This is a genomic window from Microbulbifer zhoushanensis, from assembly GCF_021729055.1.
In the GTDB taxonomy this organism is placed as follows: Bacteria; Pseudomonadota; Gammaproteobacteria; order Pseudomonadales; family Cellvibrionaceae; genus Microbulbifer; species Microbulbifer zhoushanensis.
The window spans coordinates 403,700-461,370 of the sequence record NZ_JAJSAO010000001.1 but is presented as its reverse complement, the minus strand read 5'-3'; the positions used below and the strand labels follow the sequence as shown (position 1 = coordinate 461,370).

Sequence of the window (57,671 nt, the reverse complement as noted above, 5' to 3'; positions counted from 1 at the left end):
AGCCGATCCGCGTCTACGTGGGGCTCAATGCGGCGGAAACGCCGGAGGCGCGCGCCAAACTGGCGCTGGATGAGTTCATCCGGGTCGGGGGCTTTGAGCGCTCGGTGGTGATCCTGATTACGCCTACCGGGACCGGCTGGGTGGACCCGGGAGCCATCAATTCCGTCGAGTTCCTTCACCGGGGTGATATAGCCAGCGTGGCAATGCAGTACTCCTACCTGCCGAGCCCGATTGCACTGATGACGGAAGACGCCTACGGGCGGGAGTCGGCTGAGGCCCTGTTCCAGGCCATATACGGGCACTGGCGGTCGCTGCCGCGCGATTCCCGGCCCCGGCTGTACCTCTTCGGCCTCAGCCTGGGCGCGCTCAATTCCGACCGCTCATTCGACTTCTACGACATCATTGATGATCCCTTCCACGGTGCCCTGTGGACCGGGCCGCCATTCCGCACCGATACCTGGCGCGCGGTTACCGCCAACCGCGATCCCGGCTCCCCCGCCTGGTTGCCCGAGTTTGGCGACGGTGCCGTGGTGCGGTTCGGCAATCACTTCGGCGGTTATGACCGGGGCAGCGCCCCCTGGGGGGATTTCCGCCTTGCCTTCCTGCAACACTCCAGCGACCCGATAGTGTTCTTTACCCCGGATGCGCTGTGGAGCAAGCCGGCGTGGATGAACAAGCCGCGCGGGCCCGAAGTCTCGCCGGACCTGCAGTGGTATCCCATCGTCACCATGTTCCATCTGGCGGCGGACATGCATGCCGGTATCGCGCCGATGGGTTTCGGCCACAGCTATGCCCCGGCCGACTACGTCCGTGCCTGGCTGGCACTGACCGAACCGCAGGGCTGGGGTGAGGCTGACCTGGACCGGTTGCGGGAAAAGCTGAAGGGATACAACAAGCGGTAAATGTGTCCAATTCCTTGGATTTCTCGCGCCATATCCGTTTAAATCACGTCTTATGATCGCCTCTTTAGGCTTGCCGGGATGTCGCTGGGCAGCCGGTGGCCAGTCTGGGCTGCAGGGCCCTGCTGGTCCGGGGGCGGATGGCCACTGGCCGCAATGGGCGAACAGAGCGCCACAACCGCCCCGCAATGGAGTTATGTGAATTATGTGGGTCCGTCCCGTCCCCCTCTTTATCGGCCTGCGTTACGTAGCCGCCCGCCGCCGACAGCAGTTTATTTCCTTTATCAACGGCTTCTCGCTACTGGGGATGGCACTGGGTGTCATGGCCCTGATTGTGGTGACATCCGTGATGAACGGTTTTGACCGTGAACTCAAAACCAGGATCCTCAGCGTGGTGCCCCACGGCTTTGTGGAGAAAGAGGGAGGCCTGGAGGACTGGCGCGGCGCCGCCGAACAACTGGTGCAGCAGCCCCATGTGGAGGCAGCGAGCCCGTTTGTGCGCGGCTTTGCCCTGCTCGGTTCCGGCAATGAGAGCCACGGGGTGGAGTTCCAGGGTGTGGATCCGGTGGCCCTGCGTAATGTCAGCGAGGTGGGGGAGCACATGGTGCTGGGCAGCCTCGACAGCCTGCAGCCGCGCAGCTACAACATCGTCCTGGGGCGTATCCTCGCGCGCCAGCTCAATGTGATTCCCGGGGACAGTGTCATCCTCACCCTGCCGGAAGTGGTGATTACCCCGGCCGGTATCTTTCCCCGCACCAAGCGATTTACCGTGAGCGGTGTTTTCTCTGTCGGTGCCCAGGTGGACCAGAGCATGGCCCTGGTGCATATCGAGGATGCGGGCCGCCTGTTGCGAATGCCCGGCAGGGCACAGGGCCTGCAGTTGCGCTTCGACGATATGAACAACGCCCTGGGCAGGGTTTCCGGTTATGCGGATGAGCTGGGTGAGGGCTTCAGCGGTGAAGACTGGAGCAAGTCCCAGGGCAGCCTGTTCCAGGCGGTGAAAATGGAAAAAACCGTGGTCACACTGATGCTGATGATCATTGTCGCGGTGGCCGCATTCAATATTGTTTCCGCGCTGGTGCTGATGGTGGCCGACAAGCGCTCGGACATCGCCGTGTTGCGCACCCTGGGGCTGACATCGCGGCAGATCATGGGCGTGTTCGTGGTGCAGGGCAGCGCCATCGGGATTATCGGCGCCGTCGCCGGGGCGCTTCTGGGTATCCTGATTGCCCTCAACCTGACCGATATGGTGAGCTGGGTGGAAAATGTCCTCGGTGCCAAGATTTTTGATCCGCGGGTTTTCTTCGTCAGCTTCCTGCCCTCTGAATTCCGGACCGCGGACGCCGTCACCGTGCTGACCGCGGCAATCCTGATGAGCCTGCTGGCGACCCTGTTCCCCGCCTGGCGCGCCGCGCAGATTGAGCCCGCCGAGGCGCTGCGCTACGAGTAAAAGCACCGAACGAATAACGCATCCCGGAATGCGGCCCGCCGGGCAACGGCCGCCGCGACCGACAATGAAAATGACTGGCCCGAATAAATGATGAACAGCCAAGTAGAACTGCAAGACAAGCCGGAGACCGGCAACAACGACACGCACAATGATGTGGTGGTCCTGTCCTGCCGCAGCCTGCGCAAATCCTATCGACAGGGAACCAACGAGCTGGAAGTGCTGCGCGGTGTGGAGCTGGAAGTGCGGCGCGGGGAAAAGCTGGCGATTGTGGGGGCCTCGGGCTCCGGCAAGTCGACCCTGCTCAACCTGCTCGGCGGGCTGGACACCGCCACCTCGGGTGAGGTCCAGGTGGCGGGCAAAGACCTGGCCACGCTGAATGCCAATGAACGGGGCTGGCTGCGCAACAGCAGTCTCGGGTTTGTTTACCAGTTCCACCACCTGCTGGGGGAGTTCTCTGCGCTGGAAAACGTGGCGATGCCGCTGCTGATCGGCAAGCGCCCGGTTGCCGAGGCCCGGGAAGAGGCCACGGCCATGCTGCGGGCGGTGGGGCTGGGGGAACGCCTCGACCACAAACCATCGCAACTCTCGGGTGGCGAGCGCCAGCGGGTCGCCATCGCCCGCGCGCTGGTGACGCATCCGGCCTGTGTGCTGATGGATGAGCCCACCGGTAACCTGGACCGGGCCACGGCAAGGGAAATCCACGGCCTGATGGACAGGCTCAACCGGGAGCTGGGTATCAGCTTTGTCATCGTTACCCATGACCCGGACCTGGCGGCGGCACTGGACCGCACGCTGCACCTGATCGACGGCCGGCTCGAGAGTGACTGGCAGCAGGGCGACCATGTTTAAGCCGCTGCCCACCTATATCGGCCTGCGCTATGCCGGCGCGCAGCGTCGCGGTGAAGACTCCGCCGGCCTGGTGTCCTTTATTTCCGGCCTGTCCATGGTGGGCCTGGTACTGGGTGTGGCCCTGATGATCGTGGTGATGTCGGTGATGAACGGTTTCGATCGCGAACTGCGCGACCGGATCCTGGGCATCATGCCTCACGCCACCATCTACAACAGCAGTCCCGATGTCGACTGGCCGGCAATCCGTGACCAGCTGGCGGCGGCCCCGGCAGTGGAGGCGGCCGCCGAGGTCTGGCAGGTCAACGCGCTGGCGCGCAAGGGCAGGGAAGTCACGCCCCTGCTGGCCCAGGGGGTCAACCCGGAGACCATTACCCGGGTTTCCAATATTGGCGAGTTCGTGTCGCCGGACAGCTTTGCCGCGCTGGAAAACCCGGCGGAGCCGGGCGTGATCCTGGGCCGTGGGCTGGCAGAGAAGCTGGGAGTGAAGCGGGGTGAGCACCTGTCCCTGATTGTGCCCAACAGTGGCGGGGCCGAGGGCGGCCGCCGTGCCGCACGGCTGGCGGGCTTCCAGGTGGTGGATGTATTCCACTCCGGCACCGCGCTGGACCACAGCCTGGCCCTGCTGAGCTGGGACCAGGCCCGCAACCTGGCGGGCGGTGCCGGGGGCGCCGGCGTCCAGTTGCGTGTGGGTGAAATGCTGGAGGCAAACTGGATCATGCGGCAACTGCTGGGCGAATTGCCGGCCCAGAATTTCTACGGCAGTGACTGGAGCCGCACCCACGGCAACCTGTACCAGGCAATCCAGATGTCGCGCAACCTGGTGGGCCTGCTGGTGCTGCTGATTATTGCCATTGCCGCCTTCAATGTGGTTTCCACCCTGGTGATGGTGGTGATCGACAAACACAGCGATATCGCCATCCTGCGCACCATGGGTGCCAGCACCCGCGAGATCCTGCTGACGTTTGTCAGCCAGGGTGCGCTGGTAGGGCTGGTTGGCGCCACCGTGGGTGGCCTGCTCGGTGTGCTCGGGTCACTGGTGGTGACGGACCTGGTGGCGGGGCTCGAGTCCCTGTTTGGAATCCAGTTCCTCAAGTCCGACGTCTACCCGGTGGACTACCTGCCTTCGCAGCTGCAGTGGGGTGACGTGGCACTGGTGGTGGGGGCCGGCTTTGTCCTGAGCCTGGTGGCTACCCTGTACCCGTCGTTGCAGGCGAGCCGGGTGCAGCCGGCAGCAGCGTTGCGGAACGAGCAATAAATAAAAACAGGGTCTCAGGGAGGGGGAATGAGTTTTGTGCGATTTATGGCGGCCATACACCGGCCGTCGATCTTCTGGTGGCCATTTCCCTTTCTTCGCCCCGCTGAGGGGCAGCCATTCGGGCGTTTCCGGCTGTTTACCTGCGCGACCCTTTATCCGCTCTACCTGTGGTGCCTGGTGTCGGTGATTCTTTTTTTGAAGAAGGGCCTGGGCACCGCAGAATTGTTGCCGCTACTGGGCGTAATGCTCTGCTTCTTTCTGGCCTATTACTCCGCTGTGGCCTACTGCTGGAACCAGGTTAACAACCCCGGGCAGCCAGGGGCTTCACTGGATCGCTGAGCGCCGCGCCAGGCGCATCTTCCAGCGCTTCACCACGTGCCAGCGCCACAGGGCCTGCATGCCAAAATAAGAAACTGTCGCGAAGAAGATCCCGCTCAGCAGCGAGCCGAAAAACAGCGGCAGCCAGATCTTACCCACCTCGCCGGTCAGCCATTCCCATGACAGTTCCAGCCGGAAGTCCAGGGGCGGCGTGCCCAGGATCCAGGCGCCCAGCTTGTAGGTGCTGTAGAAAATTGCCGGCATAGTGACCGGATTGCTGATCCACACCAGGATCATCGACAGGGGCAGGTTGCAGCGGAACCACAGCGCCAGCAGGGCGGCGATCACCATCTGGCCGGGTAGCGGCAGGAAGCTGGTAAAGACACCCACGGCGAATGCGACAGAAACCGAGTGCCGGTTCAGGTGAAAGAGGTTGGGATCGTGCAGCAGGGTCCCCAGAAAGCCCAGGCCCCTGTTGGCCCGCACCTGTTCGGGGGTTGGCAGCCAGCGCCTGATGATACTTTTCGGCATAACGTCACTGTACCCGAAGACCGGCGGCCCGGACGAATATGATTCAACTCTCAGGGGAGGTGGGCGGGTCCGGTCCGCCACCTGTCCTGGCTCACTCTCAAGGATAGATTGTGGCCGGGTGGGCGGCACGGCCCAGCCATTGCGGGCGCTATTATGCCCGCTCAGGGCCCTCAAGACTACTATTGTGCCTTTCGTACAATTTCCGCCTCTATTGTCAACACTTGGGGCATGTTTTGCCGGTTGACGGGTGCTTTCACCTGATTTATGGTGTCCGCCACATCCAGATTGTCGACAATCTTGTGCCAGTAGGGGAAGCCCAGCTTGAAAGCAGCCACTTCACAGAACGCTGTAGCCGGCCAGAGCCTGGCTGATCGCCTGTATGAGACCCTGCGCGCTGAGATCGTCGAGGGGCGGATTGCCGCCGGCAGCAAGATCAGCGAGCCGGAGCTGGCCCGTCGCTTTGAGGCCAGCCGGGGCAGCCTGCGCGAGGCCCTGATGCGGCTCGAGGCGCTGGGCCTGCTGGAGCGCCGTGTCAATGTCGGCGCCCGGGTGGTGGACCTGAGCGAGCGCGGCCTGCTGGAGCTTTACGACGTACGTGAAGCGCTGGAGGGCATGGCCTGCCGGCTGGCGGCCACCCAGCGCACAGACGCCGACCTGGCAGAACTCCGGCGGATGCTCGAGCACCATGAGCAGCAGGAAGAGCTGCGGGCCGGTACCGCCTATTTCCAGCCCGAGGGCGATTTCGACTTCCATTTCCGCATCGTGCAGGCCTCCGGCAACGACCTGCTGATCGACACCCTGTGCAACCGCCTGTACTACCGGGTGCGCATGTACCGGTACCAGCTGGGTATGGCCAGCCCCCGTGCCCAGCGGGCCTTCCGTGAACACAGTCATATCATCGAAGCCATCGAGGCCGGGGACGGTGACCTGGCGGAGCTGCTGATGCGCCGCCATATCCGCGCCTCCCGGCAAAACATAGAAAACAAACTGAGGTAGCCAATGAGCCACACTCTCTCTGCTGGCGCGCGCTTTCGCCGTGCCCTCGCCGAAAACAACCCGCTGCAGGTTGTGGGGACCATCAACGCCTACAGCGCCATCATGGCGGAGCGTATCGGCCACAAGGCGATTTACCTGTCCGGTGGCGGGGTGGCGAATGCCTCCTACGGCCTGCCTGACCTGGGCATGACCAGCCTGGACAACGTGCTCGAGGACGTACGCCGCATTACCGCCGCCAGCGAACTGCCGCTGCTGGTGGATATCGATACCGGCTGGGGCGGTGCCTTCAATATTGCCCGCACCATCAAGGAAATGATCCGTGCCGGCGCCGGCGCGGTACACATCGAGGACCAGGTGGCGCAGAAGCGCTGTGGCCACCGCCCGAACAAGGAAATTGTCAGCAAGGAAGAGATGGTCGACCGTATCAAGGCGGCGGTTGACGCCCGTACCGACGACGATTTCTTTATCATGGCCCGTACCGACTCCTTTGCGCAGGAAGGGCTCGACGCCGCCATCGAGCGTGCCCAGGCCTGTATCGAGGCCGGTGCCGACGGCATCTTCGCCGAGGCGGTCACCGAGCTGGAGCATTACCGCGCGTTCAAGGATGCGCTGAATGTGCCCATCCTCGCCAACATCACCGAGTTCGGCAAAACCAGGCTCTACAACAAGGCCGAGCTGGCGGAGTCCGGTGCTGATATGGTGCTGTACCCGCTGTCGGCATTCCGCGCCATGAACAAGGCCGCGGAAAACGTCTACACCAGCATCCTGGAAAATGGCGACCAGCAGGCGGTGGTGGACACCATGCAGACCCGCGCCGAACTGTACGACTACCTGAATTACCACGACTTCGAGCAGAAGCTCGACGACCTGTTCAAGAAGTAAACCCGAGTTCGATTTTTACCCGTCGCCATACCGGGCCCCGGCATGGCGAAGCAAAAATTCTTTCCTAAAAAAGGGGATCAGAAGATGGCAGAGAAAAAAGTAGGAGGCGCCGGCCTGCGCGGCCAGGTTGCCGGTAAAACCGCACTTTCCACCGTTGGCAAAAGCGGTTCAGGCCTCACTTATCGCGGCTATGACGTCAAGGACCTGGCAGAACACTGCGAGTTCGAGGAAGTCGCTTACCTGATCTTCAACGGCGAGCTGCCCACCAGTGCGCAGCTGGCAGATTACAAGGGCACCCTCAAGGGCATGCGCGGCCTGCCGCAGGCACTGAAAGAAGTGCTGGAGCGCATCCCCGCCGACGCACACCCGATGGACGTGATGCGCACCGGCTGCTCCATGCTGGGCAACCTGGAGGGCGAGGAGTCCTTCGACCAGCAGCTGGAAAAGGCCAACCGCCTGCTGGCCGCCTTCCCGTCCATCATCTGCTACTGGTACCGCTATACCCACGACGGCGTGCGCATCGAGACCGAGACCGATGACGACTCCATCGGCGGCCACTTCCTGCATATGCTGCGCGGCGAGAAGCCGAACGAGCTGCACGCGCAGGTGATGAACGTTTCCCTGATCCTGTACGCCGAGCACGAGTTCAACGCGTCCACCTTTACCGCGCGCGTCTGCGCCTCCACCCTGTCTGACCTGTTCAGCTGCATCACCGGTGCCATCGGTTCCCTGCGCGGCCCGCTGCACGGCGGCGCCAACGAGGCGGCCATGGAATTGATCGAGAAGTTCTCCTCCGCCGACGAGGCCGAGAAAGGGCTGCTGGGCATGCTGGAGCGCAAGGAAAAGATCATGGGCTTCGGCCACGCGGTCTACACCGAATCCGACCCGCGCAACGCCATCATCAAGCAGTGGGCAGAAAAGCTGGCTGCCGACGTGGGCGACGAGGTGCTGTACCCGGTATCCGTGCGCTGTGAAGAGGTGATGTGGCGCGAGAAGAAGTTGTTCTGCAACGCCGACTTCTTCCACGCTTCCGCGTATCACTTTATGGGCATTCCCACCAAGCTGTTCACGCCGATCTTCGTGATGTCCCGCGTAACCGGCTGGGCCGCCCACGTGTTCGAGCAGCGCGCCGATAACCGCATTATCCGCCCGAGCGCGGAATATGTCGGTCCGGAACTGCGTAAAGTGACGCCGATGGCCGAGCGCGGCTAATCGCGTTTAACGGCCACCGGCCGTGAGGGTTGTGCCGCTGCTCAGGTGCAGTGGCGGCCCGGCCGCCGGTGACCGCCCCCGCGACCCGCCGTAAACCCATCCATGGGGGCTTGTCTGCGAGATCCCTCTCGCAGACAGTCGCGGGGGCAGCCACCGTCAACCGGGCCTTCCCATTGCCCAGCGGTGGTTGTCTGCATTCGGTTGGATTGCCGTGCTTCAGGCCGAGCCTGGAAGGGCGCTGGACCTGATTGCAGAAATACCGCTACAAAACATTCGATGGGCCCCGCAGCGGACCCCAAATTATTGATCACACTATGAATACCGAATACCGCAAAAAACTCTCCGGCACAGACCTCGACTTTTTCGACACCCGCGAGGCCGTCGAAAAAATCCAGCCGGGTGCCTATGAAAAACTGCCATACACTTCCCGTATCCTGGCAGAGAACCTGGTGCGTCGCTGCGAGCCAGAAATGCTCACCGATGCCCTCAAGCAGCTGATCGAGCGCAAGCGCGACCTGGACTTCCCCTGGTTCCCCGCGCGCGTGGTGTGCCACGATATCCTCGGCCAGACCGCCCTGGTGGACCTGGCCGGCCTGCGCGACGCCATCGCCGAGAAGGGCGGTGACCCGGCCAAGGTCAACCCGGTGGTACCCACCCAGCTGATCGTCGACCACTCCCTGGCGGTCGAGCACCCCGGTTTTGAAGAGAACGCGTTCGAGAAGAACCGCGCCGTGGAAGAGCGTCGCAACGAAGACCGCTTCCACTTTATCAACTGGACCAAGACCGCGTTCGAGAACGTGGACGTAATCCCGCCCGGCAACGGCATCATGCACCAGATCAACCTGGAGAAGATGTCCCCGGTAGTGCAGAAGAAAGATGGTGTTGCCTTCCCGGATACCTGTGTCGGCACCGACAGCCACACACCGATGGTGGATGCGCTGGGCGTCATTTCAGTAGGCGTCGGCGGCCTGGAAGCCGAGAGCGTGATGCTCGGCCGCGCTTCCTATATGCGCCTGCCCGATATCGTCGGCGTGGAGCTGACCGGCAAGCTGCAGCCCGGCATTACCGGTACCGATATGGTGCTGGCCCTGACCGAGTTCCTGCGCCGCGAGCGCGTGGTTGGCGCCTACCTGGAATTCTTCGGCGAGGGCGCCTCCAGCCTGAGCCTGGGCGACCGCGCCACCATCGCCAACATGACCCCGGAATACGGTGCCACCGCCGGCATGTTCGCCATCGACGAGCAGACCATCGACTACCTGAAGCTCACCGGCCGCGACGACGAGCAGGTGGCTCTCGTAGAGCAGTTCGCGAAGGAAACCGGCCTCTGGGCGGACAGCCTGAAAGATGCCGAATACGAGCGCGTACTGAAATTCGACCTCTCCTCCGTCGGCCGCAACCTGGCCGGCCCCTCCAACCCGCACGCACTGCTGCCGGTATCTGAACTGGCCAACCGCGGTGTTGCGAAAGAGTGGAAGGAAGAAGAGGGCCTGATGCCCGACGGTGCGGTGATCATCGCCGCCATCACCAGCTGCACCAACACCAGCAACCCGCGCAACATGATTGCCGCGGGCCTGATCGCCCGTAACGCCAACAAGCTGGGCCTGACCCGCAAGCCCTGGGTAAAGACCTCCCTGGCACCGGGCTCCAAGACCGTAAAAATGTACCTGGAAGAAGCCGGCCTGCTGCCCGAACTGCAGCAACAGGGCTTCGACGTGGTCGCCTTTGCCTGCACCACCTGTAACGGCATGAGCGGCGCGCTGGACCCGAAGATCCAGAAAGAAGTGATCGACCGCGACCTGTACGCGACTGCCGTACTGTCCGGCAACCGCAACTTCGACGGTCGTATCCACCCCTACGCCAAGCAGGCCTTCCTGGCCTCGCCGCCGTTGGTCGTGGCTTACGCCATTGCCGGCACCATCCGCTTCGATATCGAGAAGGATGTACTGGGCCACGATAAAGACGGCAACCCGGTGACCCTGAAGGATATCTGGCCGAGCGACGAAGAGATCGACGCGATCGTCAAAGAGAGCGTCAAGCCGGAGCAGTTCCGCGACGTCTATATCCCCATGTTCGACCTGGAGAAGGGCGAGAGCGAGAAGGGCAAGCCGCTGTACGACTGGCGCCCCATGAGCACCTATATCCGCCGCCCGCCGTACTGGGAAGGCGCTTTAGCGGGAGAGCGTGGGCTGAAAGGCATGCGCCCGCTGGCGGTGCTGGGTGACAACATCACCACCGACCACCTGTCGCCGTCCAACGCCATCCTGGCCAGCAGTGCGGCCGGTGAATACTTGGCGAAAATGGGCCTGCCGGAGGAGGACTTCAACTCCTACGCCACGCACCGGGGCGATCACCTCACTGCCCAGCGCGCCACCTTCGCCAACCCGAAGCTGCTGAACGAAATGGTGCGTGACGAGAACGGCGAAGTGAAGCAGGGCTCACTGGCCCGCATCGAGCCGGAAGGGCAGGTGACCCGCATGTGGGAAGCCATCGAAACCTACATGGACCGCAAGCAGCCGCTGATCATTATCGCCGGCGCCGACTACGGCCAGGGCTCCTCCCGCGACTGGGCCGCCAAGGGCGTGGCGCTGGCCGGTGTGGAAGCGATCGTGGCGGAAGGCTTCGAACGCATCCACCGCACCAACCTGATCGGCATGGGCGTGCTGCCGCTGGAGTTCCAGCCGGGCACCACCCGCGAGACGCTGGGCATCGACGGCACCGAGACCTTCGACGTAATCGGCGAGCACAAGCCCCGCGCAACACTGGCGCTGCTGATCCACCGCAAGAACGGTGAAACCGTAGAGGTCCCGGTAACCTGCCGCCTGGACACCCAGGAAGAGGTCTCCATCTACGGCGCCGGCGGTGTCCTGCAGCGCTTCGCCAAGGACTTCCTCGAAGCAGAAGCCCAGGCCTGATGCGAAGCCCCCTGTAGGAGCCTGCTTGCAGGCGAACAACCCCCTACAGAGCCCCCGTAGGAGCTTGCCCTGCAAGCGAACAAACCACCTACCGGGCACCCGTAGGAGCCTGCTTGCAGGCGATAGGTTCAAACCCCGAACCCATTCGCCTGCAAGCAGGCTCCTACAACCCCAAAAACATAACATTCCCGCGAGACTCATAAATGACCTTCGCACCCCAAATCAAAATCCCAGCCACCTACATGCGTGGCGGCACCAGCAAAGGCGTCTTCTTCCGCCTGCAGGACCTCCCGGAATCCGCCCAGGTGCCGGGAAAAGCCCGCGACAACCTCCTGCTACGCGTCATCGGCAGCCCAGATCCCTACGGCAAGCAGACCGACGGCATGGGCGGCGCCACCTCCAGCACCAGCAAAACCGTGCTCCTGTCGAAGAGCGAACAGCCCGACCACGACGTGGATTACCTGTTCGGCCAGGTGACCATCGACAGACCCTTCGTTGACTGGTCCGGCAACTGCGGCAACCTCACCGCCGCCGTGGGTGCCTTCGCTATCAACAGCGGCCTTGTGGATGCCGGCCGCATCCCGGACAACGGCACCTGCACCGTGCGTATCTGGCAGGCCAATATCAGGAAGACCATCATCGCCCAGGTCCCCATCACCAACGGGGAAGTGCAGGAAACCGGCGATTTCGAGCTGGACGGCGTCACCTTCCCGGCGGCAGAGGTCCAGATCGAATTCATGGATCCGGCGGATGGTGAAGGAGCCATGTTCCCCACCGGCAACCTGGTGGACGACCTGAAAGTGCCGGGCGTCGGCACCCTGAAAGCCACCATGATCAACGCCGGCATCCCCACCATCTTTGTTAACGCTGACGATATTGGGTACGTGGGTACCGAATTGCAGGAAGCCATCAATGGCGACGACGGGCGCCTTGCCATGTTCGAGACCATCCGTGCCCACGGCGCGGTCAAGATGGGCCTGATCAGCAACGTGGAAGAAGCCGCCAGCCGTCAGCATACCCCCAAGGTCGCCTTCGTGGCGCCTCCCAAGGACTATGTGTCTTCCAGCGGCAAGAAGGTCGCCGCGGGCGATATCGACCTGCTGGTACGCGCCCTGTCCATGGGTAAGCTGCACCACGCCATGATGGGCACCGCCGCTGTGGCCATCGGCACCGCGGCCGCCATTCCCGGCACCCTGGTCAATCTGGCTGCCGGGGGCGGGGAGCGCAATGCGGTGACCTTCGGCCATCCGTCCGGGACCCTGCGGGTCGGGGCGGAAGCGGAAATCGTCAACGGGCAGTGGACTGTTACCAAGGCCATTATGAGCCGCAGTGCTCGGATTTTGATGGAAGGGTGGGTGCGGGTGCCTGGCGATTCCTTTTAATCTGACTTCCAGAGGAAGCCGCGAGTAGCGTAAGAGCTGTCTAAGCTGACTTCGGAAGTCGAAAGAGCGAGCCTCGGTTTAGGCTCGCTTTTTTATATCCGTTACCTTTTGCTTGAAATTTAAGCGAAATGGAATTTATAACCAGCGGGTAGAGCGGTATCTGGCGGAAAAATCATCCCGAGGAAGCCAAGCCGTTGACTTAAAAGGGGATTCAAATACTATCGAGAACAGTTATGTCTAGAGATATAAAGATGCTGCGCTGTATTTTTTTTCGAAAGGCAGCTCTATCCAGTGAAAGAAGCGGATAAATTAAATTTTGTCCGGTTGAGAAGCACGATCGGAGAGTTAATGGGACTGAATTATATAGTAATGTCTGTTAATCAACATGTTATACGTCCAGGAGAGTGACGTGCAGGAAATTATACTTTCGATAGTGGGAACCCTAGGTGGTGTATCTTTGGTTTTTTGGAAGCTGTCAGATCGTTTAGGAAAAGTGTGGGCTGATCGGCTTATCGAAACTGACAAAAGAAAATATCAGAAAGAAATCGAAAAAATAAAGAAAGAGTATGAAGTTCATTTTGATGGAATAAAAGCTGTTCTAATGCGCTACTCTGAAAATCAATTTGATATTTATCGAGAGCTTTGGGGCTCTCTGTGTGAGTTAAAATTAAGTACAGATATGCTATGGACAAGTGCTACTCCAGAAAATGTTCGGTCTTTTTCAGAGCAATTGCATAAATCAAGATTTTGGCTAGAAAAAAGTTCTCTGTTTATTGAAGATGAACACTATCAAACTCTGCGTCATGTGTTTGAAGACTTTGAACAATTTCTCATCGGTAAAGAGAGCCTCATCGAGTTAAGGAATATGCCGGGAATATCCGAGAATGAACTAATGCAGCGTACACGTGATATTGTCCAGGGAAATAGTTGGCATAGAGATAACTTCACTCACACCTTGTCCAGCTTGCGTGGTTATTTTAGGCAGCATATTCGCGGACAACATGATTCCGCATAACAGGCTGACGTCTTGCTTTGTCTTTTTTTGCGCGGTCGCTGCGCTGTCATTATCGATCAGCAGGCATGCAATTTAAATCTTGGTTGATTTCGGTGTTAGCCCCTCAAGGAAGATTATGAGCATCAAGCTAATCTTTTCCGAATATTTTGAAATCGAAGAGAAGGTACTGGACGATTACGGTGCTCTAAATATCTGCTTGGATGCAGATTTACCGCTATTTATTGACCCATTCTTGCTATTTGCATCTGATAAGCCAGAATACCAACAACAACACGATAAGATTGTTTCTCACTTAATATTACTTAAGGAGATAGCAATTCATGACGGGAGATCGGCTAATGAGAACTTATTTAAGTTTCCTGAGGTAAAGCAGAATTGGCTTGGTCTATGTAAGTATGGAAATAATGGGAAGGGACTCGGTACCAAATTCGCCAAGGACATAATAAAGGCCTTTAACGGCTTCTATTCAAACTTTGGAGAGGAAACAATATCGTCAGCGTCACACATTGAAAAGCTGACTCTTGTCGGGGCCGGAATTGGGAAGGACTTTATTAGTGACTTTACTACCAATCTGATGCTTGAGTACTTGCTCGAGTATACCCAAGAGTTTGCTCAGAAATACCTGCAGCCAGAGCAACGAAAGCGGTTCAATATAAGGTGTGTATATGATGAACGCTTAATGCTTTGGAAGCCAAAAGAGTTCGAGCTTCCTTATTTCTATTTGGAAGGTGATGGCGATTTCATCTTGTTGACACCTTTAGATATCCTTACAAAGGATGATTCCTTTATTTGTCATTCTGAGCTTGTAGGAAATTTTAGGAGTATTGCTAGTTCAATTGGTAACTCCGCGCTAAGAGAGTCAATTAACTCTTATTTCTATAAAGCGCTGCCAATAAGTCCAAAGAAAAAAGATTTCGAATATGCAGTATCGAAGACCATCAATGAGTTTCCCGAAATTCTTGATTATTACATCAAGATGAAGGAGGAAAAGAAAGATCAGTCAAAGAAACTCTCGAAAGATAAGTTGGACAAAATCCGATCGGAGCTAATATCAACGCTTACATTGTTCTGCGAAAATGTCTTAGAAAGCAGCGATTTCTTTGAGGTCAAACCTAATAGTTATGATGAGGCACTTAAAAGAGCTATTTTTCTAAAGCAAGTAATAGAAGACAATGATGGCTATAGAGTTTTCTACCAAAAAGGCAGGCCAATAGCATCTGAGGACACTATTCAAAGAATATTCAGGTTGACTTGGTACGCATCTCCTTACGATGTTAATGCTGAAGTGAACAATGGCCGTGGACCGGCTGATTATAAAGTTTCATTTGGCAGCGGCGATTCAACCATAGTTGAGTTTAAACTGGCCCGTTCATCCTCCCTCAAAAAGAATCTTAAGAATCAAACGGAGATTTACAGGAAAGCCTCAAAATCTATAACAGATATTAAGATCATACTGTGTTATAGCGTATACGAGATCGCGAAAGTCGAGCGCATACTTAGAAGTATGAATCAACTGGGAGCTGAAAATATAGTGATCATTGATGCATCACCAAAGCAGTCAGCCTCGAAGGTTGTTTAGAATTAGCGATTGGCTGCTGTGGATCAAATTTTCCGCAGACTGCGACATAATCCATTTCACAGAGGAAATCTAATTGCGGGTATTCAAGTACAGAAGTGGCGATGACAAAATGTTTTTGCGAGATATTGAAACATTAGCAGGTGATAGATTTTGGGCGCCTACAAAAGATAATTTGAATGATCCTTGCGAGGGTCTGGTGTTGGGGAATGACTTGATCGATCAGATTGCCTTTTTTCACAAAGTCTTTTCACTAGAGAAATCAAACTCTGAAGAGTCACTGGCTAAAATAACGAAGTCGTTGAATGACCTCCTGAGTAAAACAGAAAAGGCCGGGATATATGCGCTGAGTAAAAGTTCCACTGATGAATTGCTTTGGGCTCATTATGCAAGTAGCCACACAGGCTTTTGCATTGAGTATGACTTAGATACACTAGTTCATTTTGGTGGTACTGATTACTTTACATTTGACGTAATTTATAGTGATAGACCTCCGTCATTAAGCGTGGAAGACATGCCAAGCGGCAACAGTAGTCGCAATCAACTGATTCAAAAACTTATGGGTTACAAGTCGAAAAGGTGGAGCTATGAAAGAGAGGTAAGAGTAGTAACGTCATTTTCTGGCTCTCAGAGTTATGACTTTAGAGCTGTCAAATCTATATATTTCGGCCTGAATATGCCAGATGAAAAAAGACAAGACATCATGAAAGCTCTTTCTGGGCGAGGAATTAGATACTTTGAAATTAAACTAAAAGGCAATTCTTACGAGTTTGTAGTAAATCCTGTAGAAGATCGGTACCCAACAGATAAAAAGTATCTGTATTCCATTGCCCCAATTGCAGTCCACGCGGTTAGTCCGAAATCTTTGAATAAACGATGGACTGAATTTTCTCCATATTTACAAAAGGTCGCTGAAATAGTCCGAAGGGAACCATATTGTAAAGAAGTTAATATGGTTGAAGTAAGTTTTGAAAAAAGTAAACCTGGAAAGCCAGTTTTTTTCGGTCAGTTTAAGCGGTCAAAATTTAGATGGGAGACGTTGTACTACACACCAAAAGAAATTGACAAAAAGTACGCTGAGATCACTGACCTTAGTGCCGAATCCGACAATGTGTAACAAAGCTCCATAAGTGATATCTCACTTCTTTCACATTACTTACAGTTGCGTATGCGCCGTCATTCCGCCAAAGAGCCGGGGGTAGATCAGGCCTGATTGCGGGCTCCAGGATATTTTAGTCCGGATTCTAGAATGCCCGTCTGCCTCGATCATCACTGGAGAACAAACGATATGAAGAGCGCCCCCGCATCCCATCCAATCGGTACTCACGAGTGTTATGTGTTGTCGTGGATCGCTAACTTGTTATTGGAGTCTCGCAAGCTGGTCTTCCATATACTTAAGCGATCGTCTATAGAGTGCCAAATCAGCGGTGTCAGCATCCTTTGCGTGCGCATCGAATCTATCATTGATTATCTCACATTGGCTCATGAAGGTGTTCTTGTTTCCGAATAGCCTTTCAAAAATCACCCACTCTTTTCCAATAAGTTTTACTAAGTCAGTCCAGTTGAACCTCGCTATTGCTTGCTCCGCCGAAAGGTGCGCTAATGATGCTCGGCTTTTCTCTGGGATTATACGGATAATTCTTTGACTTAAATCATCTAGCTTGCCCGTAGTCATTGAGTCGAAACGCAAGAAATTCAACGCAATTTCTCGTAGTCTTCGCTCAACTACATTTCTGCGCTTTCCAATGGCAGCCAATTCTTCTGCCCATTCATCGAGACCAAGTGCGAGGCTATTCTTTGGGATGGGTTCAGCAGAATCTGAATCCTTATTCGCTTCTGCTAATGCTTGAAAACCGGCGGTCATCATCTGCCCGGATAGAGCATCAGAATTTCTATCTAAAATCCCATACCTTCGCAGTATTCTCTTATCTCGCTCTGAAACCTCGGCTCCCCTGTTTTCACTGCAAAGTAAAGCCGCATTGAATAGCGACGGGTAGACACGGAATAAGTGCCGAAGCGCTACCTCAGAAATTGCTCCGCCTTCTTCCCTTACAAATGTTTCAATCATTGGCTCAATGCGATCACGTGTAACTTCGTAAGGGCGTTCCGATACGGGAATGTTTCTATTGATGTAAGAGCCGCATTTTCGTGACCAATAGGGCATGTTGCCAGTGGCAGTCGCGATTAGATCTGCTGCTGCGTCATCGATTTGAAGTCCTGCTATACGCCCGAGTCTCCGAAGCATCGCTCCCGAGGCTCCAAGGGGCATTGGGGTTAGGTATTCCTCGGGAACAAATGCCAGTGCGGCGTTTTCGACACCCTCGATAGACTCAACGGTGAACCAATGTGCCGAAACACCGGCGATTAGAACCGAGAATATCGTTCCCTCCCGAGAAGCCTCCTGATACACGGCTCTCAGATTGCGCCAAAAAATGTTGAATTGTACGCGCCAGTTCGAATTTGTAGGGCTGCCAGGCGTAATGTAATCCACTTCATCGAATACTAATATAAATGGGCGCTTAACTTTCCCTAGTGATCGCTCGAATCTTGTTCGAGTTTCTGCAAGCTTTGAGGTTTCGTTCGAGGTAACTATATTTGCGTATTTCTCTTGATTTTCCAGGGTGTTCTCAAGGGTTATGGAAATTGAGTGAAGAAGACCCGCAGCATCTAACTCCCATACATCATCCTTAGAGCAGTCTACCATCAAGCATACGCAGTCGTGCGAAGTTTGAATCTCCCGGAGGATGCGATTAACAATAGATGTTTTTCCAATTTTTCTGATTCCGAGGCAAGAACGAATCTGTCCTTTTTGCAGCTTTCTTGCTAAGTCTATGGCTTCATCTCGTCTTCCATAAAAATTTGAGTCATCCGATACCGGGCCGGTAACATCAAATGGATCGTGGCTATAAAGCTCTACACACAGAGTGCGCTCTAGCGTATTTCCATCTCTGAGGATCGTGTCTTCTAAAATAGGAAGTATCGAAATCCCTGCGTCACGCCCCCAATTTCTCAGCTTGGAATTTCCATCCTTGTCACGATGTAGTACTATCGCCATGGTAGTCTCAAGCCTACCTAGCGAATCTTGAATTTCTTGCAGGGCGAATTTAATTGTCCGTTGTTGTTGGTCGGTGAAGGTTGACACTACCACCAAAACTTCCCGATCAATTCCAAGAGCACTTCTCATTCGCTTTGATGGTTTTGCGAGGCTGCAGCCATATATGCCTTGTTCAAATTGCTTGACATATCTTCCTGTTATGGTAAATAAGCCTTCCGACGCTTTTGCGAATATCTCAAGCAGGGAGTTAGTTTGATTTTCTACGCTCATAATTATTTTCCGGAATTACAGTCGTTAGCTCTACGCCCAATTCGGTGTCTAAAAGAAGCTTGATAGTGATCGATTATACGAGAAAATTAAAGTGCGTAGGGTGTAAAGCGCCCTGAAATTTCAGTTTTCTCTGGGCAAGGGAGAAGTTTTTCGGGTGTATGTCATCTTTACATGGGTTGTCGTGATCACTGTTTTATGATCATTGGTACTTTAATATTGGGGAGAGAGCAGGATAGTAGTCTCTCCGGCTTATTTCCTAATAAATGGGGTCAGATCAACATTCTGACACCCATTGGACCCACAGAGTTTTCCATCCATTAGTCTATGGCCATAGCAAAAAGGGAAGGGAAAACTCGATGGCCAGATTGCCTCGCCTCGGATCTGCAGGGATTCCGCAGCATGTTATACAGCGGGGTAACAACCGGCAGGTTTGCTTCTGTTCAGAACAGGAGGTGATCGCCTACGCCGGTTGGCCAAAACAGTATGCAAAGGAATTCGATATTCAGGTACATGCCTGGGCGTTAATGACCAATCACGTCCACCTACTGGTAACCCCGCAGTCTGATCAGGGTGTTAGCAGGATGATGCAGGCCCTTGGGCGTATTTATGTGCGTTACTTCAACCGGGAGTATCGACGTTCGGGAACCCTGTGGGAGGGGCGCTACAAACCCTGCCTGGTTCAGTCTGAGGATTATCTTCTGCAGTGCTATCGGGATATAGAGCTAAATCCGGTGCGCGCTGGCATGGTGTCAGATCCGGGGGAGTATTTCTGGTCCAGCTATGGCTGCAATGGGCTGGGCAGGTCATCCAGCCTGCTTATACCTCATAGGCAGTATCTGGCGCTCGGTCGCTACCCGAAGGAGCGCCAGGAGCGCTACCGGGCCCTGTGCCGCCATGCGCTGGATGCGCCCGCTCTGGACAAGATCCGGGGTGCCTTGAACAGGGGCTTAGCGCTGGGTAATGACCGGTTCAAGGCGCGGATCGAGGAACAGTTTGCCCGGCGGGTGACGCAAGCTCCGCTGGGTCGGCCGCGCAACGCTTTGCCGTGAATGTTGGTGTTCCTGACACAATGTTGATCTAACCCCGTTATTCATTTGTTCAAAGTAGATTCAGCGGCGATTCAGTTGTGCCGGGTTAAAAAGCAGGTGTGAATCCAAGGAATACGCACCATGCGCCAGCTCCCATACCGATTACTCGCCGCTCTCACCATCACTTTGACGCTTGGTGGCTGTGTCACCTACCCAGCGACGCCGGTGTACGTCGAGAAAACCTATGTCCGGAAGCCTGCCCCGGTTTACTCCTATTCTGTGATGACCGATCCCGGTTATCGCTACTACGACGATACCCTCGGCGTCTACGTGTTCTACGACCGCAGCGACGTTTTCTACCGACAGGGGCGTTACTATCGTTGGTATCAGGACCATTGGATCAGTGCCAATCACTGGCGTGGCCCTTGGCATCCGGCCCCGAATCTGACTATCTCGGGAAACTTCAATGATCGCTGGCATACGCGCTTGCGCCGCCACGGCCATCGCTATGCCGGAGGACACCACCAGAGGCCGCCGCGCCGGCACGTTCATGACGGCGGTTACAGTCGGCGGGACAGGTATGACAGCAACGGGCATCGAGATGATCGCCGGGAGAAGGGTCAGGATCAACGCGAGAAGGGCCGGGATCGTCGTGAGAAGGGCCAGGATCGCCGTGAGAAGCGCCAGGATCAACACGAGAAGGGCTGGGATCGTCGTGAGAGGGGCTGGGATCGTCGGGAGAAGGGCTGGGATCGTCGTGAGAAGGGCCGGGATCATCGTGAGAAGGGCCGGGATCATCGTGAGAAGGGCCGGGATCGTCGTGAGGAGCGCCAGCATCATGGCCGACGCGGTGAACATGGGTTTGCTGCCACAGCCGAGCCAAAGCGGCGGGCGTCTCAGGCGGATAACCGGAGCTGGGATCGCGGTAATGAACGCCGGAAGCCACGTCGGAATCCAGGTCGGGACGAGCGGGCAGTTAAACTCGCGGACAAGCCCACCGGCATTCGCGGCCCACGAGCTGTTCCTGCGTTAGAGCGTCCGGCAACTGATCGCCGCACGGTGCGCGACAGACCCAAGCCACAAAACCAGCGCGGCCAGCCCCAGCGCCAGCGCAATGCGCCAAATGATCGGCGCAATACTGCCGCGAAGCCAGCTCCGCGCCAGGAGCGCGAGCAACCCAAGAACGAGCAACCAAAGAAAAAGAAACGGGAAAAGAAAAAGAAGTCCAAAAAGAAAACGGATAGGCGCGATCAGAAACGCCTGGTGCATGAGCCTTAACCGCCGCTCCAATGAAGCACGCCGTCGGATCGATTGAGCTGTCTGAAAATGGGGGTAGATCAACGTTATGGCGTTAATTCGAGTGGGGGGCGCTTTTCCCTCTCCCCCCTGTATTGGGTGGGCTTCCAGACCCTGCTCGTCCAGTTCTGGTGATTGCTGACGCCTGTGCATATATCCAGTAGAATGGAGCCCGTCACCAACACAAGCGTCAACCCGGATCAGCCACTTGCCCCAGGGATTTCTCCTCACCCGCCATAGCTTTGACCAGCGCGGTAGCACCTGCATCCACTACTGGCTGGCCACGCCCGAGGGTCCGGTCAAGCTGGTCATTGAAGGCGAGCGCCCGGTCTTTATGGTGAAGGTGGTGGACCGGCCCCAGGTAACCGAGGCGCTGGCTGGCGTGCCCTGCGATTGGCAGCAGCTGGGCTTCCAGACCTTTGGCCGCGAGGAAGCGGCCATGCTGTATTTCCCCACCATCGACGCCCACCGCCGGGCCCAGGGCCTGTTACAAAATCGCGGTGTCGAGGTGTTTGAGGCGGATTTCCGTCTCCACGACCGTTACCTGATGGAGCGGTTTGCCCGGGGTGGCCTCTACTTTGAAGGTCTGGCCCAGGCCAGAGACGGCTTTACGGAATACCGCCAGGTGCGCCTCAAGGGCGCCGAGATGCAGCCGGAATTCAAGGTGGTTTCCCTGGATGTGGAGTGCTCCGGCCAGGGTGAGCTGTATTCCATCGGTCTCTACGGTCATGGCGTGGAAGAGGTGCTGATGGTGGGCAAACCGGAGGCTGCCGACACCACCATCCACTGGGTGGACGACGAACGGGCCCTGCTCCAGGCCCTGGAGGCCAGGATCCAATGCCTGGACCCGGACATCATCATCGGCTGGGCCGTGGTGGACTTCGATTTCCGGCTGCTGGTGAAAAGGGCAGGGCGCCATGGCCTGCGCCTGAAGCTGGGGCGCGGTGGCACCGAGGCCCGCTGGCGGGATGGCCGGGAAGGCAGCCAGGGCTTCGTAACGCTGCCGGGCCGGGTGGTACTGGACGGCATCGACGGGCTGAAGAACGCCACCTACAACTTTGAAAGCTTCAGCCTGGAGTTCGTGGCCCAGACCCTGCTGGGCAGGGGCAAGGACACCGAAGACGTGGACAACCGCCTGGCCGCGATTGAGCACGACTTTCGCCATAACAAACCCAAGCTGGCTGCGTACAATCTGGAAGACTGCCGCCTGGTCTGGGATATTTTCCAGCACACCCGCCTGCTGGATTACCTGCGCCTGCGGGCCCAGCTCACCGGCCTGGAGCTCGACCGCAGCGGCGGCTCGGTAGCGGCCTTTACCAACCTCTACCTGCCCAGGCTACACCGCAGCCGCTATGTGGCGCCCAACCTGCCGGCCGACGGCGGCCTGGCCAGCCCGGGCGGCTATGTGATGGACTCCCGGCCGGGCCTGTACGACAACGTGCTGGTGCTGGATTTCAAGAGCCTGTATCCCAGCATTATCCGCACCTTCAAGATCGATCCTATGGGGTTGATTGAGGGGTTGGCTGAGGCGGCGGGCGAGGGCGCGGAAGAGGAATCGGAAGAGGGCGCGGCGGAGGGCCGGGCGGATGAAAACAGCATCCCCGGCTTTCGCGGTGCGCGCTTTTCCCGTGACAAGCACTTCCTGCCGGACATCATTACCAACCTCTGGGCCCAGCGGGACATCGCCAAGCAGGAGCAGGATGCCGCCCGCTCTCAGGCCATCAAGATCATCATGAACTCCTTCTACGGGGTACTCGGAAGTGGGGGCTGCCGTTTCTACGACACGCGCCTGGCCAGCTCCATCACCCTGCGCGGTCACGAGATCATGCAGCAGACGGCCCGCTGGATCGAGGAGCTGGGCCACCAGGTCATCTACGGCGACACCGATTCCACGTTTGTCTGGCTGAGCGGCCACCCCAGCCCAGAGGAAGCGGATGCGATCGGCAAGGGCCTCGCCAGCGAGATCAACACGCGCTGGCGGCTGAAGCTCAGGGAAGAGCTGGCGCTGGAATGCGAACTGGAGATGGAGTTCGAAACCCACTACCAGCGCTTTTTGATGCCCACCATTCGCGGCTCGGAGGCCGGCTCCAAGAAGCGCTATGCGGGCCTGGTGGTGAACGGGGGTGAGGAAAAGCTGGTATTCAAGGGCCTGGAAACCGTGCGCAGCGACTGGACGCCCCTGGCCAAGCAGTTCCAGACCCAGCTCTACGGGATGGTGTTTCACGGCGAGGATCCGTCCGACTATATCCGCGAGACGGTGGAGAAAACCCGGGCCGGAAACATGGACGAGCAGCTGGTGTACCGCAAGCGGCTCAGGCGCAAGCTGGAGCAATACGTAAAAAACGTGCCGCCCCATGTACGCGCGGCGCGAATGGCCGATGAACACCGCCGCCAGCAGGGGCTGCCACCCCGCTACCAGAAGAAGGGCTGGATCCGTTACGTGATCACCCTCAATGGCCCGGAGCCGGTGGATTACCGCCAGTCACCGATCGATTACCAGCACTATATCGACCGGCAGCTCAAGCCGGTGGCCGATGCCATATTGCCATTCATAGAACTGGATTTTGACAGCCTGGTGGATGACCAGCTGGGCCTGTTTGGCGTGACCGATTGAGCATCAGAATATTGGGGGCAGGGCAAAATACTGGTGCTCTACGGCTTTTTTATATTGGCATCAGCTAGCGCTGGCCACACCAGCCCCGCCCGTATACTCACCAGCAGGATGACGAGCGACATTTCCAGGGCCAGAAAGATTCCAATGGGGTGGCCGGGTACACCTCTTACAAGCAGGTAGACCAGATAAGCTGTAGCAACCAGGTTGCCCACCAGGGTGGCGGTAAGCGCGTAGCCGCGGGCTTGCCAGAGCGGCTTGCTGAGCAGGATGTTCAACACGGCGGCACCGGCGAGCGTCACCCCGGGCAACATCAGCAGCAGGCGGCGGGGCAGGGCAGTATCCTCACTTATCATCTGCCCCCAGACAGCGGCAAAATGGCCGTAGGCGCCCAGGGTGAGCAGGGCACCCAGCAGCACCGCACCGACGGCCGCGAGGCTATACAGGGAATTGCGCTGCAGATCTTGTCTTGAATCAGAATCCGACATCGCGCCCTCCGGCGGTGGCCAGCCCGCATTCGTAGGCGAACACCACGGCCTGGGCCCGGTCGCGCAAGCCCAGCTTGGAGAGCACGCTGGATACGTGGGTCTTGACGGTGGCCGGGCCAATAAACAGGGTTTCGGCGATCTCGGCATTGCTCTTGCCATGGGCGATTGCGGCCAGCACCTCGCGCTCCCGCGTGGTCAGGCGCTCCAGGCGTTCGGCCAGGTTGTGGCCGGCGCCCAACTTCTGTGCGAACTGGCTGATCAGGCGGCGGGTAATACCGGGCGCGAGCATGGCACCGCCATCGGCAACGGTGCGCACCGCTTCCACCAGCGATTCCGGCGGAATGTCCTTCAGCATAAAACCACTGGCGCCCGCCTGCAGCGCACGAAACACATACTCATCGGGATCGAAGGTGGTCAGGATGATGACCCGGCAGGGGGTGTCACTGGCTTCAGCTGCCTCCCCGGCTTTTAAGATCTGCGCGGTGGCTTCCAGCCCGTCCATCTCGGGCATGCGGATATCCATCAGAATGATATCCGGTTGATGCTGCCGTGCCGCTTCTATTGCCTCGATGCCGGTGCCGGCCTCGGCCACCACCTCAATATCGGGCTCGTTATCCAGCACCAGGGCAAAGCCGCGCCGCACCAGCGCCTGGTCGTCCACCACCATCACTCGTATCATTAATTCCCCCTCTCCATGGTGGGCAGTTGTGCGGTCACTTCAAAGCCACCGCCTTCGGCGGGGCCGGCATTGAGCCAGCCGCCGAGCAGTTCCGCGCGTTCGCGCATCCCCGCGATGCCGTGCCCGTCCACGAAGCCCTCTGCAGCTTGCCCGGCAGTTTGATTTCCACTTTGCTCGTGAGAGCACCGCGCGTCTGTCTCAACTGGGCCCTGGCCGTCATCGCGCACACAGATCGCGAGATGGTCCGCTTCGGCGTTCACGTGGACGCGGACGCTGGCCCCGGCACCCACGTGCTTGATGACGTTGGTCAGTGATTCCTGCACGATCCGGTAAGCGGCAAGGGCGACCCTGGCAGGCACATCGTCGAACTCGCCGTGGGTGACATAGTCCACCCTGGCCACCACCTCCCGGACCTTGTCGATCAGGGCGGGGAGGTCCGCCAGTCCTGGCTGCGGGGCGAGGGCGGCCGCATCACTGGCCGGGCGCAGTACGCCGAGTAGGTGGCGCATCTCCGTCAGCGCCTGGCGACCAGCAGCTTCCACCGAGGCCATGGCCTCACCGGCCGCCTCCGGGTTATTGCGGCCGATGGTCCGGGCGGCGCCGGCCTGGACCGTCATCAGGCTCACCTGGTGCGCCACCACATCGTGCATCTCGCGGGCGATCCGGGTGCGTTCGGCCGCGACAGCCCGCTCGGACTCCGCATTGCGCTCTCGTTCCAGGTACCGGGCTCTCTCTTCCATCAAGCGCAGGTACTCGCCGCGAAAGCGCAAGCGGCGACCGGTATACCACAGTGCCCACGCCAGCATCACCGCCACGGTGCCTCCGGCCGTGGGCCTGACCAGCACCCTCTCGTCGATCAACACAAAAGCCAGCGTCGCCAGCATCGCGATCCAGCTGGCCCGGGTGTTGGCCTCATAGCGCCCAAGGCTGTAGAGCGAAAACGCCAGGGCAACGATGCCCTCGGCCGGCAAACCCAGCTCCAGCACCAGCGTGGCCCCGAGAATAACGGCCTGCACCTGCCAGGGGTGGGTGCGGCGCCACAGCAGGGCGAAACAGCCGATGAAGGCGCACTGGAAAGCGGCGACATCCCAAATGCTTTGCAGGGCCAGCACCTGGTGTGTGTCATCCCGCGACCACATCAGCAGCGTCAGCAAAAAGGCGAACAGGACGATCAGCAGGTCGGTCAGCTGCGGCCAGCGCTCGAATGGCCCGCGGATGGGCTGCCAGACCGGGAGCCTGGGCAACTCTTGCCTCGCTAACTCTTGCCCCATTAACTGGGGGCTGGCCAATTCGGGGCTGCCATCAGCTGAATGCGATGCCTGCGTGGTGGGAGACGGCGATTTCATTTCCGCATGCTAAACCAGGCCCGGCAGGCTGTCATGGGCCTTGTGGGGGAGGGCACAGCAGGGGGACTCCCCCTTTTGGGGGAGGCCAGATTCCTGCCTGTGGCGGATGTGCAGGGGTTATAAAAGGCCGACCATGTCCGGCAGGCACATTCAGTCCAGGCCTGCGAGGACCACACGGGAGAAAAGTATGTCGTGCGTCCCGCTTTATCAATGCATGGAGAACAACGATGAACGACGCTGTACTCAGCCCCACACTGCTGCGCCAATTCGATGCCCGGCGGGCCGTCAATCTATCGGTAAAGACGTGGTTTTGCATAGCGGCGATTGGCCACGGGATATTCCTGGCCTACATCCTCGCCGTGTTCTACCCGCCCATTGCCCAGTCCGGGCTGCACGGCCTGCAGGGGCTGCACCTGCCGGCGGGTTTTCGCGAGGGGGATACATTGGGCAACATCGCTGCGGTGGCCCACGTCCTGCTGGCCGCGATAGTGATCGGCGGCGGTCCCCTGCAGCTGGTGCCTGCCGTGCGCCGGCACGCACCCACATTCCATCGTTGGCTGGGGCGCAGCTACCTGCTGGCGGCCGTCATCAGCAGTGTCGGCGGGCTGTACATGACCTGGACCCGTCACACCATTGGCGACCTGGTGTCCCAGGCCACCATCTCCATCGACGGCATACTGATCCTGGTATTTGCGTTCCTGGCAGTGCGCAACGCCATGGCCGGCCGCTTTGCCGGGCACCGGCGCTGGGCCCTGCGCCTGTTTATGGCTGCCAGCGCGGTATGGTTCTTTCGTGTGGCCCTGATGGGGTGGGCAATGCTGACCGGTGGGTGGGGAGTCGACTGGGACTCCTTCACCGGCCCCTTCCTGTACGCCCTGGGCGTTGGCCAGTACCTGCTCCCCCTGGCCATGCTGGAATGGTATTTCCATTGCCAGAAGCGCGAATCCGGGCAGGGTACTCAGATTGCCTTTGTCAGTACGCTGGTGCCGCTCACCGCCTTTATGGCCGTTGGTATCTTTGCTGCGACCATGGGTATGTGGTTGCCACGGATGTAGGTAGTGGGCCGCACGCAAAGTTCGGTAACAGTTCGCTGCGCCAGACCGTCCAGCTCCGCGTTGAGAAAGCTTGAAATAGCGCTGCTATTCCAGCGCTTTCTCGCCTTGATCTGAACGACTTGGCTGTGCTCCTTTGTCACCGAACTTCACGAGCGGCCCACTGGGCACGCCAAGTTCGTCATTCGCTGCGCGGAGTCGCCCGGCTCCACGATGTGGCTGTGCGGGTGTAGAATCCCCGCCAGTATCGACCATCACTGGAGAGCAAGCGCGATGAACACGACCCCCGAAGCCTACCCGATTGGTACCCCCGGCACGCCCTGGGGCGACGCGGAGCGCTCCGAGTGGCTGTCACGCCAGGCCCGCCAGCGCAGCTACGAGTCTGAGGTGTTAAGCAAGATCGAGCAGCTGCGCCCGCGTTTCGATGTGGAGGAGTACGGGCTTCTGGAATACGGCGCCGACAAGTATCCGCTGATGGCAATCCGCAGCCGCGACTGGAACGATGATCTTCCAGTGGTGCTGGTGACCGGCGGTGTGCACGGCTACGAAACCAGTGGCGTTCACGGTGCGCTGCAGTTCGTTGATCAGCATGCCGCGGAGTACGCGGACCGCGTCAACCTGCTGGTCGCGCCCTGTGTCAGCCCCTGGGGTTATGAGCATATCCAGCGCTGGAACGCCCAGGCGATCGACCCGAACCGCTCCTTCTACGAAAACAGCCCCGCCCAGGAGTCAGCGGCGCTAATGCGGCTGGTGGCGCCGGTCCGCGACCGTGTGCTGATGCACATCGACCTGCACGAGACCACCGATACCGACGAATCCGAGTTCCGCCCCGCGCTGGCGGCCCGCGATGGCAAGCCGTTCACGCCGGGCGGGATTCCCGATGGCTTCTACCTGGTGGACGACAGCGAGAACCCGCAGCCGGAGTTCCAGCAAGCGGTGATTGCGGCGGTAGAGCAGGTCACCCATATCGCCCCGGCGGATGCCGACGGCAACCTCATTGGCTCGCCGGCCGTTGCGCGCGGCGTTATCCAGTACCCGCTCAAGAAGCTGGGCCTGTGTGCCAGCGTCACCAACGCCCCCTACAAGACCACCACCGAGGTCTACCCCGATAGCCCCCGCGCGACGCCCGAGCAGTGCAATGCCGCCCAGGCGGCCGCGGTCTGTGCGGCGATCGACTACGCGCTGGCACACCGGTAAGAAGGCGTGGTGCGTGTTGGCGGCGACGCGCTCTAACGGAGGGTGATACCGGAGGTCACGAAACCGTGACCTCTGCATTCAGCGTTATGGAGGACTTGAGGGAATTTGTCACCAGGCAACTCGCCTCAGACTTTTCCAGTAGCTTGTGCGCCTTATTTGTATCGGTGCCTTCTGGTACCTGCAACCTGGCGTTCACCTCGAAAGCGGTGAAGCAGGGTGTGCGTTCGACCTTATCCAGAATGCCGGTGACGCTGCATTCCAGTGATGTCCATTCAAGCTTGGAAAACTTGGCAATGGCGCGGAAGGTCAAAATGAAACAGTCCGCCACGGAAGCTACCAGAAGGTCTTCTGGTGACCAGCGGTCGCCGGGCCCGCCGAACTGGGCCGGTGCCGCAGAGGGGAGGGCCTCCAGCCCTTCAGCAGTCAGGGTGATTTCACTTTCACTTGCCGCACTGGCGGCCACTTTGTACTCGTGGGGAAATGCGTCCACGAAACCTCCTACAATCAAGTCATTGATTTATGCCGGGTAGTCCCGTCGTCTTTCCGCGGCTATTCACGGCAGTGCATAACGCGAGGGATATTGTCACCGCGAACACCTGATGCCTCATGGCTGTTCGTTAATCAGTGGCTGAAGAGAAACGCCGCATGAACGGTACCGTCAGACAAAACGCCCGTCCTGATTAGGATCAAGTCATCCAGGAATAAACGGGACCAGGCCGCCCGCGCCGGCAAGCCGTTCACGCCGGGTGAGATTGCCGATGGCTTCTACCTGGTGGATGACAGCGAGCACCCGCAGCCCGAATTCCAGCAGCCGGTGATCGTGGCGGTGGAGGAGGGCACCCACATCGCCCCGGCATCGGCTCGCCGGTGGCCGCGCGGGGTGTCATCCAGTACCCGCTCAAGCAGCTGGGCCTGTGTGCCAGTATCACCAGCGCCCTTACAAGACCACCACGGAGGTCTACCCGCACAGCCCCCGTCCCACGCCTGAGCAGTGCAATACTACCCAGTCCGTTGCGGTGTGTGCGGCGATCGACTACGCGCTGGCGCACCGGTAATATGACTGAGAGTTGGCGGCTGCAGGCCGAGCGCGGCCCGACCCGGCCAGCGGACCGCCTCCGCCAACGATCAGAGCAGAAGCATGAAAGTACCCAAGAGATTACAACCGCTGGTCGACGACGGCATGATCGAGGAGGTCATTGCCCAGTTGATGAGCGGCAAGGAGGCACAAGTGTATGTGGTGCGCTGCGGCGACGGCTTGCGCTGTGCCAAGGTCTTCAAGGAGGCCAGGCAGCGCAGCTTCAAGCAGGCGGTGCAGTACCAGGAAGGCCGCAAGGGGCGCAACAGCCGCCGCGCCCGGGCGATGTCGAAGAAGACCCGCTACGGCCAGAAGGAGCAGGAACAGGCCTGGCTGAGTGCCGAGGTGGATGCCCTGTATCGGCTGGCATCGGCCGGCGTGCGCGTCCCCCGACCATACGGCTTCGTCGACGGTGTGCTGCTGATGGAGCTGGTAGCCGACGACGAGGGCTATGCCGCCCCGCGGCTGGATGACGTCACGCTGACCCCGGAGCAGGCCCGGGATTACCACGGCCAGGTGATAGCCGACGTGGTGCGCATGCTGTGTGCCGGCCTGGTGCATGGTGACCTTTCCGAGTTCAATGTGCTGCTGGACCGCGACGGCCCGGTCATCATCGATTTGCCCCAGGCGGTGGATGCCGCCGGCAACAACAACGCCGCCATGATGCTGGAGCGCGATGTCAACAATATGCGGGCCTATTTCGGCCGCTTTGCCCCGGAGCTATTGACCACCGATTACGGCAAGGAAATCTGGGCCCTTTATGAGGCGGGTGAACTGCACCCGGACAGTCCCCTTACCGGGTGTTTCGAGCAAGACACGACCAGCGTCGACGTCGGGGACCTGATGGACGTCATCGATGACGTGCTTGAAGAAGAGGCCGAGCGCCTCGCTCCGGCCTGGGAAGGATCGTAGGCCGCTGATGCTGATGATCTTCCTCGCGCAACATTCACAATAAGGCAAAAACTCTATGGCTACCCTGGGCACTCCGTTCTCTTCTACCGCTACCCGCGTCCTGCTCTGCGGCGCCGGGGAATTGGGCAAGGAAGTTGTAATCGAGCTGCAGCGCCTCGGCTGCGAAGTGATTGCGGTGGACCGCTACGCCAACGCCCCGGCGATGCAGGTGGCCGACCGCAGCCATGTGATCAATATGCTCGATGGTGAGGCCCTGCGCGGTGTGATTGAACAGGAGCAGCCCCACCTGGTGGTGCCGGAAATCGAAGCCATCGCCACCGACACCCTGGCCGAGCTGGAAGGGGAGGGGGTCAATATCATCCCCACCGCGCGGGCCACCCAGTTGACCATGAACCGCGAAGGCATCCGCCGGCTGGCGGCGGAAACCCTGGGGCTGCCCACCTCCCGCTATCGCTTTGCTGCCGGGGAGGCCGAATTCAAGGCCGCTGTCGACGAGATTGGCATTCCCTGCCTGGTCAAACCGATCATGAGTTCATCGGGCAAGGGCCAGAGCCTGGTGCGCGATGCCGCACAGGTTGAAGAAGCCTGGGCCTACGCACAGGAGGGCGGCCGCGCCGGCAAGGGCAAGGTGATTGTCGAGGGCTTTGTCGACTTCGATTACGAGATCACCCTGCTGACCATTCGCCACGATGACGGCAGTGGCAACGACAAGGGCAACATCGTCACCAGCTTCTGTGCGCCTATTGGTCACCGCCAGGCGGATGGGGATTACCAGGAGTCGTGGCAGCCGCAGGCGATGTCGGCTGCGGCTTTGAGTCGCGCGCAGGAGATCGCAAAGGCTGTGACCGACAACCTGGGCGGCCGCGGCCTGTTTGGCGTGGAGTTGTTTGTCAAAGGCGATGAGGTGATTTTCAGTGAAGTGTCGCCACGGCCGCACGACACCGGCCTCGTGACCCTGATCTCGCAGGATCTCTCCGAGTTTGCCCTGCATGCCCGGGCCATTCTCGGGCTGCCCATTCCCAATATCCAGCTGCACTGCGCCTCCGCTTCATCGGTGCTGTTGGTGGAGGGCGATTCCACCCAGGTGCAGTTCGGCAACCTGGGCGCCGCGCTCTCACGTCCCGATACCCAGCTGCGCCTGTTCGGTAAACCCGAAATTGCCGGCAAGCGCCGCCTGGGTGTCGCCCTGGCGCGGGCCGACGATACCGAAACTGCGCGCAACACCGCCAATGCGGTGATTGCCGATATCGAGGTAAAGCTGTAGCGGCAGTAGCAGCCGCCAGCTTCAGTGCTCTGAACCTGCGTCTGGTCACCCATATCGCCCCGGCCGACGACAAACAACGAGGTCATCGGCTCGCCGGTGGTCGCGCGCGGCGTGATCGAATACCCGCTCAAAAAGCTGGGCCTGTGCGCCAGCATCACCAACGCCCCCTACAAGACCACCACCGAGGTCTACGCCGACAGTCCCCGCGCCACGCCCGGACAATGTAATTCCGCGCAGGCCGTCGCCGTGTGCGCGGCGATCGTGTACGTGCTGGCCCACCGGTAGGGGCGGGCACTGGGCTAAACTCCAGTAGTTTTTGCCATGGCCGCTCCCGCCAGGCCGGCCTCGTGGGGCGTACCCACCTTGCCGTTCACCCCCATGAGCATTGGGACCGGGTCAGGAATGGCGGCATTGTCGACAAAAATACTCCGGAGGAGTGAAGCCATGCCTGGAAGGAAACTGGTGTCGTCTGCTTTCGTTCTGGCAGCTGCGGTCGCCGTGGCGCAGGACAATACGCCGCTCGACGAGTTCGTCGATGGGTTCCCGCTGGAGCTCGAAAAACAGACGCGCAAAGCCGATTACAACGAACTGTTCCGGGGTGGCGATCCTTCCGCCTATTTCAACATGCGCGCGTCAGAATTCATGCCGACGGCCATACTCCCCTCGCGGCCGGGTGTGATGCCCCTTGGCAGCAAGTCGATGCCGCAAGTCGGCAAAATCAAAGCCGAAATGACATCCGAAAGCGAGCTGGAAGGACCGCTGACCCTGGACGAGTTCCTGGAGCAGTCCGATACCGCCCAGGCCTTTCTTGTGGTTCATAAGGGCAATATCGTCTACGAGAAATATCCGCGGATGAGACCCGCGGATTATCACCTCTGGATGTCTTCAGCCAAACCGACTGCCAGCCTGATTATTGACCAACTTATCAGTGAGGGCAAAATCGATGAAGACGCGCCAATCACAAAGTACCTGACCGACTTCAAGGGCACCGACTGGGACGGCGTCACCACCGGCGATGTGCTTGATATGGCCACCGGCATGGACCTTGAGGATACGTCTGAATCCCGCTTCGACCCCGACAACATTGCCCGCCGTGTATATGAAGCCGAGTTCGGTTTTCCGAATAAAACAAGGGGCGTCGAGAAACTGCGCGACGTACTGAGAAGTACACCGAAAAAAGAAAAGCCCGGCCTGGCATTCGAGTATGCCTCGGGGCTGACGCAAATGCTGGTGTTGCTGGCCGAGGAAGTGGAAGGCGAGCGCTGGCCGCAGCTCTTCGATCGTCGTGTCTGGTCGAAGGTTGGCGCCGAGGGCGTGTTGCAAATCCACCTGACGCCGGACGGCATTGCAGCGGCGCACGGGCTGGTGTCGAGCAACCTGAGGGACTTTGCCCGCTTCGGCATGCTCTACACGCCGAGCTGGGACAAGGTTGCCGTCGAGCAGGTCGTTTCGGACGAGATCCTCAATCGTATTCGCAACGAGGTACGCACGCATGAGTTTGTCATGGCGGGGTTTGACGGCGCGGTGTTCGCCGATTACCTCGGCTCGGATGACTTTATCGCTAACAGCCGCCAGTGGGATGTAATCTGGCCCGACGGGGATATGTGGAAAGGCGGCCTGATGACCCAGGGCCTTTACGTATCGCCATCGCGGGATCTGGTGATCGTCTATTTCAATGTCAGCAATGACGACCACTCGGGCCACCGCTTTGCGCGCCCGATTGCGACCTCGGGCCTGTTCGACGATAAATAAACCCGACAGGCATCACCAGGTGCCGACTGGGTTTCACGGGGCGCAGTGGTTGGAAAAGTTACCGTTGACAAGCCAGTTGGTATCCGGGAAGCCTGGCCCGGATGCGCGTGAAGTGAGGGCTGGTCTAAGGGGCACCAGGCATCCCTTAGAGCCATTTTCTGACAGTTGGCCAACACCATTAAAACCCTGCCACGCTAAACCATCTTCTGCGATGGTGGCGCCTTTTAGCGAATACGCATGACTATACTTTCCGATCATTCAGGAAGGTAGGGTCTGGAGGAAGTGGGCGATGAGCAAGGAGGACAAACCCCGGAGTGTCGGGCTCCATGCGCTGTATGGTGATGATCCCGAGCGGGCGGACGAAGCGGTGTTTGGCCGTAAACCGAATCCCGACCGGCGTGGCTTTCTCAGGGGCCTGGGGCTCGGGACCATGGCGGCTGCCCTGGGGGTAAGTGCGATTCCGTTTCACCGCAATATGCCCTCGGGCCTGATCCCCGCCGCACTGGCAGATGAAACCAGGCCATTCACGCTGAATGGCAAGGATGGGCTGATCGTGTTGAACGACAGGCCGGTCAATGCCGAAACCCCAGCGCATCTGCTCGACGACGAGGTGACCCCGAAGAACCGCCACTTCATCAGGAATAACGGCACACCACCCACTGACGTGGACGCCGCCAGCTGGGAGCTGACCATTGACGGCCTTGTCGACAAGCCGCTGAAACTGACCATCGCCGACCTGAAGAAAGAGTTCGAAGTGGTTACGCAAAACCTGGCCATTGAATGTGGCGGCAACGGGCGGGCCTTTTTCAAGCCACCGGCCAAGGGGAACCAGTGGACCTATGGCGCCGTCGCCTGTTCGGCCTGGACCGGCGTGCGCCTGGCGGATGTGCTCAAGGCGGCGGGCATTAAACCCGGCGCAGTCTATACGGCACATTATGGCGCCGACACCCACCTGTCCGGTATCCCCGGCAAGCTGCCGCTCTCTCGTGGTGTGCCTATCAAGAAGGCCATGGGGGAGGAGAACCTGATCGCCTTTGCCATGAACGGCGAGGATATCCACCCGATGAACGGCGCCCCGCTGCGCCTGGTGATCCCGGGCTGGCCCGGCTCCTGTTCGCAAAAATGGCTGACACGTATACAGATACGCGACCAGGTACACGATGGCCCCAAGATGACCGGCACCGCCTATCGCATACCCAAATATCCCGTGGCACCGGGCGAAAAAGTGGACGAAAAGGATTTCGTGATCATCGAGCGCATGCCGGTGAAGTCCCTGATCACCGCGCCTGAGACCGGCACAAAGCTCAACAATCGCGAACTGGAAGTGCGCGGGCATGCCTGGGCCGGCGATCGCGAGGTGTCCGAGGTACACCTGTCCATCGACTTCGGCGCAACCTGGATGAAGGCAGACCTGTCTCCACCCGCAAACAAGGCTGCCTGGCAGCGCTTTCGCGCGAAGGTGAAATTCCCGGAGCAGGGGTATTATGAGGTCTGGGCCAGGGCCGTCGACAGCGATGGCGTCAGCCAGCCCTTCGGCATTGCCTGGAACCCCAAAGGTTACCTTAACAACTCCTATCACCGCGTGGCGGTTACGGTGGTTTAACGGTGGCCCGGAAAAAGCGAATGGACAGGCGAGGCCGAATGGCGCGCAGCTGCGCTGGACTGCTCCTGGCGCTCGCGGTGGGGCTGCCCGGCACAACCCTGGCCCAGGACACCGCCCCCGCTGCGCAGGAGTTCGGCGGTCTCCCGCCCGGTGAAGGCCGGGAGGAAGTGTACGGGCTCTGTTCCGCCTGCCATTCGTTGATGATCGTCAAGCAACAGCGGCTCAGCAAGAAAGCCTGGCAGGACACCCTGAAATGGATGACCGAAACCCAGGGTATGCCGCAACTCCCCCCGGAAACACTCGAACGCATCACGAATTACCTCGCAGAGCACTACGGTACCGATGGTGAATGACCGCGTCAGCATTCTATTCCCGCACCTCTTTCGCCGTCATCTCCGCCGTCATCCGTTATAGGAAATGAAGCATGCGTGGACAGCCCTGACCGACGTGATCGATGACCGTGCTTAAAAACACCCCACAGCGTTACGGCACCGTCGCCATCGCACTCCACTGGCTGATGGCCGTGTTGCTCATTGGCCTGGTCGCCCTCGGCCTGTATATGAGCGGCCTGCCGGATGTCGGGTTCGACAAGAGGAAAATCGGGCTGGTCCTGTTGCACAAGGAATATGGCATGGTGGCGCTCGGACTGGCTGCGGTGCGGCTGGCATGGCGCCTCGGCAATGTGCTGCCGGCGCTGGCCGCGCAGTTCCCGGACTGGCAGAAGGTGGCGGCGCGGTTTGTTCACCTCTGCTTCTACGCCTTGATGTTCGCGCTGCCGGTGACCGGCTGGTTGATGTCTTCCGCCGCGGCCATTCCGGTATACGCCTTCGGCGTCCGGCTGCCGGACCTGATTGCCCAGAATGAGTACCGGTTCCAGGTACTGATCGAGGTTCACAAATGGCTGGGCTATGCATTGATCGGCTTTATCGTGATCCATGCGGGCGCGGCGTTGAGGCACCATTTCCTTTCCCGCGACAACACCCTGAAAAAGATGCTGCCCGGGGCGGGCAACCAGGCCTGACTCAGGGCATCTCCCCGATTACAAACCAGGCGACCTGTCGCAGGCTTTTTGCGGTGGCCTCGTTGGCGGCCACGATGCCGGCGTAGGGGGTCTGCTGCAGCAGGGGTTCGCGCAGTGAGATGGCCCGCTCGGCGATAACCCGGTTTGAGTCGCCATCCACCAGCTGCAGCCGCAGGGACAGCTGCAGGGTGGCCGGCTCGGAAGTGAAGTCCTGCGTCAGCTCCAGGATCTCGGTCCGCAGCGCATAGTGGTAGGGGCCGAAGTAGGGCGGGCTGAGTACGGCATGGAAGTAGTGGGTGTTTTCCAGCGTTCGGGCCAGCAGGGGCTGCAGCATCTGCGCCGGTGTCGCGCCCCATTCGTGCCGGCTGAAGTACTCAACCTGGTGTGGCCGGAGGCGGTAGGCCATCCGTACGGTGTCGTAGACGGGGTTGATGGCCGGCGGCAGCACCATCAATGTGGCGGCATGGGGTTCCCGCCGGGGGAGTTCGGTCGGCAGCTGGTCGATCACGCCCACCTGGATATCGTCCTCTACCGGGGAGAATAGCGAACAGCCGGCAAGTACTGCCATGGACAGTGCCGCCAGCAGGATGCCGGCCCGGGCGCAGGCCCAGTGGCGCACGCAGCGGATTGCGTTCATTCGCTTTCGCCCGGGCCAAGCGGTGGCTGGGCGCTGCCGCGCAGCAGGATTGACGGGTCGCGATTGATCTTGACCGTCAGGCGCTCCATCGAATTGGTCAGCCTGCCCAGGGCGGTCATGGTCCGGTACGCCTCGGGCAGCACCTGCTGCTGGAGTGCGTTGACCGAGTCATTGCCCGAGTCCAGCAGCGGTCCCAGCCTGCCGCTGGCGGCCTCGGTGTTGGTGATAATGGTGCTGAGTCTCTCCTGGTGCCCGGCCAGCATACGGCTCACCTGCTGCAGGGCCTGGACCGTGTCGGTGCTGGAATCCAGCAGAGGCCCGAGCCGGCGGCTGGCCCGTTCGGTGTTGGCGATGAGCGAGCCGAGCTTTTCCTGGTTTTCCGCCAGCATATGGCTGACCTGCTGCAGGTCGTGCGCGGCGGAGCGGAGCGAGGCAATGGTTTTCTCGTCCAGCAGGGTATGGAGCAGGTCGGTCAGCTGCTGTACGTTCTGGTTGACCTGGCTGATGGCGGTATCCAGGCTCACAAACCGGGATGGCGCGGTGGGTATCTCCGGGTAGCGGTCGCCGGGGGCGGCGGTAAGTGGCCCCTGGCCTGTTCCGGTATTTTCCAGCAGGACGTACACGTAGCCGGTGAATCCCCGCGTAGCGAGTCCGCGGGCAGTGATAGTGGCGACGGTCGCCCGGGAAATGGGGGCGTCATTCTCCGCCTCAAACAGGATGCGAACAGAGTGGGGGCCGGTCAGCTCGACCTGTGTGACCCTCCCCACATCCACCCCGTGGAATTCCACCGGTGCACCGGTGATCAGCCCGGACACGGAATCCTCGGTGACAATCTGGTAGGTCGTAAACCGGCCCGCTGCCAGGTAGTACCAGACAGCCCAGGCCACAAGGCCCAGCAGCACCACCATCGCGAATGCCAGCCTTGCCCGGTTCGCTATGCTGATTGTCATCGGGCTTCCTCCGCTGCTGGGGGATTGGCCGGGGTCGTGGCCACACCAAGTCTAGATCAAACCGCGACAAGCTAAATGGATATGCCGACAACTGCGCAGATCGGCGAAGCTGCAGGGCGCATGCAAAGACACAAGTAGTCCAACCAATAGACGCTGGAGGGAGCCGGAAATGGCCAGCAATGTGGAGCAGAATATTCGTCCGGAGTATGACCAGGTAATCCAGGATATCGCTGACTATGTGCTGGATTACGAAATCGAGTCGGAAGAAGCCTGGGATACGGCGCGCTATTGCCTGATGGACTCGATTGGCTGTGGGCTCTTGGCGCAGGGCTTTCCCGAGTGCACCAAGCTGCTGGGGCCGGTCGTCGACGGTACCCGGGTGCCGCATGGGGCGCGGGTTCCCGGAACACGACTCAGCCTGGACCCGGTCAAGGCGGCCTGGGATATCGGCTGTATTGTCCGCTGGCTGGATTACAACGATACCTGGCTGGCGGCGGAGTGGGGCCACCCGTCGGATAACCTGGGGGCGATCCTGGCGGTAGCTGACCACCTGTCCCGCCAGAATGTCGCTCAGGGAAGGGAGCCGTTCAGGGTGCGCGATGTGCTGGATGCAATGATCCGCGCCCATGAGATCCAGGGTGTGCTGGCGCTGGAAAACAGTTTCAACCGCGTGGGGCTGGACCATGTACTGCTGGTGCGGGTGGCTTCCACGGCGGTGGCCGCGCGCTTGATGGGCGGTGATCGGGAGCAGGTGATGGCGGCGGTGTCGCAGGCCTGGGTGGATGGCAGTGCGCTGCGTACCTATCGCCACGCCCCCAATGCCGGCTCGCGCAAGTCCTGGGCTGCCGGTGATGCCTGCAGTCGCGGCGTGCAGCTGGCCGATATCTGCATGCGCGGCGAGATGGGGATCCCGGGGGCGCTGACCGCGAAGCAGTGGGGCTTCTACGATGTGTCATTCAGCAAGACCAATGCGGACCAGAAGGTAAAGGCGGAGGGGGAGCGGCAATTCAGGTTCCCGCGGGACTATGGCAGCTATGTGATGGAAAACATCCTGTTCAAGATCTCGTTTCCCGCCGAGTTCCACAGCCAGACCGCCTGCGAGGCGGCCGTGACCCTGCACCCCCAGGTCGGGGGGCGACTCGATGAAGTCGACCGGGTTGTTATCACCACCCACGAGTCCGCCATCCGTATTATTTCCAAGGAAGGACCGCTGGCGAACCCGGCGGACCGAGACCATTGCCTGCAATATATGACAGCGGTACCACTGATATTCGGGGAGTTGCGGGCCGGGCACTATGAAGATGGTTTCCATAACGCACACCCGGAGATAGACCGGCTTCGGGAGAAAATGGAGGTTATCGAGGAACCGCGCTACTCAGCCGACTACCTGGATCCGGACAAGCGGTCCATTGCCAATGCAGTGCAGGTTTTTTTCAGGGATGGGAGTTCAACGGATAAAATCGAAGTGGAGTACCCGGTGGGGCACCGCCGCCGCAGGGAAGAGGGGATTCCCCTGCTTGAACAAAAATTCCGGGACAGCCTGGCGACGCGATTTCCCGCCAGGCGCTGCGGCGAAATTTTCGCGCTCTGCAGTGATCGGCAAACCCTGGGGCAGCTGCCGGTACATGAATTTATGGATTTGTTCGTGATCTGATGCCGGCAGGCGTATGCAGGGGTTTCCGTATCCACTTGATGGCCTGTGGGGTGGCCGTAGGGGCGAACCTTGTGTTCGCCCAAAATAAAAGAGGCGGCCCAGCGGCCGCCTCTTTTGTGTCTACCGAAGCCTGATATCAAAACTTCAGTTCAGTACCCACACCGAAGTAGCTGCGCTCGTAGTCGTTGGCTGCGGTCTCGTCGGTGACGAAGGCGAAGACCTTGGCAGCGCTGGACATCTTGTAGTCCAGGCCCAGGCTGTAGGTTTCCGCATCTTCCACAACGATGTCGGACTGGCCGTACTGGGCCTTCATGGTCCAGGCGTTGATCTTGTAGGCGGCGGAGGTCATCCAGCCGTCCTGGGTGCTGCCGTCGGGCTTTTCCTGCTCTTCGAACAGGGCGCCCACCTGCACCGGGCCAATGTTGTACTGGCTCACCAGGCGCTGCACGTTCCAGTCGTTGGCTTCCACGTCCTGGTCGAAGGCGTAGGCCACGTAGATGCCGTTATTGTCGTAGGCGAAAGACACGGAAGTGCCGTTATCGCGGGTGATCACGTTGCCGTTCTCGTCCAGCAGTGGTGCGCCTTCGCCGTCGGTCAGCTCCTCGTCACCGTGGCTGATGTAGGCCGCGGTAGCCTTGAAACCACCGAAGGAAGGGGTGGAGTACTGGAGGTTGTTGGCCTCGCGGTTGTCGCTCTTGGTGATGACACTCTTGATGTCACCTTCCAGGTCACCGAACAGGTCGACTTTCTTCTGCGCCTTCTTCAGCGGGGTATCGAACTTGCCGCCGATCACCTGGCCGAAACCGCCCTCGAGGCCGGCGTAGATGTTGCGCTGCTTGAAAATCTCTTCAGCCTCGCCGTCGACATCGGTCTCGTATTCCATCTTGTAGATGCCGGTCAGACCATTGTCGAAAGGCAGCTCGCCCTTGACACCCAGGCGGGAGGCGTTGCTCTTCAGGCCGGTGGTGGAGCCATCGCCCTCATCCGCGGACTGGAAAGTGACATTGGCCTTGCCGTAGAGTGTCAGGGCTTCTGATTCTGCCTGGGCATTCGCCAGGGCAGGGGCCACAGCGATCATAGCCAGGGAAATAGCGGTCTTTTTCATCGGTGGTCTCGCACAGTTTTCATTGGAATCCGGGTAGGCCGTTTATTTGTCCGAATGCCGGCCATCCCTCGAGTTGCTGCGCATTCTGCGGGCGCAATATTACAAAAAAGTTAAAGAAGTCATTTTTTTTAATGAAATGTGACTGATTGGTGCCGTCAGTGACACTAATGACAGGTGTCCGGGCTGGGTTTGCCTGATTTTTGGCCAGCCCTGGTCCTGCCGGTGCAGCCCGGCCAGGGGAGAGCCGAGCCTCGGTCACAGGAGCGTCGCAAAAGGATTTGCCATGCTGGGGAGATTGGCCGGCGGCGGCCGGCCGTGCGGGGGATTCAAGGCCCCCACGATATTAATGTTGTGGTGCTATGCCTGCGGCATTGCAGGCACCGGGTACCTGCCACAGCTTCCGGGCTGGTGGGTATGGCTGGGGGCGTGGCTTGGAGTATGGGGGCTGGCGACACTGCTGTGCCTGGCCCGCCCTGGCCTGCGACAGCTCCTGCCGCTGCTGCTGGCGGCCTGCCTGGGGTCGGGCTGGGCATTGTGGTCAAACCAGCAGGCCCTGCACGACCGCCTGCCACTGGAGCTCCATGGCTCCGACTTCCTGTTACCTGTTGAAATCTGTTCGCTGCCCGAACGCGCCGCTGGCCGCGATCCGGTTGATGGGCCGCAGGACGTCCGGTTCGTCGCCCGTGTACTGGGAGCCCCGGATATGGCCGGGATTACGCGCAATATGCCAGGGCAGGAGCTGCGCCTCACCTGGTATCGGGCATCGCCGGATTTCGCCGCGAGACTGAGAGCGGGAACGCGCTGGCTGCTACCCGTGCGCCTCAAGCGCCCCAGGGGAAGTGTGAATCCCCACAGTTTCGATTACGAGGGCTGGCTGCTGCGCCAGGGGATATACGCCACTGGCTACGTTCGGCCCCGGGACGCAACACCCCGCTTCCTGGGCCGGGCACCGGGGATCCAGGTAATGCGGGAGTCGCTGCGGGACCGGCTTGCGCGCCAGGACCCGCCACGGCTGGAGCTGGTGCAGGCACTGTTGCTGGGGGACCGCAGTGGCCTGCGCCACAGGGATAAGCAGTTGCTGCGTGTCACCGGAACTGCCCACCTGGTAGCGATATCCGGCCTGCACGTGGGCATGGTGGCCGGTTTCTTCGCCCTGGCGGCGGGATTGCTGTGCCGGGTAGCAGGAGGGGCGGGTTGGCAGCTGTCACCATTGGTCATGGGTGGCGCGGCAATCCTGGCTTCCCTGGCCTATACGCTGCTGGCCGGAGCCCCGCTCTCAGCACAGCGGGCCATGGTGATGACGGCAGTGTTTATGTTGGCACTGGCCTGGGGGCGGCGGACCAGTGCCGGCCTCGCCTATGCGGTAGCGCTGGCCCTGGTGCTGACGCTGCAACCGCTGGCGGCGTTCAGTCCCGGTTTCTGGCTTTCATTTGTGGCGGTAGGGGCCCTGTTGCTGGCTTTCTGCGGCAGGAGCGGGAGTCGATCCCGCGCCGGCAACGACCTGGCAGGCGGGACGGTGGTGGGAGTTACACGCCTGTGGGCGCAAAAGCTGTGGCGGGGGACTCTGGGGCTGGCCCGTGGCCAGTGGGTGGTGACACTGTTCTTGTTGGTGCCCTCGCTTCTCTTCTTTTCCGGCGTCAGTATCGCGGGCTTTGCCGTCAACCTGGTTGCGGTTCCATGGATCGGCATTGTGATCCTGCCGCTGTTGATGCTGGGCGCCTTACTGGGTGAGAGCGGGGCGGGCGCGCTGCTGATCGGGCTGGCGGGACAGCAGCTGGACCTGTTGATGGAATTACTGGGCCTGGTGGGTTCACTGGGTGCCTGGCAACCGCTGGGATTTGCGGGAGGCCCGGCGAGCCTGGCGCTGTGCGCGGTTTGCCTGCTGTTGCTGGCACTGCCAAGCGGGATTCCCGGCCGGCATTGCGGTTGGCTGTTCGCAATACTGCTCGCCGCGCCTTTGCTCTTCCCGGAGCAGCGCGAGCCCCGGGGGTTACGGTTGACGGTATTCGATGTGGGGCAGGGCCTTGCGGTCCTGGCCGGGACGGGACAGGCGCACCTGCTTTACGACACCGGGCCCCGTTCCCGCAGCGGCTGGAACGCCGGTGCGGCAATTGTCTCGCCATACCTGCTGGGCGAGGGCATCGGGTCGCTTGATACGGTGGTGGTCAGTCACGGTGACAGCGACCACAGCGGCGGCCTGGCGGACCTGTTGGCGAGTGTGCCGGCGGGACAGGTCCGGGCGCCGGGGACGCTGGCCCCCCGGCTGGGCGAGGCAGCGGGCATGCCCGCGGCGCGCTGCCAGGCCGGTGACACCTTCCATGTAGGGGCGGCCCGGGCGGAAGTGCTCTGGCCCGGGGATCCATCGGTCAGCGGTGAGGATAACGACCACAGTTGCGTGGTCGCCCTGTACTGGCGCGGCCTGCGGATCCTGCTGGCAGGGGATATCTCTGCGCGAGTCGAGTCGCGGCTGGTTGACACCTATCCATCCCTCGGGCCGTTTGACCTGCTGGTGGCTCCCCACCACGGTTCGGGCTCTTCTTCCTCCCGGCGCTTTGTCGATTGGGCCAGTCCACGGCATGTCGTATTCAGTGCTGGTTTTCGCCACCACTTCGGCCATCCTCACCCCAAAGTCGTCGCACGCTACCGCGCTTCCGGTGCGCGCGTGTACAACACTGCCGACTCCGGCGCGCTTTTTTTTTCCTGGGATGGAATTTCGCGGGAACCAAATATCACGTTCGGCCGTGTTAATGGTAAGTTCTGGCTGAACGGACCGGTTAAAAAATAGGCGGGCAGGGTCGCCTGCAGGCTTCGCAGGATAGGCCTCCCTGCTTGAGTGGGACCATCGTCACACTTTTCCCGTGCAGCCTGGCAGGGAACTTTTATTGTGATGCCTGTCAAATCGGATCCGTTAATAATTGTTAATATTTGATTAAATTCCGAGCAGTGCGGTCGGTCAAAAAATAAGCAGGGCGACCGATCTCGGTGTTGACCAGTCAGGACATGCTTGCGGGCATAAAACATAAAGTAGTGGTGTGTTTGATGAAGCGTTATACGAACAGGAAATTCTTGTGCGGGGCGATTGCCGCGGTGACCGCGATGTCGGCCGGTCAGGCGATGGCCGAGCCCGAGTGGAAGTATTCCCTTGGTACGGATATCAGCAGCGGTGACTACGGTGATTCGGTCGATACCGACATCATGTCCACGCCTTTTACCGTGAGCTACAAGCCCTCTGCCAGCTGGACCTTCAAAGCCTCGCTGCCTTTCGTGCAGATCGAGGGCCCGGGTGGTGTAGTGCCCGGTGGTGACGGTGGCGTGGTTGTCGGCCGCGGCAATGGCAACACTGGAAATGGCGGTGGCTTCGGCCCTGGCAATAGTGGTGGTGCCGACACTACCGATGTTGAAACCGTCAAGGAGTCGGGGTTCGGCGACCTGTGGTTGACGGGTACCTACAGCCTCGACCCGATTGCGGAACGCTGGTTCGTGGATCTGTCAGGCAAGTACAAGGTGCCGACCGCCGATGAGGAAAAGGGGCTGGGTACCGGTGAGCCGGACTACACGCTGCAAGCGGAAGTATTTACCGTGGTCGGTGACTTTACCCCCTTCGCCACTCTTGCACGAAAGATCAAGGGTGACCTGCCGGAAACAGAGATCAACGATGTCTGGTACACCTCCGTGGGTAGCGGCTATCGCCTCGGCAATAACACCAGCGTCGGGGCTTCCCTCGATTACCAGCAGGCAACCACTGAGACCAGTGATCCTTCCACAGAACTTTTCGGTTACCTGAACCAGAAACTGAGCGAACAGTGGAGCGGCATGCTCTACGGTTACAAGGGGCTGTCGGAAGGCAGTCCCGATTTTGGATTTGGCGTCCAAATCAGTTACCGCCCGGGCCAGTAAGTGCCGGCAAAAATATAGTACTCACAGGAGAACGAGCGATGAAGATCCCATATAAGAATGCAGTACTTCCCGCTGTACTGTCGGCAATGCTCGCGGGCGCAGCATGGGCCCAGGATGAGATGCCGGACAACGATGCTACTGACACTGAAGTGGTTGAGTCAGTTTCTGATGTACCTTCCGGCAGCATCGCCGGCATGTTCGGCGATTTCCTCGGCGAGGATTCCCAGAGCTACGTCGATGGCCTGCGCAGTGGCGAGCTCACATACGTTCCGCCGGAAGACGCCGAGGGTGATGTAGAGGGTGACGCCGCGGAAGATGTGGTCGAGACCGATGATGTCGAGGAAGTTGAAGGCGAAGGCACTACTGTCGGTATGGGTTACGGCAATGTGGTGATCACCCTGGCACTGGCTGAGCAGATGGCCATGGCCTCTGCCGCCGAGGCGCTCGAGGGTGAGACCGGCATGACCGCCGATGATGCCATCAATGAAATCCTGTTCATGCGTGTCGAAGAGGGTATGGGCTGGGGCCAGATTGCAAAGGCGATGGGTTTCAACCTGGGTGAGGTGATGAGCGGCATCCGTTCCAATCGCCCGGAAACCGCAGGTACTGCCAAGGCCGACAAGATGACCGGGCAGGACAAGCGGGCCGAGAAGGCCACCGCAATGGAAAAAGGCATGAAGCCGGAAACTGCGGGCCCGAAGGTGGATAAGGTCGACCGCATGGCCAAGGCGCAACGCCCGGCCAAGCTGGAGCGGCCCACCAAGCCCGAGCGTCCGGAAAAGCCGGAGCGCCCGGAAAAGCCGGCCAAGCCCGAGCGTCCGGGACGCTAACCTGATCCTGGTTGGCCCAGGCCACCAGGCGTCGAACCTGAACCGCCGGCACTGCCGGCGGTTTTTTTATGTCCGGGTAAAAGGGGCCCGGTCCTGCGCCACGATGTAACCCATGTCACAGTCGGGGAAAAGACGCCGTTGGCAAGACTTAGCTGGCGCCAACAGCTGTGGTAAAGTGCTGCTCTACCTTTCGCAGTACGGGTAATAAGAAAAGTGTTAGAGATAATAAAGTCCGGCGGCTGGCTGATGCTGCCGATCCTGCTCTGTTCTGTCGCGGTTATTGCTATTTTTATCGAGCGTCTCTGGACACTCAATCCCCGCCGTATCGCGCCGCGAGGCCTGCTCGGGGAAGTCTGGAGCTGGCTCAAAAATAACCAGATTGACGGCGAAAAGCTCAAGGAACTTCGCGACTCCAGCCCGCTGGGCCGGATCTTTGCCGCCGGCCTGTCCAATTCCCGCCATGGGCGCGACGTGATGAAAGACAGCATTGAAGAGGCCGCGAGCCAGGTGATCCACGACCTGGAACGGTTTCTCGGCGCCCTGGGCACCATTGCGGCCGTGGCCCCGTTGATCGGCCTGCTCGGTACCGTGGTCGGTATGATCCAGGTGTTTACCGCGATCATGCTGGAAGGCACCGGTAATGCGGGTGTGCTGGCCGGGGGGATCAGCCAGGCGCTGATTACGACTGCCGCAGGCCTGACCGTGGCTATTCCCGCCCTGATGGCGCACCGCTATTTCCAGCGCCGGGTGGATACAATCGTAGTCACCATGGAGCAGGAAGCCGTCAAGCTGGTTGATGCGCTGCACAGTGATCGCCGCGTTGAAACGGCCTGAGGTATAGCTCATGCAGTTTCGCCGCCAAGCCAAAGAGCAGGACGGGGTCAACCTCACGCCACTGATTGACGTGGTATTCCTGCTGCTGATCTTTTTCATGGTCTCCACCACCTTTACCAAAGAGAGCCACCTCAAGCTGGATCTCCCCGAGGCAGCGGGCCCACAGGCGGAAAACCCGCCGCGCAGTATCGAGGTGCTGATTAACGCGGATGGGTCTTACTCCGTGGACGGGCGTGCCCTGGTCAATAAAAAGCTGACTACCCTGAAATCGGCCCTGTCGGAAGTTTCTGCGGGCGAGTACAATCGCCCCCTGATTATTACTGCCGATGCCACGGCGGAGCACCAGGCTGTGGTGCGCGCCATGGATGCTGCGGGGCAGCTGGGTTTTGTCCACCTGAGCATTACCACGCGGCAACCGGAAGAGAGTTAACCGACAGGGGTCTGGCGGGTCGCAAGATGCGCCTGCCGGATGCCTGAGGCCGGAGACCGCCGCGCCAGTACCCTCCGGGGGCTGATCGCCGCGATCCCCGTCCGCTGTACGATATGGCTATCTATGGATAATGCCCCAGGGCTCCCGCCAAGCGGGACAAAGACCTACCGCCGCCTGCTTTCCTACGCATTGCCACACTGGCCGATTTTCGCCCTGGCAGTCCTTGGTTTCCTGCTGTTCTCCACCATGAACGTGAGCCTGATCGCGGTGACCGAGCTGTTGCTGGATGCCGTGGGCTCCGGTATCCAAGTCGGGCAGGGGTTTCTGGCGAAATGGGTGGCCGGCTACTTCCCCGGCGGTGTCATGCCGCAGGAAGCTGCGCGCTGGATGGTGCCGCTGGCCATGCTGGCGATTATCGTCCTGCGGGCATCCGGTAACTTTATCGGTAGCTACGGCCTGGCCTATGTGGCGCGTGCAGTGATTCACCAGCTGCGCACCGACCTGTTCGTCAAGATCGGCCAGTTGCCCAGTGCCTATTTCGACCGGTACACCGGCGCCTACCTGATCTCCAAGGTTTCCTACAACGTGGAGCAGGTCACCAATTCGATTACCAAGGCGATGAAGGTCCTGATACGCGAGTCCTTCACCGCGCTGGGGCTGCTGACCTACCTGCTGCTGGTCAACTGGAAACTGACCCTGACGTTTTTCCTGTTTGCACCGTTGATCGCTTTTATCGTGCGCATCGTGGGCAAGCGCTTTCGCAAGCTGAGCCACCGCATCCAGAACAGTATGGGTGATGTTACCCATGTCACCCAGGAGGCGATCAACGGCTACCAGGTAGTGCGCATGTATGGCGGGCGGAAGTATGAGAATGCCCGTTTCGAATCGGCCAGTGACAACAACCGCCAACAGTTTATGAAGCTGGTGGTGGCCAATAACGGCAGTGTCTCGATAATCCAGATACTGGTGGGCCTGGCGACGGCTTCCATTGTATGGCTGGCACTGGCACCGGGCATGGTCGAGTCCATGACCGCCGGTGTATTCGCGTCTTACATCGGTGCGGCGGCATCGCTGGCCAAGCCGGTTCGGAGCCTGTCCGAGGTTTACGCCGACATCCAGAAGGGTATCGCCGCCGCCGAGAGCATTTTCGATGTACTTGACTCCCCCCGTGAACCCACTGGTGGCGCGGCATCACTGCCGTCACCGGTGAACGGTGCAGTCACTTTCGAGCACGTGGGCTTCCGCTATGACGAGGCCGCCCCGGCGGTGCTGAGCGATATCGATATCGAGGTGGCGGCCGGCCAGACGGTGGCACTTGTGGGGGCTTCCGGGTCGGGCAAGAGCACCCTGGTCAGCCTGCTGGCGCGCTTCTACGATCCTACCAGTGGACGCATCCTGCTGGATGGCGTCGATATTGCCGATGTCCCCCTCGAGCAGCTGCGGGGCCAGATCAGCATGGTTTCCCAGAACATCGTGCTGTTCAACGATACTGTCTATAACAACATTGCCTATGGTGAGCTGGCAGGCTCCCCGCCGGAGGCGGTGAAGCGAGCGGTTGAATTGGCCCATGCCACTGATTTTGTGGCGGAGCTTCCCGAGGGACTGGACACCCGGCTGGGGGACAACGCCCAGATGCTCTCCGGCGGCCAGCGCCAGCGCCTGGCGATTGCCCGGGCGCTGCTCAAGGATGCGCCGGTGCTGATCCTCGACGAGGCGACCTCGGCACTGGATAACGAGTCCGAGAGGAGCATCCAGGCAGCACTGGCAGAGGTAATGAAGAATCGTACCACTTTCGTGATCGCACACCGCCTGAGTACCATCGAGGGCGCGGACCGGATCCTGGTCATGGAGCAGGGGCGCATCATCGAAAGCGGTAACCACCAGGAACTGATAGAGCACGGCGGCCGCTATGCGGCGCTGTTGCAGCAGCAGACGGCGGGATAAGCGGGCGGATGTCGATGGAAGACTGGTTCAACAAGCACTGGTATCCGGACCGGGAGCGGCTCTCCCCGACGGCACTCCTTACCCCGTTGTCAGCCATCTACCGGGCAGTCACGGGCTTCCGGCGGCGCGCTTTTCGCGAAAGCCCCCCGGAACCGCTGCCGGTACCGGTAATCGTGGTAGGCAATATCACCGTCGGTGGTGCCGGCAAGACGCCGCTGGTGGCGGAGCTGGCGCGCTGGCTGGGGGAGCGCGGCTTCAATCCCGGTATCGTCAGCCGCGGCTATGGCGGCCGGGCGAAAGAGTACCCGTACCAGGTCACCGCGCAGTCCCATCCGCTCGAATCCGGCGATGAGCCGCTGATGCTGCACCTGATTACCGGCCTGCCGGTTATGGTCTCGCCGGATCGCAATGAGGCGGCCCGGGCACTGGTGGATTATCACCAGTGCGATGTCATTCTCTCCGATGACGGCCTCCAGCACTATGGCCTGTGGCGCAGCCTGGAGATCTGTGTGATCGACGGCCAGCGCGGGCTGGGGAACCGCCACCTGTTGCCGCGGGGCCCGTTGCGCGAGCCACCGGAGCGCCTCGAAAGCGTCGATATTGTGGTGGTGAATGGCGAGCCCGAGGAGCGGGTAGAAGAGTACTGCGGGGACCAGATTGATTTTGCCATGAACCTGCGGCCGGCCAGCTGGCACCAGTTCAACCTGGACCAGACATCCACGCTCAAGCTGGCCTCGGGTCCGGAAGTGGGGCCATGCCATGCGGTGGCGGCCATCGGCAACCCGCAGCGTTTCTTCCGCGAGCTGCGCCAGATGGGATACCAGGTAATGGAGCAGGCGTTTGCCGACCACCACCAGTTCAGTCCCCAGGAGCTGCATTTCGATGGTGAAACGCCGGTGATCATGACCATGAAAGACGCGGTAAAGTGCCGCGATTTCTGGCAGGGCCACTGGTGGGCACTGGAAGTGCGCGCCATCCTGCCGGACCTTTTCTACCAGAGAATCCACCAACACCTGCAAGACTTTTCCAGCGATGAGTGAGCCCGTTCCTTTCGATGTTGTAATTCCCGCGCGCTACGGTTCCAGCCGGCTGCCGGGCAAGCCACTGGCGGACATCGCCGGCAAGTCGATGGTGCAGCGCGTCTACGAACGGGCGGCGGAAAGTGCCGCCGAACGGGTGTTTGTCGCCACCGATGATATGCGCGTGGCTGAAGCCGTGCGGGCTTTCGGTGGCGAGGTCTGCATGACCTCTGCTGACCATGTGTCGGGTACGGATCGCCTTCACGAGGTGGCCCGCAGCCTGGCGCTGCCCGGGGAGCGCATCCTGGTGAATGTGCAGGGTGATGAACCCCTGATCCCCCCGGCAGTGATTGACCAGGTGGCAGCCAACCTGGCTGGCAACCCCGCAGCCGGCGTGGCCACACTGGCGGAGCCCATCCGGGATGTGGATGACTTCCTGAACCCCAATATCGTCAAGGTTGTGACGGCGGAATCCGGCCTGGCCCGGTATTTCTCCCGTGCGCCGATTCCCTGGCCGCGGGATGCCTTTGCCGTGCAGCAGGGTGCGCTGCCTGAAGGCTTTGTCCCGCGCCGCCATATCGGTATCTATGGCTACCGGGTGGCCCTGCTGGAAAAGTTTGTCAGCTGGGAGGTGGCACCGCTGGAGCGGCTTGAATCCCTGGAGCAGCTCCGTTTCCTCTATCACGATGAGAGCATCCACGTGGCTGATGCCTGTGAAGACGTTCCCGGTGGTGTGGATACGGAGCAGGACCTGCAGCGCATGCGTACCCTGCTGGCGGAGTAACATGATCCAGGCCGATGTAGACCTGCAGCCCTATAACACCCTGGCTATTGCTGCCCGGGCAGCACACTTCGCGCAGGTGGAGAACCTTGACCAGCTGCGTGAGGCTCTGGAGTTCGCGCGCCGGAAAAAACTCCCGATCCTGCCGCTTGGTGGCGGCAGCAATATCGTGTTGACGGGCAATTTCCCCGGGCTGGTGATTCACCTGGACAATCCGGGCCTGGAAGTCCGCGAGCAGGGCGAGCGCACCCTGGTGACGGCAGGGGCCGGGGAAAACTGGCACCAGCTGGTAATGGCAACTGTGGACCGTGGTTTGGGCGGGCTGGAAAACCTGGCCCTTATTCCCGGCCGGATTGGTGCCGCGCCGATCCAGAATATTGGCGCATACGGCGTAGAGTTGCGGGATAGCTTCAGCAGCCTCGAGGCGCTGCATATCGCCACTGGCGAAATACACAGTTTTTCCGCCTCAGACTGCGAGTTCGGTTACCGTGACAGTGTCTTCAAGGGCAGGGCACGAGACCAGTACATCATTACCAGCGTAAGCCTGGAGCTCGACGGTGAGTGGCATCCGCGGGTTGATTACCCGGCCCTGCAACAGTATTTCCGTGAGCAACAGATTGATAGCAGCGGCCTGACGCCGCGCGCTGTAGCGGAGGCCGTTATCGCTGTACGCAACAGCAAGCTGCCCGACCCGGCACAGATCCCCAATGCCGGCAGCTTTTTCAAGAATCCCATTATCGACGGCGACCTCTACCGCGAACTTAAAAAGGCGCATCCCGACCTGGTCGCCTACGAGGTGGGTGAACGCTGGAAGTTGGCGGCAGGGTGGCTGATTGATCGTGCCGGCTGGCGGGGTAAGAGGCAGGGTGCAGTGGGCGTGCACGAGCGACAGGCACTGGTGCTGGTGAACCCGGGCCACGGCGCAGGGGCCGAAGTGACCGGGTTGGCACAGGAGATCGCCGCCGATATTCACGCAAAGTACGGTGTGGAGCTCGAGCCTGAACCCCGGTTCTATCCCTGACCGGTAACGACTGCGGAGGCCTGGCTGATGCTGGACGAAGATGCCTTCCGGGCAACGGCCGGTAAGCTGGCCGCCAGCTGGGCGGACGCGGAGTGGGTCCACCTGGAGCCCGGCAGCGGCCTGCTGATCCCGCACTGGCTGGGTCCCGCTGAGGAGTCCGCCCTGATGCATGCCTGCCTCGGCCAGTTGCAGTGGGACCAACCCGAGATACGCATGTTCGGCCGCAGTCACCCGATCCCCCGGCGCCACGCGTTCGTCGCCGACCCGGGTATCACCTACCGCTGGTCGGGCCTGGAGCAGGTGGCGCAGGCCTGGATCGGGCCACTGGCGCGGGTTCGCACCCGGCTGGAGTCCTGCGGTTTCCATTTCAATTCGGTGCTGGCCAACCATTATCGTGGCGGATCCGACAGCATGGGCTGGCACGCTGATGACGAACGCGAGCTGGGACCGCACCCGGTAATCGCCACCCTCAGCCTGGGGGCGCCCCGGCGGCTGGCATTCAAGCGGCGTGATGGAGGCGGGCGCACCAGCCTGGAGCTGGGGCAGGGGACGTTGTTGTTGACCTCCGGCGCGGTCCAGGGGCACTGGTTGCACCAGGTGGCCAAGTCCCGCAGGGCCCTGGCGCAGCGCGTCAGCCTGACCTTCCGTACCTTTCCCGGCTAAGCCTGCCGTCGTCTTTCGGGGGCGCCGACACGAAGAACGGCGCTGCGGGACGACCTTTCATGTCATTTGGTTATATTGGGACAGCTTGGTTAGCAGCGGACATGACTGTCGCTCCCACTGCGTGATGTAGGTGTCTTTGCACCCGGTGATTTGTCTGGTATTTTGACTGCAGGCTCTGTGGATTCGCCCGGCGGTGATGTCGGCCGGGTATAAAAATCTGTAAAAAAGAATGCAAGCCCGGACAAGGGAAGGTTCGGAACCTGCATAATCCGTAGTTGGGGCTAAATTGATCAAAGTCTTAGTGGTTGACGATCACGATCTGGTGCGCATGGGAATCTCGCGCATGCTCGGTGACGTCTCTGATATTGAAGTCGTCGGCCAGGCCAGCAGTGGCGAGGACGCACTCGCTTTTGTTCGCCAGCAGCCGGTGGATGTCATCCTGATGGATGTCAAGATGCCGGGCATGGGAGGGATGGAGGCCACCCGTAAACTGCTGCTGCGCTGCCCGGAATCCCGTGTTGTGGCAGTCAGTGCCCTGGATGACGAAATGTTCCCGGATCGGCTGATGCAGGCTGGTGCGCTGGGCTATGTCACCAAGGGCGCCGACCTGGAAGAGATGGTCAAGGCCATTCGGACAGTCCACTCCGGCAACGTCTACCTCAGCAGCTCGGTTGCCATGAAAATGGCACTGCGGAAGGTGAATGGCAATTCCAGCAAGTCCTCTCCGTTTGACGACCTTTCCGAGCGCGAGCTGCAGACTGCCACCATGATCGTGAATGGCAGCAAGGTGGCTGATATCGCGGCGACACTTGCTGTCAGCCCGAAGACAGTGAACAGCTATCGCTACCGTATTTTCGATAAGCTCGGTATCCACAGTGACGTCGAGTTGACACTGCTGGCGGTCAAGTACCAGGTCCTGGATCCCGAAGCAGTGCTCTGAATTCCCCGGGGGAATTGGCTCACTTTGTATTCCGCTCAGCAGTAATTGGCGAAATCCATGACAGATAGTGACGCTTCGAGCACTGTTCATCCCTTCGACAGCAAGCGTTTCCTGCAATCCGTTACCCGTAAGCCTGGCGTCTACCAGATGTTCGACGCGGAGGGGCGTATCCTGTACGTCGGCAAGGCCAAGAACCTCCGCAGCCGGCTGTCCAGCTATTTCCGTGCTTCGGGCCTGACGGCCAAGACCATGGCCCTGGTCCAGCGCATCAACAGCATAGAAATTACTGTCACCCGCAGCGAGACTGAGGCCCTGGTGCTGGAACAGAGCCTGATCAAGTCGCAGCATCCGCCCTACAATGTGATGCTGAAGGATGACAAGGGTTATCCCTATATCTTTCTCTCCAGTGCCGATACCTTTCCCAGGATTGCTTTCCATCGCGGCGCCAAACGGAAAAAGGGGCAGTATTTCGGTCCCTACCCGAATGCCTCATCGGTACGGGACAGCCTCAACTTCCTGCAGAAGACCTTTCGTATCCGCTCCTGCGAGGACAGTGTTTTCCGCAACCGTTCGCGGCCCTGCCTGCAGTACCAGATCGCGCGCTGCACAGCCCCTTGCGTGAACTTTATCAGCGAGGAGGACTATCGAGCTGACGTGCGCCACGCGGAGATGTTCCTGGCGGGCAAGAGCGACACCATCCTTCGCGAGCTGGCCGACCAGATGGATACGGCCTCGCGCGAGCTCGAGTTTGAACGGGCTGCCCGGTTGCGCGACCAGATTGCCGACCTGCGCCGCCTCCAGGCCGACCAGGTGGCCGAGCGCTCCACTGGCAACGCCGATGTCATGGGTGTGGCCACTGAGGGTGGTGCCTGCTGTGTGCATGTGTTGTTTATCCGCCAGGGGCGTATCCTCGGCAGCCGCAGCTTCTTCCCGGCCGAACGGCTCGGTCTCGATAGCAGTGAATTGTTGTCGGCCTTTATTCCCCAGTTTTACCTGGGCAGCCAGCGGGAGGTGCCGCGCGAGATCCTCACCTCCGAGGACATGGAGGACCGGGAAGCGCTGCAGGAGGCTCTGGGCCAGCAGGCTGGTCGCGAGGTTACCATCTCCCATAAATTACGCGGCAACCGCGCTACCTGGGTCACCATGGCGCAACAGGCTGCGGCGCAGAACCTCGGCAGCCGTACCGCGGCCCAGCAGAAGCTGCAAAGCCGGTTTGAGGCGTTGCAGGAGGTGCTGGAACTGGAGCAGCTACCGGAGCGCCTGGAGTGCTTTGATATCAGTCATTCCAGTGGCGAAGCCACTGTGGCCTCGTGTGTTGTATTCGACACCGGCGGGGCGGTGAAGTCTGACTATCGCCGCTTCAATATCGACGACATCCAGGCCGGTGATGATTATGCGGCCATGGCCCAGGCACTCAAGCGGCGCTACACGCGACTGTCGAGCGGGGAGGGCAAGTTCCCGAATATCCTCCTGATCGACGGCGGCAAGGGCCAGGTGCGACAGGCCGTGGATACACTGAATGCCCTGGGTGTCGTCGGCGTGCAGATTGTCGGCGTGGCCAAGGGGACCACCCGCAAGGCAGGCTTTGAAACCTTATACGTGGTTGCGGGCGGTCGCGAGCTGGTGCTTGCGGCCGATTCGCCAGCGCTGCACCTGATCCAGCAGGTACGGGATGAGGCGCATCGCTTTGCCATTACCGGGCACCGGCAGAGGCGCGACAAGAAGCGCCGCGAGTCCCCCCTTGAGGGCATTGCCGGCGTCGGCCCGGCCCGGCGGCGTGCCCTGCTGCGTCACTTTGGCGGCCTGCAGGAAATCCGGCGCGCAACCGTACAGGAAATCGCCGCGGTTGAAGGGGTGAGCCGTAAGCTGGCAGAGGATATATACTCGGCGTTGCACAGCCATTGAGGTTCCGTTTGTTGTCGGCACGTGACTGCGGGGCGCTTAAAGTTTCTTTTTCAGTGGCGACTTGGTAACGTACCCGCACCGTAAGTACAGGGAAAAGCATGACACTCGCCAATCAACTGACGCTCTTTCGAGTCGCACTGATACCAGTCCTGGTACTGGTATTCTTTCTGCCGTACAAGTGGAGCTACCTGGCCTCCGCCGTTATTTTTTCCCTCGCCGCCATCACTGACTGGCTGGATGGCTATATCGCCCGCAAGATGAACCAGAGCACGCCATTTGGGGCCTTCCTGGACCCGGTGGCGGACAAGCTCATGGTGGCGACCGCGCTGGTCCTCCTGGTGGGCCTGCACCAGAATGCCTGGTTTACTATTGCGGCAGCCGTGATTATCGGTCGCGAGATCGCGGTGTCGGCACTGCGAGAGTGGATGGCGGGGCTGGGCCTGCGCAGCAGCGTTGCGGTCTCCTTTATTGGCAAGGTAAAAACCACGGCACAGATGGCTGCAATCATCGTATTGCTGGCATTTGACGTGCGGGAATACCCGGTGATGGAGACGATCGGCTACATCCTCCTGTACACCGCCGCTGCGCTTACGCTCTGGTCGATGTTCATCTACCTGCGCGCCGCCTGGCCGGCATTGATGGATAGTGGTGAGAGCAAGGATGAAAGTGCTGGCGAATAGCCGCAGGATGTAATGAAAAAATCCAGCACGAAAAAGGCCCGTACCGCTGGTACGGGCCTTTTTTGTTGCAACTGACGGTGATGGTTTAGTGCGGTGCCTGCAGCATCCCGCCACCGAAATCGTCATCATTGCCAGGCTTGCCCAGGTCCAGCGCCTGCTGGGCCATGTCTGCCACTACCTGGGCCGGATGCATAGAGCCACCATTCGCTTCGATCATCAGGGCGGCAACGCCGGCGGCATGCGGAGAGGCCATGCTGGTGCCCACGGACCAGTACCAGCCTCCGTTGCCGGTGCTGAATACGAAATCAAACACTCCGCAGGAGCGCACTAAACCGGCAACCGCACAGGCCGGCTCCGGGTTGGTAAAGTAGTACTCGTAGTCGCCACCCGGTGCGGCAAAGTCGATCAGCGACTGGCCGTAGTTTGAGTAGACTGCCAGCTGGTTAAGGTTTTCCTCGCCGGCTGCCCATCCCTTGGGGCCGGTGGCGGAGATAGAGATTGCGTGGGGCGAATCGGCGGGCAGGGTAACCACGTTGGTATCCTTGTCGCCGTCGCGCGCATCGTTGCCGGCCGAAGTGATGATGGTTACCCCGGCGTGATGGGCGTAATTCGTGGCCCTGGACATCATTACCTTCAGCGCCGCAGCACCCTCATCACTGGCTGGGAAGGACGCCCCGAGGCTCATATTGATCACGTCCGCATCGACGTCTGCAGCATGCACGATGGCCGCGGCCACATCGGCAAACGAACCGGTGCCTGCATCGCCCAGGGCTTTCAGCAGGATCAGCGTGGCTTCGGGGGCGACACCGATTGTACCGAAGGCATTGTCGGCCGCGGCGACGGTACCCGCCACATGGGTGCCGTGACTGAAGGCGTCATCAAAGCTGTAGCCGATGCCCTCGCCGGTGAAATCGGCACTAGCGTTGTAGTCGATATTCGGTGCGAGGTCCGGGTGGTCCATATCAAAGCCGCCATCGATCACGGCGACGCGCACACCCCGGCCGGTAAAGCCTGCATTCCAGGCCTCGGGTGCATTGACTGCGTCGTGTCCCCACTGCAGGTCAAAAAAGAAATCATCATCGCCGCTGCTGGGCGGGTTGCCGGCGTAGTCCAGGGTAGGGCCATCGAAAGTTACCGGCTCATAGAACTGGAAGGTGTTGTCGGCACTCAGGTGCTTTACCCCGGAAATTGTGCGGGCAATTTCGCCAAAATTGCTGCCGGCCTCGACCTTGAGTACACCGATTTGCGGCATGTGGCGGGTTACGGTGCCGCCTGCTGCGGCTATCTCGTCGAGTGTCTGCTGTTTTACGTCGTTGCCATGGGCGACCACTACCCACGATTCTGAGAGGGCCGCCGGCGAGGCGGTTATGCCCATCGCCAGCGTCGAGGCGAGCGCGATAAATTGCTTGCGTAACATAGGGTTCCTTCCTTCAATGCTTATTCGAACTTTATTTTGGTGGCGGCTTCCCTACCGCGAACTCCTGAGAAGTCGCTTAAAACAGCGCAGTGGCGCTTGTACCTATCTAAACGGTCGCTCGGGTACGAGTAAATATTATTTGACCAAATAACAATAAAGTTTGATCAGGAAGTGGAGATGGTAGGATGCGCATTCGTTAATGGCGCGCATTGAGTCTGGATTCGAAACCCCAATCTTTGAAGATGGTACCAGGTAAGTTGCCCGCGCAGCGTCATCAGCCTGGTGCCGATTGGGGCGTGGAAGTTAACGGGCTAAACCTGGGCTTTTGTTTCTTGTGGGCTGGCTTGAATGCAGGGCCTGGATCCGGTCGGGGAATAGTGGCGTTGGTCGCGCAGGAGTGGACGCAGGGATTGGTGCCCGGGGCCGGACTTGAACCGGCACGGCCGTAAGGCCGGGAGATTTTAAGTCTCCTGTGTCTACCGATTCCACCACCCGGGCAGGGTTGCGAGAGCAGGTGGTATTGCGGTTATCCGCAGGGGGGGGCTCTCGCGAATCACCCGCCGCGATTCGGGCAGGTGAGGGGAATATGGAGGCTAGGGTCGGAATCGAACCGGCGTACACGGAGTTGCAGTCCGCTGCATAACCACTCTGCCACCTAGCCATATTGTGTGCTCTGTCGAAACTTCAGCCGCCGGTTCGAGCGTAACCGGCGCTTGTATCTGGCCGCTGGCGCTGTAGTTGCAGTTCACTGCGTAACCACTCTGCCACCTGGCCATATTGTGTGCTCTTGAATCAAGAGCGTCCGCGTGAGCGGGCTTGAAAACGCGCTGGATTCTACCGGATGGAGCCGAAAAATCCCAGCATTTTCTTATACTTACGTCTCCGCACGGGTGCGAAGAAGGCGCTATTCTAGGGATTGGGCGCGATTAGTCAAGCGTTCTTGCGTGAGAGGGGGGCCGCTCATCCGCTATCCGCATCCCGGCACCTGGCGTGTGGGCTGCTGGCGTGTTTTAAGCGCATTCTCTATGGACGCGCTCT

At 59.9% G+C, this 57,671-nt stretch carries 51 protein-coding genes and 2 tRNA genes (1 of these 53 cut by a window edge); 39 read left to right on the top strand and 14 right to left on the bottom strand.

Annotated features, from left to right (window positions below):
- The 5 genes from LVD10_RS01995 to LVD10_RS01975 form a co-directional block, all read left to right on the top strand.
- Positions 1-902: the 3' portion of an alpha/beta hydrolase gene (locus LVD10_RS01995; protein ID WP_237061624.1), read on the top strand. It extends 730 nt beyond the left edge of the window; the window shows 902 of its 1,632 coding nt (coding positions 731-1,632); its start codon lies off the left edge, out of view; its stop codon occupies positions 900-902.
- Between the two features lie 202 nt (positions 903-1,104).
- Positions 1,105-2,349: a lipoprotein-releasing ABC transporter permease subunit gene (locus LVD10_RS01990; RefSeq protein WP_237061622.1), complete on the top strand. Its 1,245-nt coding sequence runs from the start codon at positions 1,105-1,107 to the stop codon at positions 2,347-2,349.
- Positions 2,350-2,439: 90 nt separating this feature from the next.
- A complete protein-coding gene (gene lolD / locus LVD10_RS01985; RefSeq protein WP_237061620.1) occupies positions 2,440-3,198 on the top strand; it encodes a lipoprotein-releasing ABC transporter ATP-binding protein LolD in 759 nt (252 codons plus the stop codon).
- On the top strand, positions 3,191-4,453 hold the full coding sequence (locus tag LVD10_RS01980) for a lipoprotein-releasing ABC transporter permease subunit (protein WP_237061617.1): 1,263 nt from the start codon (positions 3,191-3,193) through the stop codon (positions 4,451-4,453). Before lolD ends, LVD10_RS01980 begins: the two co-directional genes overlap by 8 nt.
- Positions 4,454-4,480: 27 nt before the next feature.
- Positions 4,481-4,792: a hypothetical protein gene (locus LVD10_RS01975; RefSeq protein ID WP_237061616.1), complete on the top strand. Its 312-nt coding sequence runs from the start codon at positions 4,481-4,483 to the stop codon at positions 4,790-4,792.
- Here LVD10_RS01975 and LVD10_RS01970 read toward each other — a convergent pair.
- On the bottom strand, positions 4,778-5,302 hold the full coding sequence (locus LVD10_RS01970; RefSeq protein ID WP_232942736.1) for a DUF2062 domain-containing protein: 525 nt from the start codon (positions 5,300-5,302) through the stop codon (positions 4,778-4,780). The two genes, LVD10_RS01975 and LVD10_RS01970, sit on opposite strands and share 15 nt — an antisense overlap.
- 321 nt (positions 5,303-5,623) lie before the next feature.
- Between LVD10_RS01970 and LVD10_RS01965 the strand changes: the two genes are divergently transcribed.
- From LVD10_RS01965 to LVD10_RS01930, 8 genes are all read left to right on the top strand, one after another.
- Positions 5,624-6,298 (top strand): GntR family transcriptional regulator, encoded by a 675-nt coding sequence (locus LVD10_RS01965; RefSeq protein ID WP_232942734.1) that lies wholly within the window; start codon positions 5,624-5,626, stop codon positions 6,296-6,298.
- A gap of 3 nt (positions 6,299-6,301) precedes the next feature.
- Entirely contained in the window at positions 6,302-7,180 is an 879-nt protein-coding gene (prpB, locus tag LVD10_RS01960; RefSeq protein ID WP_232942732.1) for a methylisocitrate lyase, read from the top strand.
- A gap of 84 nt (positions 7,181-7,264) precedes the next feature.
- Positions 7,265-8,392 (top strand): bifunctional 2-methylcitrate synthase/citrate synthase, encoded by a 1,128-nt coding sequence (prpC, locus tag LVD10_RS01955; protein ID WP_237061615.1) that lies wholly within the window; start codon positions 7,265-7,267, stop codon positions 8,390-8,392.
- A gap of 314 nt (positions 8,393-8,706) precedes the next feature.
- Positions 8,707-11,304: a Fe/S-dependent 2-methylisocitrate dehydratase AcnD gene (acnD, locus tag LVD10_RS01950; RefSeq protein ID WP_237061614.1), complete on the top strand. Its 2,598-nt coding sequence runs from the start codon at positions 8,707-8,709 to the stop codon at positions 11,302-11,304.
- 203 nt (positions 11,305-11,507) lie between these two features.
- Positions 11,508-12,686: a 2-methylaconitate cis-trans isomerase PrpF gene (gene prpF / locus LVD10_RS01945; protein WP_237061613.1), complete on the top strand. Its 1,179-nt coding sequence runs from the start codon at positions 11,508-11,510 to the stop codon at positions 12,684-12,686.
- Between the two features lie 409 nt (positions 12,687-13,095).
- Complete coding sequence (locus LVD10_RS01940) at positions 13,096-13,701, top strand: hypothetical protein (RefSeq protein ID WP_237061612.1); 606 nt, start codon at positions 13,096-13,098, stop codon at positions 13,699-13,701.
- Between the two features lie 115 nt (positions 13,702-13,816).
- Positions 13,817-15,280, top strand: a complete 1,464-nt coding sequence (locus LVD10_RS01935; RefSeq protein ID WP_237061611.1) for a DUF8370 family protein — start codon at positions 13,817-13,819, stop codon at positions 15,278-15,280.
- A 73-nt stretch (positions 15,281-15,353) separates the two neighbouring features.
- A complete protein-coding gene (locus LVD10_RS01930) occupies positions 15,354-16,394 on the top strand; it encodes a DUF2971 domain-containing protein (RefSeq protein ID WP_237061609.1) in 1,041 nt (346 codons plus the stop codon).
- 243 nt (positions 16,395-16,637) lie between these two features.
- On the opposite strand, the gene LVD10_RS01925 is transcribed toward LVD10_RS01930, so the two are convergent.
- The gene (locus LVD10_RS01925; RefSeq protein ID WP_237061607.1) at positions 16,638-18,602 is read right to left on the bottom strand and encodes an ATP-binding protein; all 1,965 of its coding nucleotides are present in this window, start codon (positions 18,600-18,602) and stop codon (positions 16,638-16,640) included.
- Between the two features lie 356 nt (positions 18,603-18,958).
- Between LVD10_RS01925 and LVD10_RS01920 the strand changes: the two genes are divergently transcribed.
- Together LVD10_RS01920 and LVD10_RS01915 are read left to right on the top strand one after the other, a co-directional pair.
- Positions 18,959-19,651 (top strand): transposase, encoded by a 693-nt coding sequence (locus LVD10_RS01920; protein WP_237061606.1) that lies wholly within the window; start codon positions 18,959-18,961, stop codon positions 19,649-19,651.
- 445 nt (positions 19,652-20,096) lie between these two features.
- Positions 20,097-20,663 carry a hypothetical protein gene (locus LVD10_RS01915; protein WP_237061602.1) on the top strand — a complete coding sequence of 189 codons (567 nt, stop codon included), beginning with the start codon at positions 20,097-20,099 and terminating at the stop codon, positions 20,661-20,663.
- Here the strand turns inward: LVD10_RS01915 and LVD10_RS01910 are convergent.
- The gene (locus tag LVD10_RS01910; RefSeq protein WP_237061598.1) at positions 20,660-20,899 is read right to left on the bottom strand and encodes a hypothetical protein; all 240 of its coding nucleotides are present in this window, start codon (positions 20,897-20,899) and stop codon (positions 20,660-20,662) included. The genes LVD10_RS01915 and LVD10_RS01910 overlap by 4 nt on opposite strands.
- Positions 20,900-21,134: 235 nt before the next feature.
- Here LVD10_RS01910 and LVD10_RS01905 point away from each other — a divergent pair, with 235 nt between their 5' ends.
- Positions 21,135-23,540, top strand: coding sequence for a DNA polymerase II (locus LVD10_RS01905; RefSeq protein ID WP_237061596.1), 2,406 nt, complete (start codon positions 21,135-21,137; stop codon positions 23,538-23,540).
- Positions 23,541-23,578: 38 nt separating this feature from the next.
- Here LVD10_RS01905 and LVD10_RS01900 read toward each other — a convergent pair whose 3' ends face one another.
- From LVD10_RS01900 to LVD10_RS01890, 3 genes are read right to left on the bottom strand one after another with little or no spacing between them, the layout of a single operon-like run.
- Positions 23,579-24,025 carry a hypothetical protein gene (locus LVD10_RS01900; RefSeq protein WP_237061594.1) on the bottom strand — a complete coding sequence of 149 codons (447 nt, stop codon included), beginning with the start codon at positions 24,023-24,025 and terminating at the stop codon, positions 23,579-23,581.
- Positions 24,012-24,704 (bottom strand): response regulator, encoded by a 693-nt coding sequence (locus LVD10_RS01895; RefSeq protein WP_237061592.1) that lies wholly within the window; start codon positions 24,702-24,704, stop codon positions 24,012-24,014. The genes LVD10_RS01900 and LVD10_RS01895 overlap by 14 nt, the downstream gene beginning before the upstream one ends.
- Positions 24,704-25,948 (bottom strand): sensor histidine kinase, encoded by a 1,245-nt coding sequence (locus tag LVD10_RS01890; protein ID WP_237061591.1) that lies wholly within the window; start codon positions 25,946-25,948, stop codon positions 24,704-24,706. Before LVD10_RS01890 ends, LVD10_RS01895 begins: the two co-directional genes overlap by 1 nt.
- A gap of 329 nt (positions 25,949-26,277) precedes the next feature.
- Here LVD10_RS01890 and LVD10_RS01885 point away from each other — a divergent pair, with 329 nt between their 5' ends.
- A complete protein-coding gene (locus tag LVD10_RS01885) occupies positions 26,278-27,105 on the top strand; it encodes a DUF2306 domain-containing protein (RefSeq protein ID WP_237061590.1) in 828 nt (275 codons plus the stop codon).
- A 270-nt stretch (positions 27,106-27,375) separates the two neighbouring features.
- Entirely contained in the window at positions 27,376-28,299 is a 924-nt protein-coding gene (locus LVD10_RS01880) for a M14 family metallopeptidase (protein ID WP_237061589.1), read from the top strand.
- Positions 28,300-28,354: 55 nt separating this feature from the next.
- Here the strand turns inward: LVD10_RS01880 and LVD10_RS01875 are convergent, their stop codons facing one another.
- Together LVD10_RS01875 and LVD10_RS01870 are read right to left on the bottom strand one after the other, a co-directional pair.
- On the bottom strand, positions 28,355-28,789 hold the full coding sequence (locus LVD10_RS01875; protein ID WP_232942695.1) for an OsmC family protein: 435 nt from the start codon (positions 28,787-28,789) through the stop codon (positions 28,355-28,357).
- Positions 28,790-28,990: 201 nt separating this feature from the next.
- Positions 28,991-29,143 (bottom strand): hypothetical protein, encoded by a 153-nt coding sequence (locus tag LVD10_RS01870; protein WP_237061588.1) that lies wholly within the window; start codon positions 29,141-29,143, stop codon positions 28,991-28,993.
- A gap of 294 nt (positions 29,144-29,437) precedes the next feature.
- On the opposite strand from LVD10_RS01870, the gene LVD10_RS01865 reads away from it, so the two are divergent.
- From LVD10_RS01865 to LVD10_RS01835, 7 genes are all read left to right on the top strand, one after another.
- The gene (locus tag LVD10_RS01865) at positions 29,438-30,286 is read left to right on the top strand and encodes a PA4780 family RIO1-like protein kinase (RefSeq protein ID WP_237061586.1); all 849 of its coding nucleotides are present in this window, start codon (positions 29,438-29,440) and stop codon (positions 30,284-30,286) included.
- A 55-nt stretch (positions 30,287-30,341) separates the two neighbouring features.
- Complete coding sequence (purT, locus tag LVD10_RS01860; protein ID WP_237061584.1) at positions 30,342-31,550, top strand: formate-dependent phosphoribosylglycinamide formyltransferase; 1,209 nt, start codon at positions 30,342-30,344, stop codon at positions 31,548-31,550.
- Positions 31,551-31,661: 111 nt separating this feature from the next.
- On the top strand, positions 31,662-31,835 hold the full coding sequence (locus LVD10_RS01855) for a hypothetical protein (RefSeq protein WP_232942689.1): 174 nt from the start codon (positions 31,662-31,664) through the stop codon (positions 31,833-31,835).
- Positions 31,836-31,994: 159 nt separating this feature from the next.
- Positions 31,995-33,302: a serine hydrolase domain-containing protein gene (locus LVD10_RS01850; RefSeq protein ID WP_237061582.1), complete on the top strand. Its 1,308-nt coding sequence runs from the start codon at positions 31,995-31,997 to the stop codon at positions 33,300-33,302.
- A 289-nt stretch (positions 33,303-33,591) separates the two neighbouring features.
- The gene (locus LVD10_RS01845; protein ID WP_237061580.1) at positions 33,592-34,905 is read left to right on the top strand and encodes a sulfite oxidase; all 1,314 of its coding nucleotides are present in this window, start codon (positions 33,592-33,594) and stop codon (positions 34,903-34,905) included.
- A 38-nt stretch (positions 34,906-34,943) separates the two neighbouring features.
- On the top strand, positions 34,944-35,258 hold the full coding sequence (locus tag LVD10_RS01840) for a hypothetical protein (RefSeq protein WP_237061577.1): 315 nt from the start codon (positions 34,944-34,946) through the stop codon (positions 35,256-35,258).
- Positions 35,259-35,359: 101 nt separating this feature from the next.
- A complete protein-coding gene (locus LVD10_RS01835; protein ID WP_237061575.1) occupies positions 35,360-35,926 on the top strand; it encodes a cytochrome b in 567 nt (188 codons plus the stop codon).
- A 1-nt stretch (position 35,927) separates the two neighbouring features.
- Here LVD10_RS01835 and LVD10_RS01830 read toward each other — a convergent pair whose 3' ends face one another.
- Complete coding sequence (locus LVD10_RS01830) at positions 35,928-36,563, bottom strand: ABC-type transport auxiliary lipoprotein family protein (RefSeq protein WP_232942679.1); 636 nt, start codon at positions 36,561-36,563, stop codon at positions 35,928-35,930.
- Positions 36,560-37,513 (bottom strand): MlaD family protein, encoded by a 954-nt coding sequence (locus tag LVD10_RS01825; RefSeq protein ID WP_232942677.1) that lies wholly within the window; start codon positions 37,511-37,513, stop codon positions 36,560-36,562. The genes LVD10_RS01830 and LVD10_RS01825 overlap by 4 nt, the downstream gene beginning before the upstream one ends.
- 169 nt (positions 37,514-37,682) lie before the next feature.
- Between LVD10_RS01825 and LVD10_RS01820 the strand changes: the two genes are divergently transcribed.
- Positions 37,683-39,167 (top strand): bifunctional 2-methylcitrate dehydratase/aconitate hydratase, encoded by a 1,485-nt coding sequence (locus LVD10_RS01820; protein ID WP_237061573.1) that lies wholly within the window; start codon positions 37,683-37,685, stop codon positions 39,165-39,167.
- Between the two features lie 136 nt (positions 39,168-39,303).
- Here LVD10_RS01820 and LVD10_RS01815 read toward each other — a convergent pair whose 3' ends face one another.
- Entirely contained in the window at positions 39,304-40,272 is a 969-nt protein-coding gene (locus LVD10_RS01815; protein ID WP_237061570.1) for a porin, read from the bottom strand.
- Between the two features lie 283 nt (positions 40,273-40,555).
- Between LVD10_RS01815 and LVD10_RS01810 the strand changes: the two genes are divergently transcribed.
- From LVD10_RS01810 to pgsA, 13 genes are all read left to right on the top strand, one after another.
- Positions 40,556-43,057: a DNA internalization-related competence protein ComEC/Rec2 gene (locus LVD10_RS01810; protein ID WP_237061569.1), complete on the top strand. Its 2,502-nt coding sequence runs from the start codon at positions 40,556-40,558 to the stop codon at positions 43,055-43,057.
- A 254-nt stretch (positions 43,058-43,311) separates the two neighbouring features.
- Positions 43,312-44,169, top strand: coding sequence for a hypothetical protein (locus LVD10_RS01805; protein ID WP_237061566.1), 858 nt, complete (start codon positions 43,312-43,314; stop codon positions 44,167-44,169).
- Between the two features lie 38 nt (positions 44,170-44,207).
- Positions 44,208-44,999: a hypothetical protein gene (locus LVD10_RS01800; RefSeq protein WP_232942667.1), complete on the top strand. Its 792-nt coding sequence runs from the start codon at positions 44,208-44,210 to the stop codon at positions 44,997-44,999.
- Between the two features lie 213 nt (positions 45,000-45,212).
- Positions 45,213-45,833, top strand: a complete 621-nt coding sequence (locus tag LVD10_RS01795) for a MotA/TolQ/ExbB proton channel family protein (protein ID WP_232942665.1) — start codon at positions 45,213-45,215, stop codon at positions 45,831-45,833.
- Positions 45,834-45,843: 10 nt separating this feature from the next.
- On the top strand, positions 45,844-46,263 hold the full coding sequence (locus LVD10_RS01790) for an ExbD/TolR family protein (RefSeq protein ID WP_232942663.1): 420 nt from the start codon (positions 45,844-45,846) through the stop codon (positions 46,261-46,263).
- 123 nt (positions 46,264-46,386) lie between these two features.
- Positions 46,387-48,207, top strand: coding sequence for a lipid A export permease/ATP-binding protein MsbA (gene msbA, locus LVD10_RS01785; protein ID WP_232942661.1), 1,821 nt, complete (start codon positions 46,387-46,389; stop codon positions 48,205-48,207).
- An 8-nt stretch (positions 48,208-48,215) separates the two neighbouring features.
- Positions 48,216-49,247: a tetraacyldisaccharide 4'-kinase gene (gene lpxK, locus LVD10_RS01780; RefSeq protein ID WP_232942659.1), complete on the top strand. Its 1,032-nt coding sequence runs from the start codon at positions 48,216-48,218 to the stop codon at positions 49,245-49,247.
- Positions 49,240-50,010, top strand: a complete 771-nt coding sequence (kdsB, locus tag LVD10_RS01775; protein ID WP_237061565.1) for a 3-deoxy-manno-octulosonate cytidylyltransferase — start codon at positions 49,240-49,242, stop codon at positions 50,008-50,010. The genes lpxK and kdsB overlap by 8 nt, the downstream gene beginning before the upstream one ends.
- A gap of 1 nt (position 50,011) precedes the next feature.
- Entirely contained in the window at positions 50,012-51,028 is a 1,017-nt protein-coding gene (gene murB, locus LVD10_RS01770) for a UDP-N-acetylmuramate dehydrogenase (protein WP_237061563.1), read from the top strand.
- Between the two features lie 27 nt (positions 51,029-51,055).
- A complete protein-coding gene (locus LVD10_RS01765) occupies positions 51,056-51,691 on the top strand; it encodes an alpha-ketoglutarate-dependent dioxygenase AlkB family protein (RefSeq protein ID WP_237061561.1) in 636 nt (211 codons plus the stop codon).
- 286 nt (positions 51,692-51,977) lie between these two features.
- Positions 51,978-52,631: a response regulator gene (locus LVD10_RS01760; RefSeq protein WP_232942651.1), complete on the top strand. Its 654-nt coding sequence runs from the start codon at positions 51,978-51,980 to the stop codon at positions 52,629-52,631.
- A gap of 57 nt (positions 52,632-52,688) precedes the next feature.
- The gene (uvrC, locus tag LVD10_RS01755) at positions 52,689-54,536 is read left to right on the top strand and encodes an excinuclease ABC subunit UvrC (protein WP_232942649.1); all 1,848 of its coding nucleotides are present in this window, start codon (positions 52,689-52,691) and stop codon (positions 54,534-54,536) included.
- 98 nt (positions 54,537-54,634) lie between these two features.
- Positions 54,635-55,216 carry a CDP-diacylglycerol--glycerol-3-phosphate 3-phosphatidyltransferase gene (gene pgsA, locus LVD10_RS01750; RefSeq protein ID WP_232942647.1) on the top strand — a complete coding sequence of 194 codons (582 nt, stop codon included), beginning with the start codon at positions 54,635-54,637 and terminating at the stop codon, positions 55,214-55,216.
- Between the two features lie 85 nt (positions 55,217-55,301).
- On the opposite strand, the gene LVD10_RS01745 is transcribed toward pgsA, so the two are convergent.
- The 3 genes from LVD10_RS01745 to LVD10_RS01735 form a co-directional block, all read right to left on the bottom strand.
- Positions 55,302-56,633: a S8 family peptidase gene (locus LVD10_RS01745; RefSeq protein ID WP_237061559.1), complete on the bottom strand. Its 1,332-nt coding sequence runs from the start codon at positions 56,631-56,633 to the stop codon at positions 55,302-55,304.
- A gap of 411 nt (positions 56,634-57,044) precedes the next feature.
- Positions 57,045-57,131: transfer RNA gene (locus tag LVD10_RS01740), tRNA-Leu, on the bottom strand.
- An 89-nt stretch (positions 57,132-57,220) separates the two neighbouring features.
- Positions 57,221-57,294, bottom strand: a tRNA-Cys gene (locus LVD10_RS01735).
- Between the last annotated feature and the right edge of the window lie 377 nt (positions 57,295-57,671).

Coding starts and splice junctions, on each gene's coding strand:
- LVD10_RS01800 (WP_232942667.1), top strand. CDS start 44,208: ATGAAGATCCCATATAAGAATGCAGTACTTCCCGCTGTACTGTCGGCA.
- msbA (WP_232942661.1), top strand. CDS start 46,387: ATGGATAATGCCCCAGGGCTCCCGCCAAGCGGGACAAAGACCTACCGC.
- LVD10_RS01935 (WP_237061611.1), top strand. CDS start 13,817: ATGAGCATCAAGCTAATCTTTTCCGAATATTTTGAAATCGAAGAGAAG.
- uvrC (WP_232942649.1), top strand. CDS start 52,689: ATGACAGATAGTGACGCTTCGAGCACTGTTCATCCCTTCGACAGCAAG.
- LVD10_RS01815 (WP_237061570.1), bottom strand. CDS start 40,272: ATGAAAAAGACCGCTATTTCCCTGGCTATGATCGCTGTGGCCCCTGCC.
- LVD10_RS01980 (WP_237061617.1), top strand. CDS start 3,191: ATGTTTAAGCCGCTGCCCACCTATATCGGCCTGCGCTATGCCGGCGCG.
- LVD10_RS01920 (WP_237061606.1), top strand. CDS start 18,959: ATGGCCAGATTGCCTCGCCTCGGATCTGCAGGGATTCCGCAGCATGTT.
- LVD10_RS01825 (WP_232942677.1), bottom strand. CDS start 37,513: ATGACAATCAGCATAGCGAACCGGGCAAGGCTGGCATTCGCGATGGTG.
- LVD10_RS01880 (WP_237061589.1), top strand. CDS start 27,376: ATGAACACGACCCCCGAAGCCTACCCGATTGGTACCCCCGGCACGCCC.
- prpF (WP_237061613.1), top strand. CDS start 11,508: ATGACCTTCGCACCCCAAATCAAAATCCCAGCCACCTACATGCGTGGC.
- LVD10_RS01805 (WP_237061566.1), top strand. CDS start 43,312: ATGAAGCGTTATACGAACAGGAAATTCTTGTGCGGGGCGATTGCCGCG.
- LVD10_RS01925 (WP_237061607.1), bottom strand. CDS start 18,602: ATGAGCGTAGAAAATCAAACTAACTCCCTGCTTGAGATATTCGCAAAA.
- prpC (WP_237061615.1), top strand. CDS start 7,265: ATGGCAGAGAAAAAAGTAGGAGGCGCCGGCCTGCGCGGCCAGGTTGCC.
- LVD10_RS01745 (WP_237061559.1), bottom strand. CDS start 56,633: ATGTTACGCAAGCAATTTATCGCGCTCGCCTCGACGCTGGCGATGGGC.
- lpxK (WP_232942659.1), top strand. CDS start 48,216: ATGTCGATGGAAGACTGGTTCAACAAGCACTGGTATCCGGACCGGGAG.
- LVD10_RS01835 (WP_237061575.1), top strand. CDS start 35,360: ATGACCGTGCTTAAAAACACCCCACAGCGTTACGGCACCGTCGCCATC.
- acnD (WP_237061614.1), top strand. CDS start 8,707: ATGAATACCGAATACCGCAAAAAACTCTCCGGCACAGACCTCGACTTT.
- prpB (WP_232942732.1), top strand. CDS start 6,302: ATGAGCCACACTCTCTCTGCTGGCGCGCGCTTTCGCCGTGCCCTCGCC.
- LVD10_RS01820 (WP_237061573.1), top strand. CDS start 37,683: ATGGCCAGCAATGTGGAGCAGAATATTCGTCCGGAGTATGACCAGGTA.
- LVD10_RS01915 (WP_237061602.1), top strand. CDS start 20,097: ATGATCGCTGGCATACGCGCTTGCGCCGCCACGGCCATCGCTATGCCG.
- LVD10_RS01845 (WP_237061580.1), top strand. CDS start 33,592: ATGAGCAAGGAGGACAAACCCCGGAGTGTCGGGCTCCATGCGCTGTAT.
- lolD (WP_237061620.1), top strand. CDS start 2,440: ATGAACAGCCAAGTAGAACTGCAAGACAAGCCGGAGACCGGCAACAAC.
- LVD10_RS01765 (WP_237061561.1), top strand. CDS start 51,056: ATGCTGGACGAAGATGCCTTCCGGGCAACGGCCGGTAAGCTGGCCGCC.
- LVD10_RS01790 (WP_232942663.1), top strand. CDS start 45,844: ATGCAGTTTCGCCGCCAAGCCAAAGAGCAGGACGGGGTCAACCTCACG.
- LVD10_RS01885 (WP_237061590.1), top strand. CDS start 26,278: ATGAACGACGCTGTACTCAGCCCCACACTGCTGCGCCAATTCGATGCC.
- LVD10_RS01895 (WP_237061592.1), bottom strand. CDS start 24,704: ATGATACGAGTGATGGTGGTGGACGACCAGGCGCTGGTGCGGCGCGGC.
- LVD10_RS01990 (WP_237061622.1), top strand. CDS start 1,105: ATGTGGGTCCGTCCCGTCCCCCTCTTTATCGGCCTGCGTTACGTAGCC.
- LVD10_RS01840 (WP_237061577.1), top strand. CDS start 34,944: ATGGCGCGCAGCTGCGCTGGACTGCTCCTGGCGCTCGCGGTGGGGCTG.
- LVD10_RS01830 (WP_232942679.1), bottom strand. CDS start 36,563: ATGAACGCAATCCGCTGCGTGCGCCACTGGGCCTGCGCCCGGGCCGGC.
- LVD10_RS01865 (WP_237061586.1), top strand. CDS start 29,438: ATGAAAGTACCCAAGAGATTACAACCGCTGGTCGACGACGGCATGATC.
- LVD10_RS01910 (WP_237061598.1), bottom strand. CDS start 20,899: ATGCACCAGGCGTTTCTGATCGCGCCTATCCGTTTTCTTTTTGGACTT.
- LVD10_RS01970 (WP_232942736.1), bottom strand. CDS start 5,302: ATGCCGAAAAGTATCATCAGGCGCTGGCTGCCAACCCCCGAACAGGTG.
- purT (WP_237061584.1), top strand. CDS start 30,342: ATGGCTACCCTGGGCACTCCGTTCTCTTCTACCGCTACCCGCGTCCTG.
- LVD10_RS01850 (WP_237061582.1), top strand. CDS start 31,995: ATGCCTGGAAGGAAACTGGTGTCGTCTGCTTTCGTTCTGGCAGCTGCG.
- kdsB (WP_237061565.1), top strand. CDS start 49,240: ATGAGTGAGCCCGTTCCTTTCGATGTTGTAATTCCCGCGCGCTACGGT.
- LVD10_RS01900 (WP_237061594.1), bottom strand. CDS start 24,025: ATGTCGGATTCTGATTCAAGACAAGATCTGCAGCGCAATTCCCTGTAT.
- LVD10_RS01975 (WP_237061616.1), top strand. CDS start 4,481: ATGAGTTTTGTGCGATTTATGGCGGCCATACACCGGCCGTCGATCTTC.
- murB (WP_237061563.1), top strand. CDS start 50,012: ATGATCCAGGCCGATGTAGACCTGCAGCCCTATAACACCCTGGCTATT.
- LVD10_RS01810 (WP_237061569.1), top strand. CDS start 40,556: ATGCTGGGGAGATTGGCCGGCGGCGGCCGGCCGTGCGGGGGATTCAAG.
- pgsA (WP_232942647.1), top strand. CDS start 54,635: ATGACACTCGCCAATCAACTGACGCTCTTTCGAGTCGCACTGATACCA.